This is a genomic window from Williamsia sp. 1135 (genome assembly GCF_002095395.1).
Lineage (GTDB): Bacteria > Actinomycetota > Actinomycetes > Mycobacteriales > Mycobacteriaceae > Williamsia.
Genome location: NZ_MJEI01000106.1, coordinates 1 through 57,671 on the forward strand (window position 1 = coordinate 1; position 57,671 = coordinate 57,671).

Sequence of the window (57,671 nt, forward strand, 5' to 3'; positions counted from 1 at the left end):
GGTACGGGCCCTGCCTATCTATCCTGGTGTCATCGCGGAACTAGACCGCGTGGTGGATGACACCTCGGATGTTCTTGCCGTCGCGAAGATCCTGGTATCCCTCGTTGACTTCCTCGAGACTGTAGGTCTTCGTGATCAGCTCATCGAGCTTCAACTGCCCGGCGTCGTACATCCGGAGCAGTTTGACGATGTCGTACTGCGGGTTCATCGAGCCGAAAAGGCTGCCCTTGATCGTCTTCTGATTCAACGTGAGATCGGTGCCCGAGACCTGCACGGTCAGCTTGGTCGGATCGGCGAGGCCGGTGATGACGACTGTGCCGCCCTTGCCGATGACAGCGGTTGCGGCTGAGACGACTTCCTGATCGACCGTACCGACGAGGATCAGGGCAGCGTCTGCACCCTGGCCCCAGGTCAGTTCGTTGACCTTCTCGGCAGCACTGGCCGCGTCGGCGAAGGCATGTGTCGCACCGAACTTGAGTGCGGTCTCCCGCTTGAGAGCCACCGGATCGACCACGACGACGTACTTGCAACCGGCACCGACAGCGCCCTGGACGGCGTTGATGCCCAGGCCACCGATGCCGTAGATGACCGCCGTGTCACCGTTGCGCAGGTTGCCCGCGTTCACCGCCGTGCCCCAGCCGGACGGTACGCCGCAGCCGACGAGTACCGCGGTCTCCAGTGGCAACCAGTCGTCGACCTTGACCACGGAGTGCTGTGAGATGGTGGCGCGCTCGGCGAAGGTTCCGAGCATGCACATGGCACCGAAATCTTTACCGTCGCCATGGAATCGGAAGGAACCATCGGGCATGGAGCCCTCGAGGATTGTTGCGCCCATGTCGCAGAGGTTCTGGCGGCCGGTCGAGCAGTAACGGCAGGTGCCACAGTTCGGAATGAAGCTACAGACCACATGGTCCCCGGGCTTGACCTTGGTGACGCCGGGGCCCACTTCTTCGATGATGCCCGAGCCCTCGTGTCCGCCCACGATGGGGTAGCGAGGAGGAAGATCGCCATCGGTCAAGTGCAGGTCGGAATGACACAGACCGGCTGCGGTGTACTTGATGAGGACCTCCCCCGCGCCGGGCCCGTCGAGTTCGAGTTCCATGATCTCGAACGGTCTGCCTGCTTCGAGGAGTACTGCTGCCTTGGTCTTCATTGTGATTTCCCTCTCGTGATGCGATTGTCAGAGTGCGATGTTGACGGACTTGGTTTCCGTGTACAGATCGATCGCGGAGCTGCCGAGCTCGCGTCCCCAACCGGACTGCTTGTAGCCGCCGAACGGCATGGCGGTGTCGAAGCCGTTGTATTGGTTGACCCAAACCGAGCCGGCCTTGATCCTTCGGGCGGTCTTGTGCGCCTTGGACAGGTCCTTGGTCCAGATCCCTGCCGCCAGGCCGTAGATCGAGTTGTTCGCAGCAGAGACGACGTCGTCGCCGTCGAACGGCATGGCCGCCACGACCGGTCCGAAGATCTCTTCCTCGACGATCGAGAAGCTCGGTTCGACGTCGACGAACACGGTCGGCTCGATGAAGTAACCCTCGGTGCCCCAACGTTTTCCACCGGTCAGTGCGCGGGCGCCGTCGGCGAGGCCCTGGGCCAGGTAACCGCTCACCTTGTCGAACTGCTCCTGGGAGATCAGCGGTCCGAGCTCGGTGGTGGGATCGAGTCCCGGGCCGATCTTCGCCTTGGATGCGGCCTCGGCCACCGCCGCGGTGAAGTCGTCGAAGATGGGCCGTTCGACGAACAGCCGGGTGCCGGCGACGCAGCACTGACCGTGGTTGAACATCCACGCGGCCACCGAGCCGGCGACGGCCTGCTCGAAGTCGGCGTCGGCGAAGACGATGTTGGGGCTCTTGCCGCCGAGTTCGAGGGAGACCTTCTTCAGGTTCCCCTGCGCCGCCGCGACGATCTTCTTGCCCACCTCGGTCGAACCCGTGAACGCGATCTTGTCGACGTCGGGATGCGCGGACAGGGCGGCGCCGGCGTCGCCGAAACCCGTGACGATGTTGACCACGCCGGGAGGGAAGCCGGCTTCCTCGAAGACCTCACCGAGGAGTAGCGCGGTGAGCGGGGTCTGCTCGGCCGGCTTGAGGATGACGGTGTTGCCGGCGGCCAGTGCGGGGGCCAGCTTGAACGAGGCCATCAGCAAAGGGAAGTTCCACGGCACGATGAGTCCGCAGACACCCACGGGGTCGCGCAGGGTGTAGGCGTGAAACTCGCCGCCGGGGACGAACGGCATCGACACGTTGACGGTGGAACCGAAGATCTTGGTCGCGAGTCCGGCGTTGTAGCGGAAAATATCGGCCGACCACTGGGTGTCGACGGCTGCGGCGATACCCGCGGACTTGCCGTTGTCGAGGGCTTCGAGCTGGCCGAACTCCTCGGCGCGCTCAGACAGGATGTCGCCGACGCGCCACAGCAGACGCTCACGCTCATTTGGCTTCATCCGGGCCCAGTGGCCGTCGTCGAAGGCCTTGCGAGCGGCGCGGACAGCGCGGTCGACATCGGAGGCGTCGCCGTGCGCGACGTCGGTGATCGGTGCCGTGGTGGCGGGGTCATAGGTGGTGAAGGTCTTGCCGGACGCGGCGTCGACCCACTCGCCACCGATCAGCATCTTGCGGTCGGTCGAAACGAAGTCCCTGACCCGGGAGGTCAATTGGGGTTCGGCAATGGCGGTCATTCACATCTCCTCGTTGAGCATGCACAGTCATTTATGTGACTGGCGTCATAATGCCAACGAAGTGTGATGCGTAACTGTCCGGAATTTGTACACCGCCCCGGACACTCCCGGACATCCGGAAATGGTGGGTTCTGGTGCGCGTGACCTGGGGAAACGGTCGCCAGAACCCACCAAGACCGGATCAGTGGTCGATGCCGAGGGCCCGGATTCGGGTGTACAGCGTGCTGCGGCTGATGCCGAGCATCTTCGCTGCGTGCACCTTGTTACCTGCGCAGGCACTCATTGCGTCCACGATGGCCGCGCGTTCGGCTCGGTCGCGCCCGGACAACCGGTGCGCGCGTGCCGTCGTCTGGTACTGACTCGGCAGATCGGCGACGGTGATCGTCGTGTCGCCGCGTCGGCCCGCCTCGTCGGCGGCCGTTCGCAGCACCATCGTGAGCTCGGTGAGATTGCCGGGCCAGTCACAGGCCAGCAAGGCCTCTCCGGCGGCGGCGCCGAGCCGGGCGTGCGGCGCGACCCGGCTGAGCACCTGGCCCGCGAGTGCCGGGATCTCGGTACTGCGCCTGCGGAGGGGAGCGAGGTCTATTCGTTTGGGGCACAGGGAGATCAGAGCGGCCACCGGACTGCTCAGTTCGGCGATGGGGGGAGCGGTCAGGACGACGGTCCCGGCGCCCGCCAGAATTGCGGCCCGCAGCGCGTTGAGGCCGACCGGGTCGAGTAGATGCACGTTCTCGACCACGACAGCGTCGTCGGCGCCCAACGCCGTCGCGAGGTCGCCGGCGCGGCCGCTGCCGAGAAGACCGGCGGCGTCGATGACCCGGGCCGATCGGTCGCCTACGAGTTCCGATGCCGCGCTGGTGCGTCCGGTACCCGGTTCCCCCGTGACGGCGGCGTGGGTCCAGCCCGTTCGCGGTGCAACGGGTACGACCGGGTCGGAGGACGGCTGTTTGCGGGGGACCACGACCCGTGAGAACTCGCTCGGCCGGATCCGGAACAGTGCACCGCCGGCGCTGCCGGGAACCTGGTTGGCGATCAAGTCCACCGCGTTGCCCGACGACAGCGTCATCTTCGTGCTGCGTTCGCGCGCGCCGAGGTCGGCGGCGACGGCCCGGAGCGTACCGAAGTCGGCGGAAGCCAGGATGTCGGCGGCCAGCGCGTTGGTGAGCAGCAGGTCGTCGCCGATCGCCACCACGGCAACATCGCGCCTCGGAGCCACCCGCTGAAAGGCTTCGACCACCGCGAGCTGACGCGCCCGTGAATTGTCGAGCAGTCGTTGCTCGATGTCGCCGGCGATCCGGTCGACGAAGGGTGCGAACAACGGATTGACGGTCTGCTCGAGGTTGCTCATGCAGATGATGCCCTCGAGGCGCCGCGACACCGGATGCAGAATCGGTCGGCCGTAGCAGCTGATCGCCTTGAACTGATCGAGAAAGTGCTCGGACGCGTTGATCGTGATGCCACCGCGGATCTCCAGCGGAGTGCCGAGCGCGGTGGTGCCCATCGCGTCCTCGGCGAACCCGACTCCGCTGACGGCGCCGACGGACTCCATCACGCGCTCGACGCGGACGCCACCGAAGGTCCGGGACACGAGCCGTGCATCGGAGTCCACGAGAAGGATCGCGGTGTCGGAATCGGCGAGCTGATGTGCGACCTCATCGAGCACCGGGCTCGCCGCCCGGAGCAGCGGATGGTCGCGGGCGGAGATCGACACCGGCCGAACATCCGGCGAATCCTCCGGATGCAGTCCGCTCATCTGCGACCGTCGCCATGATTGAGCGATGACGGGACGGTCTACCGGGGAGTTGGATCCTGTGGTCATGATCACGTTCGATGGTACTCCCGCCAGCGCACGTTTCCGCCGAGAGTTGACGTTCTACACCGACGCATGTCTGATCTGCCCTAGTCCGAGGAGACGCCGATGAGACCCCTAGACGTCGTGTGGACCGCCGGCTTGGCGCGACTACCGGGAATCGCCACCGCGCGGGCGTATCGGCGGGAATGGCTGCGCCCGGACATCACCGCCGGTCTCGTCCTGACCGCCCTGCTCATCCCCGCCGGGATGGGGTATGCGGAGGCGGCCGGGTTGCCCGCATACGCGGGTCTCTACGCCACCATCGTCCCGTTGCTGGCCTATGCAATCGTGGGACCGTCGAAAATCCTTGTCCTCGGACCTGATTCATCGCTGGCGCCGCTGATCGCCGCGGCCGTCCTACCCCTGGCGGTGACCGACGATCCCGAGGATGCACTGGCGTTGGCCGGCGTTCTCGGTGTGCTGGTCGGCCTCATCCTGCTACTCGGTGGGTTTCTGCGACTCGGGTTCGTCACCGACCTCCTGTCGAAGCCCATCCGGCTCGGCTACCTCAACGCGATCGCCCTGATCGTCGTCGTGGGCCAGCTACCCAAGTTGCTCGGCTTCTCGGTCGACGCTGACAACCTGATCGGCGAGGTCTGGGAGACGCTGAAGGCCATCGCGGGCGGCGACATCGATCCCATCGCCGCCGGCGTCGGGTTCGGCTCACTGGCCATCATCATCGCGTTCCGCATCTGGATACCGAAGGTCCCCGGCGTGCTCGTGGCGGTAATCGTGGCGATCATCGTGTCGGCCGCCTTCGGGCTGGTCGACGACATCGGGATGGTCGGCGCGCTGCCGGAGGGAATGCCGTTGCCCTCCTTCGGCGGCGTCGACTGGGGCGACGTGGCCGAGCTCATCGGGCCCGCCGCCGGCATCGCGTTGATCGCGTTCGCCGACACCGGTGTGCTGTCCCGAACCTTCGCCGCGCGCCACGGGCAAGACGTGAACGGCAGTACCGAGATGAAGGCGATCGGCGTCGCCAACATCGCCGGGGGGATGTTCAGCGGATTCCCCATCTCCGCGAGCGGATCGCGGACCCCGGTGGCCGAACAGAGCGGAGCCAAGACCCAACTGGCCGGTGTGGTCGGAGCCCTCGCGGTCCTGGTGTTCATCCTGGTTGCGCCCGGCGTCACCAAGTACCTCCCCGACGCGACGCTGGGCGCCGTGGTGATCGTGGCGGCGATGGCCCTGGTCGATGTCTCCGGGATGGTCCGCATGTGGCGGATGAGCAGGATCGAGTTCGGTCTCGCGGCCGCAGCATTCTTGGGCGTCGCCCTGGTCGGGGTCCTACAGGGCATCCTGGTGGCGATCGGCCTCTCGTTCGTCGCAGTAGTCGCTCGCGCGTGGCAGCCGTACCGCACCGAACTGGTCGAGACGACCGATCAACAGGGCTTCCACGACGTCGAACGGCACCCCGAGGGTCGGCGCATCCCGGGATTGGTGTTGGTGCGTTTTGATGCTCCGCTGTTCTTCGCGAACGGCGACATCTTCGACAACTACGTGCGCTCGGTGGTGGCGGCCGCAGAGGAGCCCGTCCAGTGGGTTGTCGTCGCCGCCGAACCGCTCACCGGACTGGACACGACGGCGGTGGACGAAGTGGTCGACCTCGACACCTATCTCGAGAGCAAGGGCATCACGTTGGTGTTCGCGGAGATGAAGGGCCCGATCAAGGACCGGCTCGTCCGGTTCGGGGTCGGGGTCGGGGACCGGTTCGATGCCTCGCAATTCTACCCGACCATCGACGCCGCGGTCGAGGCCTTCCGGACTCGCTCGGACGACTGAGCGCCGACGGAATGGAACTGCGCTCGCAGTGGTTGTAAACGCCGTATCAGGCCTCTGCCTGCACGTTGGTCGCAGACCGCCACCGAAAGCCTCGCGACACCATCGCCGAACAGCGGGATTCGCGCGGTCAGCTGTGGTATCGAGCGATTTTGACCTGGGCATCGCTGGTCGGTACAGTTGACCGCTGGTGCTCGGCCTCCGCTTTCGTCTAGATACGGCCGGGTCCCATCTGCGTGCCTTCAACTACCGCGCTGGGCAATTTCGACACGCCCGACTGTGGGGTAGGGAAGGCCACATCTGACCAGGGCTTTTGTTCTGGTGGGGCGTACTGCGGAGGTTCCGATCTGATCGGGAACTTGCCCGGAGCAGAAACCGCAGCAGAGTACGAAGAACGCCAACCAAAGGAAGAACTCTCAGTGCCAACTATCAACCAGCTGGTCCGCAAGGGCCGTCACGACAAGCCTGCCAAGCAGAAGACGGCAGCGCTGAAGGGCAGCCCGCAGCGACGCGGCGTCTGCACTCGCGTCTACACCACCACTCCGAAGAAGCCGAACTCCGCGCTCCGGAAGGTGGCACGTGTTCGTCTCACCAGCTCGGTCGAGGTGACCGCTTACATCCCCGGTGAAGGCCACAACCTGCAGGAGCACTCGATGGTGCTCGTTCGCGGTGGTCGTGTGAAGGACCTCCCGGGTGTGCGTTACAAGGTCATCCGCGGCTCGCTCGACACCCAGGGTGTCAAGGCCCGCAAGCAAGGCCGCAGCAAGTACGGCGCGAAGAAGGAGAAGGGCTGATGCCACGTAAAGGACCCGCGCCGAAGCGCCCACTGATCAACGACCCCGTCTACGGCAGCCCGCTGGTCACCCAGCTGGTGAACAAGATCCTGCTGGACGGCAAGAAGTCGACCGCCGAGCGCATCGTCTACAAGGCGCTCGAGCAGGCTCGCGAGAAGACCGGCACCGATCCGGTCGTCACCCTCAAGCGTGCGCTGGACAACGTCCGCCCCGCACTCGAGGTCAAGAGCCGCCGCGTCGGTGGTGCCACCTACCAGGTGCCCATCGAGGTCAAGCCGGGCCGCGCCAACACGTTGGCACTGCGTTGGCTGGTCACCTTCTCCCGGCAGCGTCGTGAGAAGACCATGGTCGAGCGTCTCGCCAACGAGCTCCTCGACGCCAGCAATGGTTTGGGCGCAGCAGTCAAGCGTCGCGAGGACACCCACAAGATGGCCGAGGCCAACCGGGCATTCGCGCACTACCGCTGGTGACCTTCCGAAGCTTGCTTCGGTGGGCGCAGTAGTCGCGCTCGCAGTCAAGACAGTGTTCAGTCAGAAAACTTCCCGAAGGGAATCAAGTGGCACAGGAAGTGCTCAGCGACCTCAACAAGGTTCGCAACATCGGCATCATGGCCCACATCGATGCCGGCAAGACCACCACCACCGAGCGAATCCTCTTCTACACCGGCGTCAACTACAAGATCGGTGAGACGCACGACGGCGCGTCGACCACCGACTGGATGGAGCAGGAGAAGGAGCGGGGTATCACCATCACCTCCGCTGCGGTGACCTGTTTCTGGAACAAGAACCAGATCAACATCATCGACACCCCCGGGCACGTCGACTTCACCGTCGAGGTGGAGCGAAGCCTGCGTGTGCTCGACGGTGCTGTCGCGGTGTTCGACGGTAAAGAGGGCGTGGAGCCGCAGTCCGAGCAGGTCTGGCGGCAGGCCGAGAAGTACGAAGTTCCCCGTATCTGCTTCGTCAACAAGATGGACAAGCTGGGCGCCGACTTCTACTTCACGGTGCGCACCATCGAAGAGCGTCTCGGTGCCAAGCCGCTGGTTCTCCAGCTGCCGATCGGTGCCGAGGACGACTTCGACGGTGTCGTCGATCTCATCGAGATGAAGGCCATCACCTGGCGCGGCGTCGTGCCGACCGGTGCCGAGCCGACCATCGAGGAGATCCCGGCCGATCTGCTGGAGAAGGCCAAGGAGTACCGCGAGAAGATGATGGAGACGGTCGTAGAGACCGACGAAGCTCTTCTCGAAAAGTACTTCGGCGGCGAAGAAGTCACCATCCCCGAGGTCAAGGCGGCGATCCGCAAGTTGACGGTCACCCGTCAGCTGTACCCGGTGCTGTGTGGTTCGGCGTTCAAGAACAAGGGCGTCCAGCCCATGCTCGACGCGGTCATCGACTACCTGCCGTCCCCGCTCGACGTTCCCTCTGTGGAAGGTCACGCGGTCGGCAACGAAGAAGAGATCCTGTCGCGCAAGCCCTCGTCCGAGGAGCCGTTCGCGGCGCTGGCGTTCAAGATCGCCTCGCATCCGTTCTTCGGCAAGCTGACATTCGTGCGTGTCTACTCCGGACACATCACGGCAGGCACCGGCGTGCTCAATGCCACCAAGGGCAAGAAAGAGCGCATCGGCAAGCTGTTCCAGATGCACGCCAACAAGGAAATGCCGGTCGAGGATGCCACGGCGGGCCACATCTACGCGATGATCGGCCTCAAGGACACCACCACCGGTGACACCTTGTGCGACTCGAATGCGCCGATCGTCCTGGAATCGATGAGCTTCCCGGACCCGGTCATCAACGTCTCGATCGAGCCGAAGACCAAGTCGGACCAGGAAAAGCTGGGTGTCGCCATCCAGAAACTGGCCGAAGAGGACCCCACGTTCTCTGTCAAGCTGGACGACGAGACCGGCCAGACCGTCATCGGCGGTATGGGCGAGCTCCACCTCGACATCCTGGTCGACCGCATGAAGCGGGAGTTCAAGGTCGAGGCCAATGTCGGTAAGCCGCAGGTTGCCTACCGAGAGACCATCCGCAAGACGGTTGAGAAGCACGACTACGTCCACAAGAAGCAAACGGGCGGAAGCGGGCAGTTCGCCAAGGTCATCGTCAAGCTCGAACCGCTGGTCGACGCCGAAGACGGCGCCACCTACGAGTTCGTGAACGCCGTGACCGGTGGCCGCGTTCCTCGCGAGTACATCCCATCCGTGGATGCCGGCGCGCAGGACGCAATGCAGTACGGCGTGCTCGCCGGGTACCCGCTCGTCAACTTGAAGTTCACTCTGCTGGACGGCGCCTACCATGACGTCGACTCCTCTGAGATGGCGTTCAAGATCGCCGGATCGGCCGCCATGAAAGAGGCGGCCCGGATGGCGGGCCCAGTGATCCTGGAACCGTTGATGGCCGTCGAGGTCACCACGCCAGAGGATTACATGGGCGACGTGATCGGCGACCTGAACTCACGCCGTGGTCAAATCCAGGCCATGGAAGAGCGCAGTGGCGCACGTGTCGTCAAGGCACTGGTTCCTCTGTCGGAGATGTTCGGCTACATCGGTGACCTGCGGTCACGGACCCAGGGCCGAGCGAACTACTCCATGGTGTTCGACTCGTACGCCGAAGTTCCGGCGAACGTGTCGAAGGAGATCATTGCCAAAGCAACGGGTGAGTGAATACTCTTCCCCTCGCCTCGGCGATAGCGCCGCCACCGGCGCAAAGCAGATAAGAAACACCTGCTGCGACACGAACTGAATATTCAAGCAGTGGGATTACACCCAGTGACCAGGAAAACCCCGGTCACTACAACAAGTCCAGGAGGACAATCAAGTGGCGAAGGCGAAGTTCGAGCGGACCAAGCCGCACGTGAACATCGGCACCATCGGTCACGTCGACCACGGCAAGACCACGCTGACGGCGGCCATCACCAAGGTGTTGCACGACAAGTTCCCGGATCTCAACGCGAGCTTTGCGTTCGATCAAATCGACAAGGCTCCGGAAGAGAAGGCTCGTGGTATCACGATCAACATCTCGCATGTTGAGTACCAGACGGAGAAGCGTCACTACGCCCACGTCGATGCTCCTGGTCACGCGGACTACATCAAGAACATGATCACCGGTGCAGCCCAGATGGACGGCGCGATCCTCGTGGTTGCCGCCACCGACGGCCCGATGCCCCAGACGCGTGAGCACGTGCTGCTCGCTCGCCAGGTCGGCGTGCCGTACATCCTGGTCGCGCTGAACAAGGCCGACATGGTCGACGATGACGAGATCATCGAGCTGGTCGAGATGGAGGTGCGCGAGCTTCTCGCTGCACAGGAGTTCGACGAGGATGCCCCCGTCATCAAGGTCTCCGCTCTGAAGGCCCTCGAGGGTGACCCCGAGTGGGTCAAGACCGTCGAAGAGCTCATGGACGCTGTCGACGAGAGCATCCCGGAGCCGGTTCGTGAGACCGAGAAGCCGTTCCTGATGCCCGTGGAGGACGTGTTCACGATCACCGGTCGTGGCACCGTTGTCACCGGTCGTGTGGAGCGTGGCGAGGTCAAGGTGAACGAGGAAGTCGACATCGTCGGCATCCGCGAGAAGAGCACCAAGACCACCGTCACCGGTATCGAGATGTTCCACAAGCTTCTCGACTCGGCACAGGCAGGCGACAACGCCGGTCTGCTGCTGCGTGGTCTGAAGCGCGAAGATGTCGAGCGTGGACAGGTTGTCATCAAGCCGGGCACCACCACCCCGCACACCGAGTTCGAAGGACAGGCCTACATCCTGTCCAAGGACGAAGGCGGACGGCACACCCCGTTCTTCAACAACTACCGTCCCCAGTTCTACTTCCGTACGACTGACGTGACGGGCGTTGTGACCCTGCCCGAGGGCACCGAAATGGTCATGCCCGGTGACAACACCGAGATGTCCGTCAAGCTGATCCAGCCGGTCGCCATGGACGAGGGCCTGCGCTTCGCGATCCGTGAAGGTGGCCGCACCGTCGGTGCCGGTCGCGTCACGAAGATCAACAAGTAGTAGCAGCTACACCCGAAAACGCCCGATCCCGCAAGGGGTCGGGCGTTTTTGCTGTGTCCGGGAGCGGATTCACCCTGAGATCGTCCACCTCACGGGGGGCGAAGGGCATATAACCCTTGGTGACCCCTCAGACGGACGATCTCAGGGACCTTCGGACTCGTTACGTGTAATAAAGGAGGCTGTCGACCTGCCCGGTGCCGCCCGGCAGGGCCTTGACCTCGCTGTTGATGAGGTAGAAGCCCCCTTGGGGTGCCGGAACGATCGCCAACATCTGTTCTCCCATGTTCTTTGGCGCCACATTGTCGAGCATCAGCCGGAAAGGATTGTCGTTGAGGTTCTGCCTGTGCAAGACGCGGTAGGTTCTGCCGAGAATGGTCACGTGCGGCGCCGCGCCCCAGTCCGCCTGCTTGAGTTTGATCTCGTTTTTCTTCAACGCGCTCTCCAGGTTCTTCATCACGCCTGCCTGCGCGCGGCTCAGGTGGATGTGGAGTTGGTCTTGCTGCCGGGCGGCCTTTGAATTGATCCCTATGGCCGGCACGGTTCCTACCGGGCGTGGCGCAGCATTGGCCTCATCGAAGGCGATCTTGCAGAAATTGAGCGTGGTGCCCTGCCAGATGTGGGAACACTCGATCCCCGACAGTCGCTGGGTGGGTACCAGAAGCCGATTGTTGGGTCCCGATCCACCCGGGGTGCCACCCTGCCGGATGGCGTAAGCCTGCTTGGTTGAACCTGACAGCGGGGTCGGGGGTGGAATGACCTTCGGCACCGGCTGTGGTTGTTGAGGGATCATCGAGACGCTGGTTCGCACCACCTTGGTATTGGTGCCGGGGAAGGCGGGAGTCACGTTCTTCACCCGCTCCCACAAAAAGAGCCGGTCGGTGACGCCAGGTGGGGTGACGTCGTTGAAGCCTCCGCAGTCGGCGCCGGATCCGAGTGGCCCGCACAGTTCCGGCCCGACCGACCCGGTCCCGGGTAGATCGCACAGACTCGGCGCTGCGTGGGCGGGCCCTGATGACGCGAGCGCCCCGGCAGCGAGTCCGGCAACAGTGGTCGCCGTGATCGACAGCATCCGCCGACGATTGATCCTGGGTGGGTTGATGTCGGTCATTGCGGTTGCCTCCACAAGTGGTCTCGCGTTGTGATCGAGTATGCGCCGAGTCGACTTGTCGGGTGAGTCGTTGGAGGGAAATCCTGCCGGTCGAATGACTTCGCACCCAACATGCTCGACCGGGTACACCGCGGTGCGCGATACTGTCTGCACACGTGGAGAACAGGGGCGGGTGATGGGCCTTTTCGGGCACGGCAGCAGCGACACGGAGCCGACTTTCATGCGGACGTTCGTGCCGATTCTCGCGTTCTCGCTGCTGTGCGGGATCGTCGGACCGATCTTCCTCGTCGCGTATTTCGTGATCGGCGATCCGATGGTGGGCTGGATGTTCTACACCGGGCTCGCGATCACCATCCTTGATGTCGTCATCGCGTTCTTCATCGCACAGTTCACCTACCGGGGTAAGCGCCGGCGGTTCGAACTCGAGCAGACCGGGCGGCTCGGGGTCGCCGACGTGCTGTCGGTGGAGCAGACCAACGTGCAGGTCAACAACCAGCCGATGATGAAGCTGAAGCTCCGCATCCACGGCGACGGCATCGCACCGTTCGAGGCCGACAAACGGCTTGTCGTCCCCTTGATGCATCTGGCAGCACTCAACGCGCGACGGCTGGCGGTGCTCGTCGACCCGTACTCGGGCCAGTTCGAGATCGATTGGCAACGAACATCTTTGCTGGCGGGGTCGGCCCCGGCGCGGTTCACCGACACCGATACCGGCAGGGAGTTCGACTTGTCCGGGCAATCGGATGCCCTCATGGAGATCATGAGCGTGTTCAAGAACAACAACATCCCCTTCGGTGGCACCGTCGATCTTCGCTCCAATCCGGTGGCGCGCCAGCAGGTCATGGACATCGTGCGCCGCGTCGGAGGTCAACCCGCGGGTCGTCCGGACCTGCGGAAGGTCGACTACGCCGCACCTCCTGCGCCGCCACGAAGCCCGAGCCAGCGGCTGGCCGAACTCGAGGCGATGCGCGGCGCCGGAAACATCAGCGACGCCGAGTACCAGGCGGTGCGAACCCGGATTCTCGGCGAGCTCTGAACCCGGAATTCGCGCCAGATACGTGCGTACGCGCCGGTTGCAACCGGCGCGTACGCAGGCAAGTGGCGCGAATTCGTTTTGCTGCTGAGGGCAGAACTGCTCACGGCAGCAACGGCTTTCGTGATCACCATCCGCCACGCAGGATAGGTGCATGACGGATGACAAAACGCCCAGCCCCATCGACGACGAACTGGTCATCAGACTTTTTCATCAACGCGTGATCGTGCTCGGCGACCAGCTGGATCAGCAACTCGGCAACCGACTCTGTAGCCAACTACTGCTGCTCTCGGCCGAAGACTCCCACAAAGACATCAGCTTCTGGATCAATTCGCCCGGCGGGTCGGTTCCGGCGATGCTGGCCATCATGGACGTCATGCGTGCCATCCCCAACGACGTGAGCACGCTTGCCCTCGGTATCGCCGCGAGTGCCGGGCAGTTCCTGCTATCGGCGGGTACTCCCGGTAAGCGGTACGCCTTGACCCACTCGCGAATCCTCATGCACCAGGGCTCATCCGGCATCGGCGGCACCGCTGTCGACGTCGAGTTGCAGGCAGACGATCTGCGGCACACCCGCGACACCGTGCTCGCTCTGATCGTGGCGAACACGGGTCGTCCGGCCGAGCAGATCTGGACGGACTCACTCCGGGACCGTTGGTACACCGCAGAACAAGCCGCGGACTACGGGTTCATAGACAGGGTCATTGATGGCGTCGAGGACATCTATCCGGCGTATTCACGCCCCGCGGCGTTGGGAGGCCGGCGATGAGCGGCTACACGATTCCGTACGTGGTCGAGAAGACCGCGGGCGGTGAACGGTCGATGGATGTGTACAGCCGGCTGCTGTCCGAGCGGATCGTGTACCTGGGTACCGAGATCGACGACGGGGTGGCCAACGTCCTGATCGCCCAGATGCTGCATCTGGAGTCGGACAGTGCGGATCTGCCGATCAACCTCTACATCAATTCTGCGGGTGGATCACCCGAGGCGATGCTGGCCGTGTACGACACCATGCAGTACATCCGCTCCGAGGTCGCCACGACCTGCGTCGGGCAGGCCGGTGGACCCGCAGCAGTGCTGCTCGCAGGAGGCGCCCCCGGACAACGCGGGATCTTGGGTCACGGGCGGGTGGTGCTGCACCAGCCGTCCATCCAGGGACAGGGCTCCATTCCCGACCTCATCATCCACGCGGACGAGGTGGTGCGGGTGCGTTCGGAATTGGAGGAACTGCTGGCCAGGCACACCGGGAAGGATCTGCACACGCTGCGCCACGACACCGATCGCGACCTGATCCTGCCCGCCGCGGCAGTGGTCGAGTACGGGCTGGCCGACGAGGTGCTCTTGACCAGGCCTCGGCGGTGACGGTCAGGACACCATCCGAAGGTTCGCGCGCCCGGTCACCGGACTCGTGGCGGTCGGGCGGGCTCCGCGGCGGATGCCGCCGACAGCGACGACGGGCCGCGACTGCGCGTGTTCGAGCAACATCGCGACGCCCCTGGTCACGTCGAGCAACGTGAGGCCGAGAGCGCCGGTGACCGCGGACAAGATCTCGGACGAGGGCTCTTTGCGCCCGCGTTCGATCTCAGAGAGGTACTGCGGCGACACCCCGGCCTCCGCTGCGATGTCGGTGAGGATTCGTCCCTGGGCGGTGCGCTCGGCGCGTAAGTACGACCCGAGCACGCTGCGCCACAGCTCGTCTTGCCGGAAGGGAGTGAACGTGCGGTCCCCGCGGCCGGGGAGAGTCCTCGAGGTGTCGCCCATGATCCGAACGTAGTTCGAAAACCCGCCCGGTGGTGCGGGTATCTGCTCTGGGCAGAATTCCGAGAATCTTTGCGAGCGGTCACTCTCTATGTTACCTTCGCCGTGAGTGATGGAGGTCACATATGAGTCTGCAGCTGGAGACAACGGGATCGGTGGGCGACGACGGCAGTCGATTCGACATGGTCGTCCGTGGGGGAACCTGGTTCGACGGGACGGGGGCACCCGGCCTGCGCCGCGACCTAGGGATCCGCGGTGGCAGGGTCATCGAGGTCTCCAACGCACCGCTGCCGGTCGGACCCGACACCAAGGTCATCGAGGCCGGCGGTCAGTGGGTCATGCCCGGGTTCATCGATGTCCATACCCACTACGACGCCGAGGTGCTCGTCGCCCCCGGACTCGGCGAGTCGATCCGGCACGGCGTCACCACCGCGATCATCGGGAACTGCTCGCTGTCGACGGTCTATACGACTCCGGTCGATGCTGCCGACCTGTTCAGTCGGGTCGAGGCGCTGCCGCGTGACCACGTGATCAAGGCCCTCGAGCAGGGCAAGGACTGGACGGACCCCGCGTCGTACATCGAGTCGCTCGAGTCGCTGGCGCTGGGACCGAACATCGCGGCCTTCCTCGGTCATTCGGACATCCGCGCATCGGTGATGGGGCTGGGACTAGCCACGGATCGTGCGCACAAGCCGAGCCGCTCGGAGATGGCCGCGATCAGCACGGCGGTCGAGGACGCGCTCGACGCCGGGTTCCTCGGGGTCTCGTCGATGACCAATCCCTGGGACAAGCTCGACGGCGACCGCTACCGGTCCCGGTGCCTACCGTCGGTGTATGCGCACTGGAGTGAACGCCGCAAGATCAACCGGATTCTGCGGCGACGCGATCGGGTCTTGCAGACGATCCCGAACCTGAACACCAAGTACGACATCCTCTTCTTCCTCGCGGGCAGTACGGGGCTCGGCCGCAAACCGCTGCGCACCTCGGTGCTCGCGGCCGCCGACGCCAAATCGGATCGTTGGGTGCGCCGGATCTTCGGTCCGATCGCGACTCTCGCGAACGACATCGGTCGCGGTGCGCTGCGATGGCAGCATCTGCCGGTCCCGTTCGAGGTCTACAGCGATGGCATCGATCTCGTGGTGTTCGAGGAATTCGGTTCCGGCCGTGCCGCTCTGCACCTGCGGGAGGAGATGGGGCGCAACGATCTGCTGTCCGATCCGGAGTATCGCCGCTGGTTCCGCGAAGACTTCGAGAAGAAGTTAAGTTCGCGCATCTGGCATCGCGACTTCGACGACGCCGAGATCAGCGACTGCCCCGACGCCTCGATGATCGGCAAGACGATCGAGCAGGTGGCTCGCGAGCGCGGGATCCACAGCACGGACATGTTCCTCGACCTCGTGGTCGAATACGGCACTGCCTTCCGCTGGCACACGGTCATCACCAATGACCGACCCGAGATCGCCGATTGGCTGATCAAACAGAAGGGCGTCACGATCGGTTTCTCCGATGCCGGTGCGCACCTGCGCAACATGGCTTTCTACAACTACGGGATCAAGCTGCTGCAGCGGGTGAAAGAGGCCGAACACGGGGCTCGGACGCCGTTCCTCACGATCGAAGAAGCAATTCACAAACTCACCGGCGAACTCGGTGAGTTCTACGGCCTGGACGCTGGATTCTTGCGGATCGGTGATCGTGCGGACTTCGTCGTCGTCGACCCGGCCGGCCTCACCGACCAGACGAAGGAATACGCTGAAGAATCGATGCCCGAATTCGGAGGAATCAAGCGGATGGTGAATCGCAACGACGATGCGGTGACCGCCACAGTCGTCGCCGGCGAATACCTTTATGGCCGCGGCGATTTCGCTCCCGGATTCGGAACCACACTGCGCAGCGGTCAGTTCCTGCGCGCGGGCCAGCCGCGCGGCACGGTGAAGAATCAGCCCGAACAGCTCAGGCACACGGTGGTTGGATGACCCCTGCCACGGACACCACCGGGGATGGCCGACGGACCCAGCAGCAGCGCCGGGACGCGACCAAGGCCCGGCTGGTCGATGCCTGCGTGAGCTCGCTGTGCGAGATCGGCTACCAGCGCAGCACGATCAGTGAGATCTGTGGTCGAAGTGGGGTCTCGCAAGGCGGGCTGTTCAGGCATTTCCCGACTCGACTGGACCTGGTGATCGCGGCCGCCGACGAAGTGCGGCGCAGGCAATTCGAGGCGTTCTCCCAAAGCCTCGCCATGCTGGGGACCGATACCCTGTCCGACTGTCTGTTGCTGGTCCGGGCCGCCTGCCGGGCCCCGGTGAACGGCGCCTGGTACGAGCTGCTGGTGGCGGCCCGTACCGACGCAGGCCTGCGCGAACGCCTTGCTCCCATGCTGGCCGAATATCACACGCAGATCGCCGACTTCGCCAGGACGATACCTGCGGTACAGGGACTGCCCCCGGGTCAGATCGAGGTGGTTGCTCTGACGGTGGTTCACCTTTTCGACGGTGAATCCGTTGCCGCAGCGGTCAATCCGCAGCCCGCACTCGACGATGCGCGCCTCGAACTCGTCCTCGGCTGGCTCGCCGGGCTCTCGGGATAGGTCGACGCCGATGCCCGCAGGGCCGTCGTACTCCGATCTCGCGTCCTCGGCTGCTGTCGTCGCGTTGCCGATGCGAATGCGTTTTCGGGGGATCACGGTTCGCGAGGTGATGATCTTCCGCGGTCCCGCGGGCTGGGGTGAGTTCGGGGCGTTCCAGGAATATGACGACGTCGAGGCGTCGGCGTGGCTGGCAGCAGGTATCGAAGCGGCCTACGAGGGTCCGCCGCCGGCCGTGCGCGCGGCGGTCCCCGTCAACGCCACGATCCCCCCGATTCCCGCAGATCAGGTCGCGGACGTGGTTGCCCGATTCCCTGGTGCGCATACCGCAAAGGTCAAGGTGGCGCAGGAGGGCCAGACCCTCGCCGACGATGTGGCCAGGGTCGAGGCCGTACGCGAGCACATCACCAACGTCCGCGTGGACGCCAACGGAAAATGGACTGTGCAGCAAGCGATCACAGCTCTGCGTGCACTCGGTGAGCTGGAATACGCGGAGCAACCCTGCGCGACGATCGAGGAACTTGCCCAGGTGCGCAGGGCCACGACGACACCGATAGCCGCAGATGAGAGCATCCGCCGGGTAGCGGATCCGCTACGGGTGATCGCTGCGGGTGCCGCTGATGTCGCCGTCCTCAAGGTCGCCCCGCTCGGGGGGATGCGGCGCGTTCTCCAGCTCGCATCGGACATCCCGATACCCGTCGTCATCTCCAGCGCCCTCGACTCGGCGGTCGGGATCTCCGCGGGGGTGGCCGCGGCGGCGGCGCTGCCGGATCTCGAGTTGGCGTGTGGGCTCGGCACCGGAGGGTTGTTCACCACCGACGTTGCCGAGCCGTTTGTCCCGGACGGCGGATTGCTGACGCCCCGAACGGTCGACGTCGACGTGGCGGCCCTCCCGCGGGCTGATGCAGCACGAACCCGCTGGTGGTTGGACCGTTTACGACGCTGCCACGCACTTCTGAACGGATAGCCGGACAACCGGTAGTGGCCTTCGTCACCGACAGAAGATACAATTTTCGCAAAACGTTCCAACAGGGGACGTTCAGCCACAGCGGAGGTTTGGTATATGTCGGTCATCCTGGCGCAGGCACCATCTGACAGCGGTCTGAAATCGGTCCACGGGTCGAAGACCAACGGCGCGATCCAGATCCTGAGGATGCGCCGCGATCCGTTCGCCTTCGCCGACGCTCAGCAGTCCGAGTTCGGGCGGGTCTCGTTCATCAATGCGTTCGGGCAGAAGTTGGTGACCTGCCGTGGTCCGCAGGCGGCCGATCAGATCCTGATGAACAAGGACAAGGCGTTCGCGAACGGCCCTGCCTGGAGTTTCTTCATCGGCCCGTTTTTCAACCGTGGCGTGATGCTCCTCGACTTCGAAGAGCACCGGCACCATCGCCTGATCCTGCAGCAGGCATTCACCCAGCCCGTCCTCAAGGGTTACATGCAGGAGATGCAGCCCATGATCACCGAGCGCGTCAAGCAGTTCCCGGTGGGTGAGGTGAAGCTCTTCAGTCAGTTCAAGGCCCTCACGCTCGACGTCGCCCTCGAGGTCTTCATGGGTCTGGAGTTGCCGCAGGCCGAGGCCGATCGGATCAACAAGGCCTTCATCGACACCGTGCGGGCGGGGGTCGCGCTGGTGCGGCGTCCGGTGCCGGGTGGTCGGTGGCGGAAGGGTCTGCGCTCGCGCAAGGTACTCGAAGAGTTCTTCATGAGTCACATTGCCGAGAAGCGGGCGGGGGAGTCGCCTGACCTGTTCTCGGTGCTGTGCCACGCCGAGAGCGAAGAAGGTCACCGGTTCACCGACGAAGACGTGGTCAATCACATGATCTTCGTGCTGATGGCTGCGCACGACACCTCCACGATGACGCTGACACAGATGGCTTATCGCATGGCCAAGTCGCCCGAGTGGCAGGAGCGCGCCCGCGCCCAGTCACTGGAACTCGGTCCCGAACTCGCGTACGAAGATCTGGCCAAGATGACCGACCTCGACATCATCATGAAGGAGTCGCTGCGCATGTGCGCGCCGGTGCCGGGGCAGCCGCGCATGGCGATCAAGGACACCGAGGTCCTCGGGCACTATGTGCCCAAGGGCTCGATCGTCACGGTGCCGAGCCTGACCAATCACTACGACGCCGAGTACTGGTCGAATCCCTACGTATTCGACCCCGAGCGTTTCACTGCCGAGCGTCGCGAGGACAAGTCGCACCGGATGGCGTGGTCGCCGTTCGGTGGTGGGGTGCACAAGTGCATCGGGCTGTATTTTGGCCAGATGGAGATTCGGACGATCATGCATCAGCTGCTACGTGGATTCGAGTGGTCGGTTCCGGCGGACTACACGATGCCGATGGATTTCAGTGCGCTGCCGGTGCCCAAGGACAACCTCCCAGTGACGGTGCGGCGCGTCTGATGCCGCAGTCACCGACTCGCCCCGCACGCAAGGTCCGCAACACCGCCTCACCGCGTGAGCAAGAAGGCGCGATCCTGCAGGCGGCGCGAAAAGAGTTCGAGGAGAACGGCATCCGGCGTACCGGGGTCGACGACGTCGCCAAGCGGGCGGGCGTGAGCAGGAGCACCCTGTACCGGCGGTTCCCGAACAAGGAAGCACTCCTGCTCGGCGTGGCCGAGCGGATCTACCTCGACGGCATGGTCGTCCTCGAGGAGGCCACCGTCGGGCACGGGCCGCAGGAGGCCGTGGTCGAGGCCTTCCTCGCAGGCGCAGAACTGGTCAACGAAGACCCGCTCATCCGCAGGATGATGGTCGACGAACGGGACGCGCTCAAGGGCATCACGAACTCGGTCACCGGTCTGTTCATCGAGATCGTCACCGGGCGGATCATGCAGACCCTGCGCGGCGCAGGGGCCCAGATGCCAGATGAAGACCTGCATGCGGTGACCGAAATCCTTGTTCGGCTGGTCATCTCGTACCTGGACACCCCGTCGATCGACGAGGCGCGGTCCGAGCCGGAGTCGGTACGCGACTTCGCTCAGCGCTACCTTGCGCCGATGGTGTGGTGAGAGGACCGGTGGCGAAGGTCCACCATCTGAAGGCGGAACTGCTGGCGGTTCGAGAGCTGGGGCGGGCGGGCGCATTACCCGGCGTCAAGCTGCTGCCCCAGGTTGCGAGGTTGCGCCGCCGGGCCGGTGAGGCCTCCGGGCCCGCCGTGTACGCCGCGATGTATGGCGAGCGGGTCGCGATCGTCGACCCCCACGGTGAGGTCACCTACAACGGTCTCGCGGAGCAGTGCCACGGGGTCATCAACGGACTACGCGAGGTATTGGCGCCCGAGGGTCAGCCGACGGTCGGGGTGATGTGCCGCAACAGCCGGTATGCCGTGATCGGCCTGCTGTCCGCAATCGGTCTCGGCGCCCGAGTGGTGCTATTGAACACCGACCTCGGGGCCAAGCAGATGGCTGAGGTGGTATCCCGCGAACGGGTGGATGTGATCCTGCACGACGCGGAGTTCGCCGTAGTCCTCGAACTCGTCGATGCGGGCGTGCGCCGGTATGTGGCGTGGACGGATGAAGCGACCGAGTCCGCGACGGTGGATGGGCTGGTGGCGGGCAATTCCACAGCACTGCCGCAGGCCCCGACGTCGAGGTCCTCGCTGGTGATCCTCACCAGCGGCAGCACGGGAGCGCCGAAGGGCGCGCCCCGCGACGGCGGCCCGGCGATGTCGCTGCCTGCGGGGTTCGTGTCGAAGATCCCGATCCGTGGGTCGGACACCGTGCTCATGTGTGCGCCCGCTTTCCACGGCTGGGGGCTGCTGGCCACCATGGTGTGTCTGCTGACGGGCGCCACCGTCGTCATGGACCGACGATTCAAGGCGGAGGCCTCACTCGATCTGTTGGTCGAGAATCGCTGCACCGCGGTGATGATGGTGCCCACGATGCTGCGGCGTCTGATGGATCTAAACGATCATGATCTCGACCGGGTCGATCGGAAGCGACTGCGCATGATCGCCTCCGGTGGGGCGAAGCTCGACGAGTCAGTGGTGCGCTCGGTACAAGCCCGATTCGGCGCGGTACTCCACAACCTCTACGGCGCCACCGAGGCGTCCTACATCACTATCGCGACCCCGGAGGATCTGGCCGCGGCACCGACCACCGCCGGTCGTCCACCGCTGGGAGTCACCGTGGCGATCATCGGCGACGGCGTTCCGGTGCCCAACGGACAGACCGGTCAGATCTTCGTCCGGTCGGGTAGCCAGATCAGCACGTACACCAATGGCACCAGTAAAGAGACGCTCGGCGGCATGCTCTCGACCGGGGACACCGGTCACTTCGATTCGCCGGACGGCTGTTCGTGGAGGGTCGCAGCGACGGCATGATCGTCTCCGGCGCGGAGAACGTCTTCCCTGAAGAGGTCGAGCTGGCGCTCGGGCGGCACGCCGACCTCGTCGACGCCGCAGTCATCGCGGTCGCCGATCCCGATTTCGGACAACGCCTGCGCGCCTTCGTCGTGACCCGTGACGGCGCCGCGGTCACCGAGACGGAAATCAAGCACTACGTCGGCACCGAGCTGTCCCGCTCGCGCGTCCCGCGCGAGGTGATCGTGGTCCCCGAGCTACCGCGCGGAGCCCAGGGGAAGGTCACGAAGTCGACCCTCGACGCTCTGGCCGCCGAACACATGTCGCGCTGAGCGCTCACCAGTCTTCGAGCCGCGTGTACCCGTCCTGGACGGCCCTGGCGAACAAACTCGATTTGGTTTTGGCGGGCCTGCCACAGGCGGCATATTTGGCGCGTATTCGCGTCACGTGCGTGCTCACCGTTGCGGCTGAGATATAAAGTCGTGCGGCGGCTGCATCTTTTGAATCGGCGTCGAACCACGCCAGTAACACTTCGATTTCGCGAGATGACAACTGCGGCTTTTCATTCGTTTCGCGAACGAGTCTAAGTGGTGCGGGCCGCGATGCCTTTTCATCTGAATAGACGATTGAATCGCTTGCCTCTGTATGCATCTAGATGCTCCCCTTCGCCCATCGACCCAGGCGTGTAGTAGTCCGAAGCGGACCTGGCTATCATTTCGAACATCAGGAAACGATCGCCACCTGAAGTGGCGTCTCGGGGCAAGTCGATACGGAATCCGTACAGCGATGTGGCTGTTCGTCGAGGAAGGTCGCCAGACGGGGTTGGTATCGCATGTATCCGGAAACTGTGCAGACACGTGAGGATTTGGGCAAGGCACTCACCGAACTCCGTGAGAATGCCGGTCTCACCGTAAGGGAATTGGTCGAACAATCCGACGCACTGCTCGGAACGGTGAGCGGATGGCTGGCCGGTAATCACGCGCCGACCGCCGCCAGTAAAGAAATGTTTTTCGCAGTGCTCAAGGCATGCGGTGTTTCCGGTTCCGACACCGATATCTGGTGGGCCGCAGTGCGACGGGCACGGCGAAAAGTATCGACCCGGTCGCAGATCGCCCCGACGCCTTATCGCGGATTCGAGTCATTTCAGACCGATGACAAAGAGTGGTTTTTCGGCCGAAAAGATGTGACCGATCGACTCGTCGACGCGGTCGTGTCGGCGTCGTCGAGCGAGGACCCACGCCGGCGCATGGTGATGGTGGTGGGACCGTCGGGCGCAGGCAAGTCGTCGGTGGTTCGTGCGGGTCTGCTCCCCATGGTGGGGAGCGCGTCGCTGGCGGGTTGGCGGTCGACCCTGATGGTCCCCGGGACAGATCCTGTCGCGGCTCTCGCCTCCGCCGTTGCAGACGGGACCGGCGATGGAGACGGGCCGCTGCTCATCGTCGTCGATCAACTCGAAGAACTCTGGACGTTGGCCCCCGCGGTGGCCCGGGAGAACTTTCTGGAGGCCGTCACGGAGTTGGTCGCCGACGCTGGTGGTCCCGGGGCAGTGGTCGTCGGGGTGCTGCGCGCCGACTACTACGCGCGGGTCTCGGCTGTGCCGTTCCTGGTCGATGTACTGCAGCATTCGCAGGTGGTGGTCGCGGCGATGGGCGTCGACCAGCTCCGTGAGGTGATCACCGGGCCGGCCCGCCGGGCAGGTCTGGACATCGACGACGATCTGGTCGAGTTGTTGCTCGCCGACGTCGCCCCTGCAGCCGGATACTCCGGTGCCACCGCCCTGCCGATGCTCTCGCACGCATTGCTGGCGACCTGGTCGCACTCGGACCGCCGGCAACTCACGGTCGCCGACTACCTGGCGACAGGCCGGATCAGCGGAGCCGTCGAGCGAACGGCCGAAGCGGTCTACTCCGATCTCGACGATGCCGAGCGGGACCTTGCCAGGCGGCAGTTGCTCGCCATGGTCAACGTCGACGACGACTGGGTCAGTCGACGGAAGGCGCCGCTGGAAGCACTCGGTATCACGATCGCCGACCCGGCGTCGGGCGGAGAGTCGCCGGCGGGGTTGAGTCCGCAGACCGCCCGGGCCGTCGAGGTGCTCGAACGGTTCGCGGCGGCGCGGCTGGTCAGTGTCGACGCCGACTACGCAGAGGTGACCCACGAGGCCCTGCTGACCGCCTGGCCCAGACTCCAGCAATGGATCGATGGTGATCGTGCCCGGTTGTTGATGCACAAACGCTTCCGGCAGGCGTGGACCCTGTGGGAATCGGGTGACCGTGCCGACGAACTTCTGATCCGCGGCGCGTGGCTCGGCATGGTCAACGACTTCATCCCGGGCGAGCGCGGTGAACCGCAACTGACGACCGCGGAGTCCGCATTCCTGCGCGCGAGCAATGAACAGCAGGACAGGCTCGAGGCGGGTGAGCGTCGCCGGGTGCGGCAACTGCGGCGGATCGCGTTCGGTGTCGCTGTGGTGACTCTGGTGGCTGCGCTCGCGGCGACGTTCGCGGTGATCGCACGCGGGGACGCGGTCGACGAGCGGAATCGGGCTGAACAACTCCAGAGACAGGCCCTGAGCCGGCAACTCGCGGTGCAATCGGGCGAGCTCACCGAGCGCGATCCGGCTCTCGCAAGGCAGTTGGCGATGATCGCCTATCGCACGTCACCGACCTTGGAGGCGCGGTCCAACCTGATCGACAACAGCGCGATCGCCACCCCCGCCAGGTTCCTGGGCCCGGTGGGTCCGGTCAAGGTCGCTTACAGTCCGGGGCGTCGGTTGCTGGCCATGGCAGATGCCGGCAATCGCGTCACCCTGTACACCACCGCGCCCGGGGCGACCGGCCCCGAAGTGCTGGGCGGACTTGCGCACCGGCTCGGCGATTTCGGCGGTCACGACTCGAACGAGGCACTACGTGCTCTGTCGTTCAGCGCTGATTCGAACACACTCGTGCTCGGGGGGCGGGCCGCGGTGGAGGTATGGGACATCCGCGAACCGTTGACACCGATCCGGGCAGCGGTGCTGCCGACCGGGCAGCCGGTGAACGGGGTGGCGCTCAGTCCCGACGGCACCACACTGGTCGCCGCCGTGGAGCAGGTCGGGGTGCTGGTGTGGCAGCGCGAACAGGAGCGATGGACGGCGAGGGCGCTGCCACCGAATGTTGCAGGTACCGGTCAGGCTGTCGCCTTCTCGCGTGACGGTTCGGTACTCGCCACGAGTAGCGTGGCACGACGCGTCGATCTGTGGACGGTCTCGGGATCGGGCCTGGTTCCCCTGCCACCCATCGAGCTGACCCAATGGGCAGACAATCAGCAAGCCCCGAGTCTGGTGTTCGCGCCGAACGGGCAACTCGCGATGGGGCTGAAAAGTCACCAGGTGCAGTTCTATGCGCTGACCGCCGACGGCGGCTCGTCCCTGGTACGGACCATCGAGGGATTCGGGAACTACGTCAACGGCATCAGCATCAGCGACGACGGCAGCCGACTCGCAGCAGCGGGGTCTGACAACACCGTGCGCGAGTTCGATCTGAGCGCATCGGATCTCGACGGGGCTCGCATCTGGCATGGGCCGTCGACGTTCACGTCCGTCGTCTACGTCGGCGGTGAGGTCGTCGCCACGGCCGACGACGGGGTGGTCACCGCGTGGCGCACGACGTATCCCGTGATCCGGTTGGGTCCGGAGACCATCTTCCAGATCCCGGCGGGCTCCCGGAGCCCCGACATCCTCGCCGGCAGTGGGCCGTCGGGGGAGGTCACGCGGTTGCGCGTCTCGGATGGTCCGAACCTGGTCAGGGTCGGGCCCGACCTTGCGCCGCCGCCTGACACGTCGTTCTCCGGGGCCATCGGTGTCTCGGCGACAGGTCGGCTGGCCGCCCTGGGATCTGCTGACGGCACGATCTACTTCGGGGACTACTCCGATCCCGGCGAACCGAAACTCCTCGGCCCGGGAGTGCGTGCCCTGCAGACGTTGAACGAGACCGTCGACATCAACGAGGACACCGCAATCGCGGTGACCGGCGGGCTCGAGTCGAACCGGTTGCCGGTGATCGACACGTCCGACCTGTCGGCCCCGAGGGTTGTCTCGAACATCGAGGTGGGCGAGGGCGTGACCTGGGCGTCGCTCGGCCCGGACGGGAAATCGGTCGCCTTCGCGACCCCGGGCGGATCGGTATCGCTCTACGACCTCACGGACCCGACGCGGCCGCGGCAGCTGATGACGATCAAGGCCTTCGACACCGCCGCCCTCTCGGTCCGCTTCCGGCCCGACGGCGACGCGCTGTTGGTGACCTCGTCGACCAAGGAACTCGCCACCATCGACATCACCCGCCGCGGCAGTCCCGAGATCACCGCCCGACTGTCGGGTCCGGTCGGCCAGATCTACAGCGGCGCCTACTCATCCGATGGAAAGACCATCGTGGTCGGGGGCGGCGCCGGTGAGATCTGGACGTGGGATGTCTCCGATGAACGCCGTCCCGACCTACTGGTGGTGCTCAGGGCGTTCGGCGGGAAGGTGTTCGACGTTCGGTTCGCCGACGACGACCACACTGTCTTGGCCGCCGGGGACGGCGGTGCGGTGATGTCGTGGACAGTGGACACCGAGCTGATGCTGTCCAGGGCCTGCGGGGATGCCGGGGCGCAGATCACCGAAGCCGAATGGCGGCAGTACCTTCCGGCGAGCCCCTACGAACCGCCCTGTGCCGGCTGATCCTACGGGGATTGATCGGGGGGTGACTGACCCGGCGGCGCGCCGTGGCCCGGGATGGTCGCGGCGCCGCCGAGAGGGTCGGATGTGACGTTCAGCAGCGAGTGCTTACGTCCGTAGACCAGGTAGTACACGAGTACCACCGACACCCACAGCAAGAAGAACACGTAGGTGTACCAGTGCAATCCGTACAGGATGTAGATACATGCCGCGATCGCGAGGACGGGGGTGACCGGGTAGAACGGCACCTTGAACGGCCGGTACAGGTCGGGTTCGCGGCGACGCAGGAGGATGACACCAAGGCTGACGACGCTGAACGCTGTCAGGGTGCCGATGGACACCATGTCGATCAGGTAGTCCAGCGGAACGAATCCCGCGAGCAAGGCAACGATGACCGCGACCACGACGGTGTTGTTCACCGGCGTCAGGGTGCGGGGATTGACCCGGGTGAAGAACTTAGGGAGCATGCCGTCGCGGCCCATCGCGAACAGGATGCGCGTCTGTCCGTAAAGGGTCACCAGGGTGACCGAGAAGATCGAGATGACCGCGCCCAGCGAGAGCACCAGGGATGGCCAGGTCTGGCCGGTCACCTCTTCGAGGATCGCGGCGAGTCCCGCTTCCTGACCCTTGAAATCTGCGGCGGTCTGGGCTCCCACGGCCGCCAGCGCCACCAGGACATAGACGAGGACGACAGTGACCAGGGCCGCGATCAGCGCGCGGGGCATCGTCCGCTGGGGATCCTTGACCTCCTCGCCGGCTGTCGACACCGCATCGAGGCCGATGAACGAGAAGAAGATGACTCCGGCGGCCACGGTCACACCGTCCGCCCCGTGGAGGAAGAATGGGCTGAGGTTGTCGGCGTTGAAACCCGCGAACGCGATTCCGATGAACATGGCGAGGACGGCGAGCTTGATCGCGACCATCACGAAGTTGGCCTTCGCTGATTCGCTGGCGCCGCGGATCAGCAGTAGCGCGCACAGTCCGACCAGGATGATGGCGGGCAGATTCACCCACCCGGAGTTGTCATCCCAGGGTGCTGCGCTCAGGGCCTGCGGAATCTGCGGTGCGTGCAGATAGCCGAGCAGTGCGTTGAGATACTCGCTCCAGCCGACCGCGACGGCCGCCGTCGACACCCCGTATTCCAGGAGCAGACAGCCGGCGACCGCCATCGCGACGATCTCACCGAGGGTGGCGTATGCGTAGGAATACGTCGAGCCCGAGACCGGTACCGACGACGCCATCTCGGCGTAGCAGATCGCTGCCAGTCCGGCGGCGATGCCCGCGACGATGAACGCCACGACCACCGACGGGCCCGCGTCCGGTACGGCCACGCTCATCACGAAGAAGATGCCCGTGCCGATGGTGGCGCCGATACCGAAGCAGGCCAGCTGTGTGGTGGTGATCGTGCGCTCGAGGCCGGTGTCGGCCTCGGCTTCGTCGCCGGTGGGGATCGGCTTTCGCCGAAACAGGGTTCTCGTGTTCAGTGCGCCGGGCTGCTGCGCCGGGTCTTTGCTCAAATCCATGTGGACACCTCAGCCTGGGAAGATTATTGCCGGAACAGTTGCGGAGGCAACGATTTTCGCTGCCCTGGAGCCCAAGAACACCCTCTTGATCGCGTCTCGTGGGGTGGTGCCGATCGCCAGCACCTCGCCGTCGGACCACTCGATGGCGTCGAATGCTGCGTCCCAGTCGTTGCCGGTGCTGATCTTCGTCGGAACGCTGTCATCGATGATTTTGTCCGACACCAACTTCTGCATCGATGCGGTCATCTGTTCCTTCCACGCCTCCAGCACGCTGCGTTCGACATCGAAACCGACCTCGGGTGGGAACATGTCCGCGGGTGTGACGCCGAATGTGGCCACCCGCAACGGCACACTCATTCGGGCGGCGAGCGCCTGGGCGGACGTGACCACGTCTTCGCTGTGGTCGTCGCCGGAATACGCGCAGGTGACACCGGTGATCCGGGCGCACCTGTACCTCTTGGGTGCCAGCGCCAGCGGGATGGAACTCGAGTGCATCAGCCGACTGGTCGTCACGCCCAAGGACATCCGGCCGTCATCGGACCCGTGGGTGGTACCCAGGACGAGGATCTCCCCGTCGTGCTCGGTGAGTACCTTCTGGATCGACTTGGACACCGAGCGTTCGCTGACCCGGAGGTAGGTCACCTCGGTGTGCGGAGCACGCAGGGCCAGATGTGCACGGGCCGCGGCTTCGGCGTCGTCGCCATAACGCCGGGCATAGGCACTGAACTCGGCGTCCACCCGCGCCAGAGAAGGCGTCGTCCACGGTTTCGGTGTCGCGATGACCATGACCAGATTGGTGGACAGTGCGATCGCCAGACTTGCCCCGAGTTCGACCGCTTCATCACCACCGCGGCCGGGTTGATACCCGACGATGACGCTCATGGTCGCGCGGTATCTGCCGGGCGCGACACCGGATTCGCAGGCCGGGAAGCGGCCGGCGTCGTGTGAGTGGCCATCGACGACCTCCGAATCAGTGTGGTGGAAAACCATGTAACCACCGCCGGAGCGATCCGGCGCGGTTAGCGGCAAATCGTTTCTTTACACACCGATTTCTCACCCGTGGCAGCTACGAACAGAACGGGGACTGCCTACGGGCGGGGAAGGCGGGCCGAACCGGACGGTATGGGCGGGTCCGTTGTTTCGGGAACGTGTTCTACTAGGCTGTACCGGTGCTGAACGTCCGCGCACTGCGCCCCGCCGGATCGGCGGAGGAACGCGCCCTGATCGCCGCGGACAAGGCTGCCCGTGCCCACCTGCGGGCCGCCGAGCGCGACTTGGCCGGACTGGAAACCGAACTCGGTGAACGCGAACCGGACACCCGCCCGCGGTGGCTCGCGATGTTGGTGGTGGCAGTCCTGATCGCAGCAGTCGTCGCGGTGATCGGCGGTTTCCGATACTCGCAGGCCGACGCCGGATTCACCGATGCGCAGTACATGCGGGCCGCCGCAGAACGGGTCGAGGTCTTGCTGACGCCCGACGCCGGCGACGGCGGCAAGCGCGCCAGGCAGATCCGCGCGGGCGCCACCGGCAGGTTCGGTGACGAGTTCGCCCAATCCACCGATGCGTTCACGGCATTCGTCCAGAAGATCGGCACGGTCTCGACAGGGACCGTCGACGGGGTCGGGATCTCGTCGAGGTCAGGTGAGCGCGCGACGCTGCTCGTCACCGCGGCGATCGAGGTGAGGACCGGTCTCGATGCGGACCGGACGCAGGCTCCCGCGGTGCAGCGCTTTCGGATACAGGTCGACATGGTGCCCGACGAGGGCGCCCTGAAGATCGCGGCGCTGGAGTTCTATCCGTGACCGCGCGAAGGATGTGGTCCTGGTACGCGGTGAACCTGGTGGTGGTCGTCGCCTGCATCATCGCTCTGGTGACGGCCTGGCAACTACATCGAGGCGACGAGAAACTGGCGACCAATCGATCCGAGGTACTCGAACTGGCGGGACCTGCTGTGGCCCAGCTGTTCTCGGTCGAGTCTGGCGAGGCCGAACAGCAGCGGCAGCGGGTATTGGCTGTGGTGACCGACGAGTTCGCCCGCGAATACGGGCAGATCCTCGACGCGACGACCGCGCCGACGCAACCGCTCACCGTGACCTGGAGACCGGTACACACGGGGATCTCCGCGGTCGCGGCGGACCATGTCGACGCGGTGGTCTCGGCAGCGGTGACGGAGGAGCGTCCGGGGGCCGAACCTGTTGACTACACCAAGGTTCTGGACGTCCGATTCGAACGGTCCGGCGGCGACTGGAAGATCGCCAGGGCGGATGAGGTGCTGTGAGCGCGCCCGAGAATGATCCGACTGGAGCGTCGTCGCGGCGGCTGCTGGTCGCGCGAGAACGGGTCGCGGACGCACGCGCCGAGGCCGAGCGCGCGAGCGCGGCGGCCGAACAGGCCTGGGCGGCCCGCGCCGCCGGGCGGCGGCGTGCGGTGAAGGTGATGACAAGCGGTTGTGCGGTGGTGTGCGTGGCCGCCCTCGTCGCCGCGCTCGTCCTCATCGTGGTCCATCGCGGCGCTGTGTCGGACCGCGCCCGCGATGCGGATGTGCTGGCGGACACGCGTTCCGCGGTGACAACCCTGCTCACCATCGATCCGGAGCGAGCCGAGGAGTTCGTGGACGGCGCGTTGGAGGTCACCACCGGCCCGCAACGCGAACGCCTCGAGAACGCCCGAAGCGAGTTGGTGGATGTCATCAGCGGGCTGCGGGTGCCGAGCACCGGGCAGGTGCTGTCCGCAGGCATCGTCGGCGATGCCACCGACGATTCGGCCGACGTCCTCGTGGTCGCCGAGGGCACCAATCCGACCGTGCTGGGGGCCGACCCGGCGCAGAGCCGGGTCGCGTTGCTGGTCACGATGAAGGAGATCGACGGCCGCTGGAAGATGGATCGGACGCAGCTGCAATGAGCGCCACAAGGCAGAACCTGACCAGACCCGCTGTGGCAGGACCGATCCTGACGGTCGTGTTGGTGGTCCTGATCGCCATCGCGGTGGTGGGTTTCGTGGGGCCGGCCACCCCCGGCCAGGCGGATGAGGATGCGCGCCGGCAGGTGCAGCTGGCCACCGCTGACGCGGTCGGCTCCCTGATGACCTTCGGCCCGGATTCACTGACCGCGCAGCAGCGGACGGTCGGGACCAAACTCACCGGGCGGCTTCTTCTCGAGTTCCGCAGCCAGGGGCCTGGGGTGGTGTTGCCGACCGCGGTGGAATCGAAGGTCGTGATGACGGGTCGGGTGCTGGCCACGGCGGTGAACCGGATGAACGAGGATGCCGCGCGGGTGCTGGTTTTCGTGAACCAGAGCATTGTGTTACCTGCTGCACGTGCGGAGCCGGAGGTGGTGGCTGTCACGCGTTGGGCGGACATGCGTAAGGTCAACGGAAATTGGCTGCTTGCCGGGTTGCAACAGGTCGGGCCCGGATAGCACGAGGATCCGTGGAGATGTGAGGTGGCGATGAGTGCCGCAATAGTGATTGTCGGGGCCGGTCTCGGTGGCGCGCGACTGGTGGCCGATCTCCGGAACGAAGGCTATGAGGGCGAGCTGATCCTCATCGGCAAGGAGACCCGGATCCCTTACGACCGACCGCCACTGTCCAAGGCGGTGTTGACCGGGGACAAAGACGACGTCGACCTGCAACCGCAAGAGTTCTACACCGAGAAGAATGTCGATCTGCGGACCGGAACGCGCGTCACCGCAATCGATCCGGATGCACACACCGTGACCGTCGAGCCGGTCGAGGGTGGGACAGCGGAGACCGTCTCGTACAGCACCCTGATTCTCGCGACGGGTCTCGATCCCCGCAGCCTCCCGTTCGCGGCGGGCAAATCCGGCGTGCACACCCTGCGCACCTACGACGATGCGATGGCGCTGCGGTCGGAGATCGAGGGCGCGACCACCGCGGTGGTCATCGGAGCCGGGTTCATCGGCTGCGAGGTCGCTGCAAGCCTGAGCACGAAAGGCCTCAAGGTCACCGTCGTCGAGCCGGCACTCGCGCCGCTGGCGATCGCACTCGGTGAACAGGTCGGCACCATGGTCGGTCGGATCCATGCGGATCGCGGTGTCGAGATCCGCACCGGCGTCGGCGTCACCGGCATCACCGGCGATGACACCGTGTCAGGCGTGACGCTCGCGGACGGGACGGAGTTGCCCGCCGACATCGTGGTACTCGGAATCGGTTCGACCCCGGTGGTCGACTACCTGGAGGGGTCTGGCATCGCGCTGGCCGATCGTGAGTTCGGCGGCGGCATCGCCTGCGACGAGGTGGGCCGCACCAGTGCGCCGGATGTCTACGCCATCGGAGACGTCGCCAACTGGCGCGACGAGCACGGCGTGCCGTCGCGGGTCGAGCATTGGAACAATGTCATCGAGCAGGCCGCAAAGGTCGCCTACGCGATCCTCGGGGTCGACGAATCGAATGCCCGCCCGTTCGTGCCGTACTTCTGGAGCGACCAGTTCGAGGTCAAGGTTCAGGCCCTGGGGCATCCCTCGGCCGGCGACGACGTACACGTGATCTCCGACGACGGAACCAAGTTCGTGGTCTATTACAGTCGCGGCGGCGTCTTCACCGCCGTGGTGGGCGCAGGTAAGGCCGGCGCCGTCATGAAGATGCGGGCCAAACTGCTCGAGAAGACCCCGATCTCGGAACTGATCGGCTGATGCCCGCCGCCGGGCCGGCGCCGACCGCGGCGGCGGTCAAGGCGGCCCTGGCAGGTCTTGCCGATCCTGCCCGTGCGGAGAGCTCGGCCCGGTTCTTCAAGACCGGGCCCGGCGAGTACGGCGACGGAGACCGGTTCATCGGTGTGAGAGTTCCGGCGCAACGCCAGGTGGCCAGAGCTTTCCGCGGTCTCGACGAGGCAGGTGTCCGCGACCTGCTCTCCAGTGAGATCCATGAGCACCGGCTGACCGGCCTGCTGCTGCTCCGATCGGGTTTCGAACGGGCGCATTCGGAGTCGGACCGGCGAGAATGGGTGCGATGCTATCTCGACGCGGTCTTCGAAGGTCGCGTCGACAATTGGGATCTGGTGGACTCGTCGGCGCCCTACATCCTCGGTGAATCGCTTGTGGGAGCCGATCATTCGTTCTTGTTCGAGTTGGTCGCAGAGGTCGATCTGTGGCGGCGCCGGGTCGCGATTCTCGCGACGCACGCCTTCATCAAACGCGGCGACGGCACGACCCTGCTCGAGTTGGCGCCTCTGGTCCTCGATGATCGTCGTGATCTGATCCAGAAGGCGGTGGGCTGGATGCTGCGCGAAACCGGTAAGCGGGTGGACCGTGCTGTCCTACTGCACTTCCTGGAGCAGTACGCAGCCGAGATGGGACGGACCGCGTTGAGCTATGCCACGGAACACCTCGGCGGAGAGCAACGCGCGCACTTTCGTGAGATGCGCTGACGCGGTTCAGAACTCGATCTTCAGCGTGTTCGACGTCGGCCGGGCCTGGCACCCGAGGATGTAGCCATCGGCGATGTCGTCCTCGTCGAGCGCGCCGACGTTCTCCATTTCCACCGTGCCCTCGGTGACGGTGCACGCGCACGATCCGCACTCACCTTCACGGCACGAATACGGGACGTCGAGTCCGGCTGACAACATGATGTCGACCAGGGTTTGGCTTCGGGGCCAAGACATCTCGTGGACCTCCCCGTCGAGCTCGACCTCCACCGTCGCGGCGTCTGCGATCTCGTCCTCGGTGAGCTCGGCAGGTGCGGTGTCCTCGAAAGGGTCGCCGGACAGCGAGCTGAAGACCTCGGCGTGCACCTGATGATGTGACATCTCGATGGCGGCAAGAGCTTTGTGCACCGCGTCCATGAACGGTCCCGGACCGCACATGTAGGCGTTGTATGCCTTGAACGGGCGCAGCAGGGTGGCGAGCGATTCCACCGACGGCATGCCCTGCACGGACTGTAGCCAGTGCACCACGGTCAGACGTTCGTGGAACCGCTGCTGCAGATCGCGCAGTTCGGCTGCAAAGATCACGTCGTTCTCGCTGCGATTGGCGTAGACCAGCAGCACCCGGCCGCTGCCCTGAGACAGTGCAGACTTGAGGATCGACATCACGGGGGTGATGCCACTGCCTGCGCCGAGCAGCAGGATCGGCGCGTTCAGGTCCGCGGGGGTGAACACACCCGACGGTGGCAGGACCTCGATCTGGTCACCGACTTTGATGTTGTCGCAGATCCAGTTGGAGCCGTACCCGTCGATTGTCCGCTTGACGGTCACCTTGGGCTTCTCGTCACCGAAGGGGGACGAGGCGAGCGAGTAGCAGCGGGCCACGGACCCGGTCTGGTCGCTGGGGACCCGCAGGGTCAGGAATTGACCGGGTTTGTAGCGGAAACGCTCGGCGTTGTCCTCCGGCACATCGAAGACCAGCGATTTCGCGTCGCCGGTCTCGTCGATCACGTCGGCCACGGTCAACACAACGCTCCGGGTGCTGTGCGGGGACACGGTCACCGGCGTACCTCCTAGTCGTGGAGAACTATGCGCGAAAACAGGAACACGTTCTAGTTTAGATTACCAGTGCCTCCACCCGGCCCCGACCTTCCGTTGGTGGCAGGTGTGAGAACGTCTTCCAGCCCGAGGGTCAGTATCCGGCTGCCCCGGGTCAGGAGTTCGTCGAGGTCCGCGTCCGGATCGTCGAGCCACTGTTCGTAGGCGGCCAGGGCGGTGGCCAGCAGTGTCCACGCCACGGTCTGGGGGATGAGGCCGGACGGGTCGCTGCCGGTTCGCGTCGCGACGAACTCGGCGACCACGTTGCGCCACCCGGTGTACATGAGCATCGAATGTGCTTGCAGTGCCGGAACACCGAGCAGCAGGCGCATCCGTCGTCGATGGTGTTCGCGATGCTCGGCGGGCACCTCGTTGAAGGCGAGCAGTGCGGTTTGCAGGGCGTCGGCCACCGGCATGTCCGGCGGCAGTTCGGTGAGCAGGCGACGCATGTCCTGGAGGTGTTCGTCGAAGTCACCCCAGGCGATCGCGTTCTTCGACGGGTAGTAGCGGAACAACGTCCGGCGGGCGATTCCGGCGGCGGCCGCGACATCGTCCACGCTCGTCTCGTCGAAACCGGACTCGGTGAAGAGATCGATCGCGGCTTCGGTGATCTTCGACTTGGTCGTGCTGGGTCGCCTGCCGATCTGGGCGGTCATGGCACCCGCAATCTGCTGGTCAACGGACGGTCCCTCCATGCCCCGGGCATCGGCTTGAGTCGCGGGTGCAACAGAGGCCATGGTAGTTGCTCACCGATCCACGAAGTCGAGTACTGCGGTAGTGAATGCGTCGTTGTCGTCACCTGCGGCCGTGTGGCCCGCGCCGGCGAGTTCGACGACTTCGACCGTCGGGACGAGTTCGACGAAGTCGCGGACGGCTTGTTCGCTGACAACGTCCGAGAGTCGGCCCCTGATCAGCTGGATCGGAATGGTCAGGGACTGTGCCTGCCGTTCCAAGAGGTCGGTGCGAATCGTGGACTCGTCGATCGGAGGCGTGAGGAACGCAGGATCCCAATGCCAGTACCAGCGCCCGTCGTCGCGCCTGCGGAGGTTCCTTTTGAGCCCTTCCGAGGACCCCGTGGCCCGGCGGTGCGGTAAGTACTCGGCGATCGCGGCGGCGGCCTGGTCGAGGTCGTCGAACCCGTCGACATTGCCGGCCATGAAGTCCCGAATTCGCTGACTGCCGGACTTTTCGAAGCGTGGGACCACATCGACCAACACCAGTTTGTCGACCGAGCCGGTGGGAGCCAGTGCGGAGATGCCGATCCCCGCCATACCGCCCATGCTGGCGCCGACGATCGTCACCGGATCATGTCGTCCGGTCAGCTCGGGGATCTGCTCGAGCACCCCCAGCCCATCCCTGTTCTGGGCCTGCAGGCTGTAGTCGGCATCCGCGTCCCAGTCGCTGTCACCATGGCCTCGGCTGTCGAGTGCGATCACATCCGAACCGCGCTGCGCGAGCACCTGGCCGGTGTTCTTCCAGGAATGGCGGGTCTGGCCGCCGCCGTGCAAGAGGAGAATCGTTGATCCGGGGGAGTCGTCGCCGCGGACGGGCTTCCAGTGATCGGCCGCCAGCGACAGGCCTCCGGAGCCGCGCAGTCGCACCTCTGTCGGTTGTGGTGCCTCAGCTGAATCCACGTCGCGCTCCTTTCGATGTTCCTCTGTCGACCATCTCACTGCCGTCGGCGGGCACGTCTTCCAGGTTCTGTGGTTGCGGGGTCGGGGCGTCGCGCCGGGTGGCCGTACCTGTCCATTTGGGTGGTTTTCGACGATTTCCAATAAATTTCTGTCCAGCGCTGGCATTTGTGCACTGAGTGCCATTATGGTGAGGGTCACAGTCACGAATACATCTGGAGGCAATCACATGACCGCTCAGAATCCGGCTTCGCAGTCCGACAGCATCACCTCGACCGAGTCCGAACTGGTCTCGGAATCGTTGGTCGAAGAGGTGTCGATCGACGGCATGTGCGGCGTCTACTGACATGAGTGTTGCCACGACTGATCTCGTGTTCGACGCTGATCGGGCGTGGGTGCTGAACTCTTCGGTCGCGTTGCGGCCGGAACCGTTCGGTGCGCTGCTGTACCACTTCGGCACTCGTAAGCTGTCGTTTCTCAAGAACCTGACAGTGGTCGAAGTGGTGCAGTCGCTGCCCGAGCACGCCAGTGCCACCGACGCCTTGGCCGCTGCCGGTATCGCCGACAACGACCGCCCGCTCTACCTGAATGCGCTTGCCGCACTGGCTGCTTCGGGCATGATCGTCCAACCCTCTTGAGTTTGCGCACCCTCGCGAACTCCACCCCCTTGAGGACTCTGCCATGACTTCAATTCTCGAGCGCCCCGCTGCGCCCCGCCAGCCCGTCGGCCGTTTGGTCGACCAATTCGAAAAGGGTCTCGACGCCCCGATCTGTCTGACCTGGGAGCTCACGTACGCCTGCAACCTCTCGTGCGTGCACTGCCTGTCGTCGTCGGGTAAGCGCGATCCCCGTGAACTCGACACCGCCCAGTGCAAGGCCATCATCGATGAGCTGCAGCGCATGCAGGTCTTCTACGTCAACATCGGTGGCGGCGAGCCGACCGTCCGCCCGGACTTCTGGGAACTGGTCGACTACGCCACTGATCACCAAGTGGGCGTGAAGTTCTCGACCAACGGACTGAAGATCGACAAGAAGGTCGCCCAGCGTCTGGCCGCGTCCGACTACGTCGACGTGCAGATCTCCCTCGACGGTGCGACCGCCGAGGTCAACGACGCCGTGCGCGGGCCGGGTTCTTTCGACATGGCCATCAAGGCGCTCGAGAACCTGCACGAGGCCGGTTTCGCCGATGCCAAGATCAGCGTGGTCGTCACCCGCCAGAACGTCACTCAGCTCGACGAGTTCAAGGCGCTGGCGGACCGTTTCGGTGCGACCCTTCGTATCACCCGGCTGCGGCCGTCCGGTCGCGGCGCCGATGTGTGGGACGACCTGCATCCGTTGCCCGAGCAGCAGCGTGGCCTCTACAACTGGCTCGTCGAACACGGCGAAGGGGTGCTGACCGGCGACTCGTTCTTTCACCTGTCGGCATTCGCCGAACCTGGTCAGGGTGCTCTGCCCGGTCTGAACCTCTGTGGTGCCGGGCGCGTGGTCTGCCTGATCGATCCGATCGGCGACGTCTACGCCTGCCCGTTCGCGATCCACGAGAACTTCCTGGCCGGAAACATCCTGGAAGACGGTGGATTCAAGACGATCTGGCAAGAATCGGATCTGTTCCTGGAACTGCGTGAGCCGCAGAACGCGGGCGCGTGCACCAAGTGTGCGCACTTCGACGCCTGCCGCGGTGGTTGCATGGCTGCGAAGTTCTTCACCGGACTTCCGCTCGCCGGCCCCGACCCGGAGTGCGTCCAGGGTTACGGAGAAACCCTGCTCGAGCAGGACCGCAGCGTTCCCTCGGCGAACAAGGATCACTCCCGTGGTGTGCCGCTGACCCTGATGACCCGGCCACCGTCGCGTGACTGCGACGAGAACCCCCTCGCCGGTTTCGCACCGGAACTGACCCCCTCCAAGTAACGAAGAACCCCGGCAGAGTTGCCGGGTGAGCAAAGGAATATCGCGATGGCGAACCCCTGGTTCGAGACAGTTCTAGAAGCCCAGCGACGGGCGAAAAAACGCCTTCCCAGATCGGTGTACTCGTCGCTGATCGCAGGTAGCGAGAAGGGCATCACGACGGCTGACAACGTCGAGGCCTTCTCCGAACTGGGGTTCGCCCCGCATGTCGTCGGCGCCAGCGCCGAGCGGGAACTCTCGACATCAATCATGGGACAAGAGATCTCGCTTCCGGTGATGATCTCGCCGACCGGCGTCCAGGCCGTCGACAAAGAGGGCGAAGTCGCTGTGGCCCGCGCCGCTGCGGCCCGCGGCACCGCAATGGGACTGTCGAGTTTCGCCAGCAAGCCCATCGAAGAGGTCACCGCGGTCAACGACAAGATCTTCTTCCAGGCCTACTGGCTCAACTCGCGCGAGGACATCCTCAAGCGCGCCGAGCGGGCTCGCGAAGCCGGCGCCAAAGGTCTCATCGTCACGACCGACTGGTCGTTCTCGATGGGCCGCGACTGGGGCAGCCCCGAGATCCCCGAGAAGGTCGACTTCAAGGCGCTGCTCAAGCTCGCCCCCGAAATCGCCGTCAAACCGCGCTACGCCTGGGACTGGTTCAACAAGGGCAAGCCGATCATCCCGGACCTGACCGCCCCCAACGTCGTCGACAAGGGCCAGACCGGCCCCACGTTTTTCGGTGCGTACGGACAGTGGATGCAGACCGCACCCCCGTCCTGGGAAGACCTCGCCTGGCTGCGTGAGCAGTGGGGCGGACCGTTCATGGTCAAGGGCATCACCCGGCTTGACGACGCCAAGCGGGCAGTTGACATCGGCGCCACCGCCATCTCGGTCTCCAACCACGGCGGCAACAATCTCGACGGCACCCCGGCCACCATCCGCATGCTCGGCCCCATCGCCGACGCTGTCGGCGGCGACATCCAGGTGCTGCTCGACGGTGGCATCCGCCGCGGCAGCGACGTCGTCAAAGCCCTCGCGCTCGGCGCCGACGCAGTCATGATCGGTCGCGCCTACCTCTGGGGCCTGGCCGCCAACGGCCAGACCGGCGTCGAGAACGTCCTCGACATCCTTCGCGGCGGCATCGACTCCGCTCTGATGGGCCTGGGCCGCAAGAGCATCCACGAACTCACCCGCGACGACATCATCGTCCCGGAGGGGTTCGAGAAGCGGTTCGGCGAGACCACCGCGTAGATCACCACCGCAAACCCAACCGTTTCGGTCAAACCCACCGGTTCAGAACCCCTGGGTTTGACCGGAGCGGGTGGGTTTGTTTCTCGGGACCAAACCTGGCCAGACGCCACTAGAACACGTTACAGTTCTGTCATGGGAGATTTTGACGGCAAGGTCGTCTACATCACGGGTATCGCCCGCGGGCAGGGTCGCAGCCACGCGATCCGGTTTGCCGAAGAGGGCGCCTCGGTCATCGGGCTCGACGTGTGCAAAGAGGTCACGGCCATCGGGTACCCGGCGGCCACCGCCGAGGATTTCGAGGAAACGGTCCGGCTCGTGAAAGAGGCCGGTGGCAATATTCTTGCGCGCCAGATCGATACCCGCGACCTCGCCGCCCAGCAGCAACTGGTTGCCGACGGTGTCGCGCAGTTCGGGCGCCTCGACTACGTGATCGCGAACGCCGGTGTACTCACGTGGGGCGCTGTTCACGAGCTGTCGGAAAGCCAGTTCATGGACGTCATCGACGTCAACGTGAACGGCAGCTGGAAGACCCTGAAGGCCACCATCCCGGCGATGATCGAGGCCGGAAACGGCGGCTCGATCGTCATCATCTCCTCGGTGGCCGGGATCAAGTCGATGCCCATGCAGGCCGCGTACTCGGCATCGAAGCATGCACTGGTGGGGCTGTCGCACACCGCCGCAAAAGAATTGGGCCAGCACCGGATTCGTGTCAACACGATTCATCCTTACGGCGTGGACACCCCGATGTGCATCGAAGACACCGACGCGTTCGCGGTTTTCGAGATGCCGGAGTACCAGCCACACTTCCTGCCGATCCTGCCCGGAATGGCGAAGTCGCGGGACATCAGTGATGCCGTGATGTACCTGTGCTCGAAGAGTGCGCGTTTCATCACCGCGTCGTCCATCGAGGTCGACATGGGCGCCACCAAAATCTGACGGACGCAAATGCACACGTTCCAGTCATAAGCACACGTTGCAACGTGTGCTCATGACTGAACGGTGTGCATCTGTGGGATCAGTCGAGCCAGAGCGTGGCGGGATCGGCGGCCGCCCGCGCGGGTGCCGCCGGGACGTCGGGTACCGATCGCGAAAAGCGTGGTGCCACAGCCGGTTGCGTGACCCCGTCGACCTCGATGAGTGTCTGTCGCGCCACGAGGTGCTTGTTCTGTGTCGCCTCGTCCCAGTCGAGCACGGGTGAGGCGCAGGCGTCGGTGCCGTCGAAGATCGCGGCCCATTCGTCGCGGGTCTTGGACTTGAAGACCTCGGCGAACCGCACCTTCATGGCCGGCCACTGCGGCATGTCGAGCTGATGCGGCAAAGTCTCGTCGTCGGTCAGACCCATGCCTTCCAGCAGGAGTGTGTAGAACTGCGGTTCGATGGCGCCCACGGCGAAGTACTTGCCATCAGAGGTCTCGTACACCTCGTAGAACGGTGCGCCCGTGTCGAGCAGGTTGGCGCCGCGGGTGTCGCCCCAGAAGCCCGTTCCGCGCCAGGCCCACATCATCTGGCCGAGGACCGAGACGCCGTCGACCATCGCGGCGTCCACGGTCTGACCCTTGCCCGACTTCTCCCGCTCCAGAAGAGCGGCGAGGATTCCCTGCACGAGGAACATCGATCCGCCGCCGAAGTCACCGAACAGGTTCAGCGGCGGTGTCGGCCGTTCCTCGGCGCGCCCCACCGCGTGCAGCAGACCGGTCAGCGAGATGTAGTTGATGTCGTGGCCGGCGACCTGCGAGAGCGGGCCGTCCTGGCCCCAGCCGGTCATCCGGCCGTAGACGATCCGCGGGTTGACCGCAGCGACATCGTCCGGACCGAACCCCAGGCGCTCGGTGACACCGGGCCGAAAACCCTCGATGACGACATCGGCCTTGGCGATCAAGTTCATGATCGCTTCTTTGTCCACCGGGTCTTTCAGGTTGGCCTCGACCACCGTCCGGTTGCGCAACAGTTGGTCTGCCACCTGGCCTTCCTGCGGGAGCTTGCCGGGTCGCTCGATGCGCACCACCTCGGCTCCCAGGTCGCCCAGCATCATCGCTGCGTGCGGCCCGGGTCCGATGCCTGCGAACTCGATCACTCGCGTTCCGCTCAGCGGTCCGTTCTTTGCCATGTATCGCCCCTCATCGTCGAGTGGTTGACCGCACACGCAATGGACGGGCGCGGTGACTTCACAACCAATACGGTCGGTTCACAAGTAAACCAGGGACCGAGCGCTTGTTCGGGTCGAGCTCCGCCTTCGGCGTCGTCTCGGTGTTCGGGTCGGGCTCCGGATCCGGGTTGGGAAGGCAAACCCCTTCTGGCCACGGGGCATACGGACTACCATTGACCGAATGACGTCGTCGGGCAGGCTCGGTGTGCAGAGCTGGACCGAGTTGGACGGGCGTTCGACTACTGTCGTCGTTCCATTGGGTTCCATTGAGCAACATGGTCCCCATCTGCCACTCGATACCGACGTCCGTATCGCCACCGCTGTCGCGGAGGGCGCGGCCGGCCTCGAGGCAGGTGAGAGTACGGGAGAAGGTCAGGTCCGCGACCTGTTCGTCGCCCCCGCCTTGAACTATGGCGCCGCCGGCGAACACGAGGGCTTTCCCGGCACAATTTCCATCGGTCGCGAGGTGCTACAGGCGGTGCTGGTGGAGTACGGTCGCAGTGCGTGCCGATGGGCACATCGGCTGGTGTTTGTGAACGGGCACGGCGGCAACGGATCGGTGTTGGCGGCCGCAGTCAAGCAGTTGCGCGGCGAAGGACGAGACGTCGCCTGGTATGGATGCAATTCGCCGGGTGGCGACGCCCATGCGGGTTTCACCGAAACGTCGCTGTTGCTTCACATCTCACCGGCGGTGGTCAAGACGGCGGAGTTGGTGCGCGGCAACGTGGCTCCGGTGTCGGAGCTGATGGCGTCGATGCGTGCAGGGGGAGTGGCAGCAGTGAGTGACAATGGCGTTCTCGGTGATCCGACGCAGGCGTCGGAAGCCGATGGAAGGCGGATGTTGAGCGAGATGGTGGCGGGTCTGTCGGAGGCGTTGGATGCCTGGCAGCCCGATGCGATGGGAATGCTGCGGTGATCTCTGATCAGGACAGCCGCCAGGACGAGACGACGGCGGCGGAGTCGCCGGAGGTCGTCGATCCGAAGGCCTCATTTCCTCCCCACGGATTCCAGGTTCAGATCGACTCGCACTGCACCGTCTCCGACGACCGACGTCACATCGTCGGCGGATCACCGCTTCGACTGCTGAATCTCTCGCAGATCGCCGGGGGCCTGCTCGACGCCGACGGCAGACTGGCCGTACACAACCGGCTCACGTCACAGTTGGCTCGTAAATTGCTCGACGCCGGTGTCGGGCATCCGCGCCCCATGTTCGGGCCCGCCGAATCCGACGTCACGGTGGTTGTTCCGGTGCGCGACAACCAGTCCGGGATCGACCGTCTGATCGCCGGTCTGGGCGGCCACAAAGTGGTGATCGTCGACGACGGCTCCGTGATCCCCGTGCGGGCACCCGGCGCCACCGTGTTGCGCACCGAGCGGAGCAAAGGACCGGCCGCCGCGCGGAACCGGGGAGCGGCCGGGGTCACGACGGAGTTCTTGGCCTTCCTGGATTCAGATGTCGTGCCCGAACACGACTGGCTGACCAAACTCCTCGGACACTTCTCCGACCCCAAGGTCGCGCTCGTCGCCCCGCGGATCGTCGCGTTGGACGCCGGCGGGGGTGCGACGTCCCGGTATGAAGCATTGTGTTCCTCGCTGGACATGGGACGCCGCGAGGGTCCCATCGCGCCGCGTTCGCGGATCCCGTACGTCCCCAGCGCGGCCATGGTCATGCGGCGCAACTGCTTCGAGGGTTTCGACGAGACGATGGAAGTCGCCGAGGACGTCGACCTCTGCTGGCGCCTGCACGAGCTCGGGTGGTCGCTGCGGTACGACCCGATCGCCACGGTCGCCCACGATCATCGAAGCCAGCTCTCGAAAAGTCTCGATCGCAAGCGGTACTACGGCACGGGCGCCGCACTCCTGTCCGGTCGGCATCCGGGACTGGGCGCTCCTCTCGCGTTGACGGTCCCCATGGCAGCCGCCATGGCCGCGTTGATCACCGGAACCGCCTGGGGTGTGCTGGCCGCGTTGGTCGTCTTCGGGGTCATCGGTGGCAAATTGCACAAACGGGTGTCGCCGATGCCGGACGCGGCGCGGATGGCCGCCAAGCTGACGGCGCAGTCGGTCGGGTTCGGGTTGCTGCAATCGGCGTCGGCCCTGTGCCGGCACTATTGGCCACTGTCCTTCTTACTTGCGCTGGTGTCCAAGCGATTTCGTACCCTGCTGGTGGCGGTCGCCGTCGGCGAGGCCGCGTACGAGTGGGTCCGGCTGGAGTTGGTGAATCCGGAACCCGGTGCCCGCGTAGGGTGGTGGCGTTTCATGGTGCTGAAGCGACTTGATGACCTCGCCTACGGCACCGGCCTTTGGCAGGGGGCGCTGGCAGGGCGCAGCGCTGACGCGCTCTACCCCCGGATCAGCAATACGGTGACCACTGAGTCGCGGCCACCGGCCACGCATACCGGCGTCGGATGATCGCCTCCGGCGCGGATGTCATCATCGTCGGTGCCGGTAGCAGTGGATGTGTTGTTGCCGAGCGTCTCTCGCGCGATCCCAGGCGTTCGGTCCTGGTGTTGGAAGCCGGTGGAGGACCACCGGATCGGCAGTCACTGCGGCTGAGCCATCTGCCCATCGGCGCCGGTTCCGGCCGCGCGGTCCACTACCCGAGCGCGCAGGGTTTCGACCTTCCGCGGGGCCGGGGAGTCGGCGGATCCTCGGCAGTCAACGGTGGATATTTCGTGCGCTGGCACCAACGGGACTTCGACGGTTGGTCCACCGAACACTGGTCGGCGTCCGACATCGCCGCGACCTACGATCGCCTAGACGGTGGCGAAGCGGGTGGCGGAATCATGAATGCCTCGGCATTCGCCGATGACGAACTCGAACCCACTGCTGTTGCCTTCGAAAAGCATTGGAATGATGAAGGTTTCGGACGGAGTCCAACGCCGTGGCCGGCCGAGGGCGTTGTCAGGGTCCGGTCGAATCGTGATGGCTGGTATCGCCGATCGGCGGCCGACATACTCCAGCCGATTCTCATCCAGCGCCCGAACCTCCAGGTGATGACGGGTTCCGAGGCCGTCGGTGTCCGCACGCGTGGCGGGCGGGCCGTCGGCGTGGCTGTAGGGGAGCGGGTGTTGACCGCGGATGAGGTCATCCTCTGCGCGGGGACGCTCGGCACAGCTGAACTGCTCGCCCGGTCCGACTTGTTGGACCTCGACCAAAGTCGCATCTGGGAGCATCGAGAGCGACTGGTGCGATTTGCGCCGGCCGCCGTGCGCCACGAGCCGGCGCGCGCCCTGCTGCAGACGGTTCTGCAGACCGCCGACGGTATTGAATTACGTTGCTACAACGATGACTTTGCCAGTTTCATCGATGGGCTCACTCCATCCTCCCAGGCCTTCGGTGTTGCGTTGATGCATCCCGAGCGATCGGGTTCCCTGCTATGGGACCCGATCTCTCGGCTGCGGGTAGACCTCGGCGAAATTTCGCCGAGCGACGCCGACAAACTCGGGGCGTGGGCGGCGCGGATGGTCGCGATGCTGCAAGGCCCACGGTTCGAGCAGCTGGTCGAGCCCGGCACAGTGGCGGTGGAATCGGTTGTACGAACGTCCCAGCACGCCTGGGGAACGATGCCGATGGGTGCGGCGACAGACTGGCTTGGAGCGGCCCGCGCAGTACCGGGCTTACGCATCGTCGATGCGTCGATTCTGCCGTCAGCGGGGTCGAGTGGTCCGCATGCGACCGTCATGATGGTGGCGTCACGTATTGCGGATCGGATTGCGTGACGGTCCGACCATTGGTCGCGCGGGTAGTTTGGTGCCATGACTTCTGTTGCTGATCCCGCTGTCCGTCGGTTCCTGGAAGAGGGGACCCGTACCGGTCATCTCGGCTACACGGCGTCAGACGGCCGGCCGCTCGTGGCCCCGGTCTGGTTTGTGGTCGACGGTGACCGGGTCGCCTTCAACACCGGAGCCGACACTGCGAAAGGGAAGGCCATTGCCCGCGATGGTCGTGTGGTTCTGTGCGTCGACTTGCAAGAGCCACCATTTGCCTTCGTCCAGATCCAGGGTGTGGCGGAGGTGAGCGAAGACCTGGCCGAAGTTCATCGGATTGCGACGGCGTGTGGTGGCCGGTACATGGGTGCTGATCGCGCGAAGGAGTTCGGTGACCGCAATGGCGTCGAAGGCGAACTGGTGATCTGGATCAATGCGACGAAAGTGATTGCGTCGTTGGATGCGACGGCGTGAGCGGTCAGCTCACAGGCACCAGGGCGTAGCGTGACACTTCCCATGGACCTACACCGGTCGAGGTGCGGAGTTCGGAAGTAACGTCCTTATTAGCTGAGGTAATGTCTTGGCGATGGTCGCACCGCGAATATCGGTCATTGTCCCAGCGTTCAACGAGAACGAAACGATTCGCGATTGTCTGCAAAGTTTGCTCGATCAAATCGATGATCTCAAAGAAGTGATCGCAGTTGATAACAACTCGACTGACGGAACGGACGAGATTATCGAGGAGTTCGTTTCCCGCAGCCCGAAATTCACGCTCCTCCGAGTTACTCGCCAGGGTCTTGTCCCGGCCCGTAATGCCGGATTTGCCGCGGCGCGCGGCGATATTCTTGCCCGCATCGATGCAGACACCCGGGTATGCGCCGGTTGGGCGGATGCGGTCGCCGACTTCTTTGACAAGCATGGCGCCGCCATCGCCGGGGCAACGGGACTGTGCTCCCTCTACGACGCGCCTTTTCAAGAAGGCTATCGGCGAAAGCACCGCGAAGTCACCGCGACTCTCCGCGACAATGCCGGAGGGCCGACTGATTACGGCCGGTTGTTCGGTTCGAACATGGCTGTGACGGCGACCGCCTGGGACAAAATCCGTGATCGGACGTCGGACAGGGACGATGTCTTCGAAGATCTCGACATAGCTCTTTGCCTGCGGGAGGCCGGCTTTCGCACGGCTCTGATGCCTGGCGCGGACGCGCAGATCTCCGGACGGAGATACCTGGTGGGTCCGGTTGCACACCTCCGGTATCTGATCTGTGATCAGCGCACTTATCAGGTGCACGGCATGCAGAAGGAACGCCTGTCAGCGATCTTGAAAATGTTTGTCGTCGACATTCCTTTTTACGCTTCGATGTTCTTGCCTTTCCGGCTCTACGACCTGGAGCAGGGAAAGTTTTCTCTGTCAGCGTTTAACAGGGTCAGGCGATTGAAGGTGCGGGCACACAGCTGAAACCGTAGGGACACGCGTACGCTCGCCGTTGTGCAATCGAAGGCCGAAATCGGCAAGTTCACTCTCGATGTTCTCAGTCGGCTGATAGCCCCGGGGGCGCATGTGGCGTTGGTCGACTATCCACATTATTTCAATGCCGGTGACGCCTTGATCTATCGCGGAACGCTGAGCTATCTACGAGAACTGCGCGCGCATGTCGATTATGTCTGTTCGCCGTACAACTACGACTCGGCGTTGCTGCGGCGGCAGGTGCCGGAGGGGCCGATCCTCTTGCAGGGTGGGGGTAACTTCGGCGACCGATGGCCGCTGCATCAGCTGTTTCGGGAGCAGGTTCTGACCGACTTCCCGGACCGGATGGTGGTCCAGATGCCGCAGAGTATCGACTTCTCCGATCCGGTTTCGCTGGAGAGGGCCCGGTCGAGCTACGAGAAGCACGGCAACGTGACGTTGCTCGCCAGGGACCGAGGGGGTTTCGATCGGATGGAGCGCGATTTTCCCGCGTGTCGGATCGAGTTCTGTCCCGACGTCGCGTTCGGTGTCGTCGATCTGTTACCGGTCGGCAAAGCCACCCTCGACATCGCCATGGTCGTGCGCCAAGACGTCGAGGCGGCGTCCGACCCGGCCGACTTCGACGCGGCTGATCTGGCGATCGAACGGGCAGACTGGCATCTCGGAGTCGCTGGAAATCTCGGTTGGTGGTCGCGGTCGATCGCCGAGGCCGCGTTGTTCCGAGGGTCGGCGGTCAAGGACCGCATTTATCCCTCGGTTCGGCGATCGATGGATGCCCGGGCAGAGCTGAACATCTCGGCGGCCGTTCGGCGTTTGTCTCGCGGCCGGGTGGTCGTGACCGATCGACTGCATGCGGCTGTTCTGTCGGTGTTGCTGGACAAGCCGGTGGTGATGGTCGACAACGTCACCGGAAAGGTGTCGGCGATTCATCGCGACTACCTGGGTGCGCTGCCGGACGTCCACATCGCAGCTGGTTTCGCTGAGGCGGGACCGATTGCCCTGGAACTGGCTTCGAAGAGTCACTGACGACCGGCCCCACTTGTCACCGACGCATGCGTCTAGTTCCGCGAAGCAGCTGCCCGTCGGTAGCCCCGCAAAGCGGGGTAGGCGAACACGAGAATGATGCCCACCGCCCAGATGACGGTCTTGGTCAGGCTCTCGGCCACCGGCCCGCCGGTAGCCAAGGCCCGCATCGTTTCGATGGCGCAGGTCATGGGCTGATTGCGAACCAGGGGCTGGATGATCTCTGGATAGGCACTGATCGGTGAGAACCCCGAGTTGAAGAACATGAGCAAGCTCGTGAACAGCGACATGATCGGCACGAGAGGAAGATTCGAGCCCGACACCGCGAGAGTCAAGACGATCGTCGAGTACGCAGCGCCGTAGAGCAGCGCGACGGCGAACACCCCTATGGCGGGAAGGAGCCCCTGATTGAATCTCCAGCCGATCAACATGCCGACGGTCGTCAGCACGAGTGTGCTCACCAGGATGCGAATCAATTCGACGTTGACCCGAGACGAAATGTCTGCCGCGCGGTGAACCGGCATCACATAGAGTCGCGTGAGCAGTCCGGTACGGCGTTCACTGATGAGGCGGGTTCCGACGGCCAGCGAACCGAACATGGCGCCGACCAGCACCACAAGAGGAACTGTTCCGTACGCACTGTTCTGTCCTGTCGCCTGTCCGACGGCGTCACCGAGCACCACCTTGAACATGAGCATGCTCAGCAGCGGGAACAACAGACTCTGGGCAAGCGTCAGTCGATCTCGGACCACGACACGGAATTGTCGACCGGTCAGCAATCCGGTGTGCGCCAGATAAGCACGGAACCCGAGTTCGCGGGGCGAGGCCGACGCGGAGAAGGTTGTCGCGACGGCGGCACGGTCTCCTGTGAGCTCAACCGGATCGGGTAGAGGCGCTGCCTGCACGGTTTCGGTATTACGCAGCTGCACTTCTCGAACGTCGATCTTGACGGTCGGCGCCTGCTGGAGCTCGATCGGAAAGTCCCCGCCCGCGCGAACGCGGCGGGAGGTGATCTGTGTCAGTCGGCCGGTCCGGGACTGCTCGCCCGAGTCATCCGGGTCGTCCGACTCGGCCTTCGGCGAATCGAGCGCGATCTGCTCTGTTGCCCAATCGGCGGCCAGCGCGCCGGGTGACAGCATCGCCCAAGGGCCGACTACCGCGCGCATCGACCCGGACTCGGAGTAAGCCGCCGGTCTGCGTATTGGTCGCGTAGCCAGATCGGATGCATCGTCGACGTCGTCCCGACGGGCACGTCTGGGACCGGGTGAGACCGCCTCGGTGCGCCACCAGTGATCCTGTCGTGCACCGCCATCTCCCCGATGCCGAGGAGCTCTCGTTTCGTTCGGCGAATCGTCGGAAGCCGTGTTCCTGTTGCTCGAGGTCATCGGCGGCTACTCCGGATCGTCACAAACAGGCCACCGAGGACCGCGACCAGGGCAACACCTCCGGCCCAACAGAGCGGTGGGATGAGCAGACCCCACGTCACCGTGCCTCCGTCGAAGCCGCGCATCAGATCTGTGAATTGTGAAATCGGTTGGTTTCGCGCGAATGGCTGAATCCATTCGGGAAACCTCTCCTCGGGTATGAACCCTGTCGAGAGCATCCCGAGGATCAATTGTGGAAGTGCCAGTGCCTGACTCGTGGCCTCTGGATTTCGCGAAATCGTCCCGATGATGTCAGCACCGAAAGCCAAGATCATGCCGACGACGAAAGCGACGGTGAAGAACCCGATCAGGTTCAGGACGCCCGAGTCAGGTCGCCAACCGATGACAAGTCCCGAAATCACGGCCCAAACCAACGATATGACGAGCAGCACCATGTTCGCGCCGAGTCGTGCCATCAAGGGCACCATCGCGTTCACAGGCATGCTGCGCAGCCGATTGGTCAATCCCAGGCTCCCGTCGTTCGCCGCGCGCATCGCGGCGGACGTGGCGACGAATCCAACCGACTGGAGGCAGATGACCGGCATGAGGAATTGCGCGTAGTCCATGCCCGGGTAGTTGTTCATGATCGCCCGGAGCGGAATGTAGAAACAGATCGTCAGGAACACCGGGGCGGTGATCGACAAGAAGAACTCGCCCTGCCGGCCCATCCCTCTGAGTGATCGGTTCGTCAGGGCCAGCCATTGCTGTACCGGGTGGACCGAAGGACGATCGGCGTCGGACGCGACGACCCTGGCGGGGTTCGCAGTCGTCATGAGCCACCAGGAGCAGTGGTGGCGCTGTCGGTCAGTTTGAGGAACACGTCGTCGAGCGAGGGACGTCGTAGACCGACATCAGTGAGTTCGATGCCTGCCGCGTCTGTCCTCTTGACGATCTCGACCAGGGTCTGTGTGGCGTTGACCGCGGGCAAGGTCAGAGATGTCCGAGACATGTCGATCCGGATCGCGCCCTCTGGGACGAGGTCGGCAAGCAGTGTCTTGATCTTCGCGAGGTCGTCGGGGTAGCTGGGGATGACTTCGCAGAAGTTGCCGCTGACCTTTTCTTTCAGCTCGTTGGCGGTTCCCTCGGCGATGACCCGACCTTTGTCGATGACAACGATCCGATCGCTGAGCAGATCTGCTTCTTCCAGGTATTGGGTCGTGAGGAGGGTGGTTATGCCCTGATCGCGAAGTGACGTGACGATGTTCCACACGTCTTGTCGGCTGCGCGGATCGAGTCCGGTGGTCGGCTCGTCCAAGAAGACGACCTCTGGGCGAACGACCAGGCCGCATGCAATGTCGATTCGTCGACGCATGCCACCCGAGAACTTGCCGACCCGTCGGGACGCGGCATCCACCAGGTTGAATGCCTCGAGCAATTCGTCGGCACGATGCGTGGCGTCGTTCTTTCGCAGGCCCATCAGGCGACCGAAGAGGACGAGATTCTCGCGGCCCGTCAACGACTCGTCCAAGGCGGCGAACTGACCGGTGAGCATGATCGATTTACGTACTGCTGCACGATCTTTGACGACGTCATAGCCGGCGATCTCGGCGCTGCCGCCGTCCGGGGTGAGCAGTGTGGCCAGCATGTTGACGGTGGTGGTTTTGCCCGCGCCGTTCGGCCCCAGCAGTCCCAGCACGGTACCGGTGGGTACCTCGAAACTGACTCCGTCGACTGCCGTGAACTCGCCGAAGCGCTTGACCAGGTTGTCTGCGACAACACTGTTCCTTCGCTCGACCGCGGGCACATCAGCGTCCCCGACCCGGAACTCGGTGATGGGATAGGAATGGGCCGCCGTCCGCTGGTCAGAGTGGTCGTGACTGTTGCTCGATCGCGTAACTCGGCCCCGCCTCGCTTGCATGTCCGTCCCGTCATCGTCATGGTCGCATGGCGGCGCGCGCCCCTGATCGACCATAACGAACCTAGCGCAGAAATCCGGGCGTAACACTACGGCGTTCCGCGTCGATATCGTCTGTGTGAATGAAATGTCGGCCAATTGGTATTCAAAGGTCTAGCAATGGCTATAATTCGGTGACCTGGACGGGGCTATTGCAGGTAACCGAACGAATACGTGTTTCGTAGGTCGCATTCGGCGCACGTGGCGAGATGGGAGGGCGTTGTGGTTCTGCAGCTCCGACGTAATGGTAGGGGGCCATCGGCTCCGACTGGTGGCCGTAACACGCGTGACCGCGGCGGTCGCACACTGACGCAGATGGTGATGACTGCAGCTGAGGCTGCGCGTGATCGGCCGGCGGTCGTCGGTCCGGACTACGCAGTGAGCTTCGGCGAGCTCAAAGCGCGGGCGCAAGGCGCCGCCGTAGCGATGTCGAGTGAATCGGGTGTGGATGACTCCGCTCTCACGGTCGCCCTCATGACCGCTGTTCCCGGCCTAGCGGTTGCGGGCCCCAAGGGTCTGGCGGATACGCTGAGCGGGATACGGATTCAAGCAATGATGGTTCTCGCCGAGTTCGAACTGGTCTGAATCGGGCCCCGTGCTTCGTGCCGCTGCTGCGGTGCGCCGGGTTGCCTCGACCAGGGGGTTCGCGGTGGGACATTTATGGAGGGACCACCATGAGCAACCCATTTGACGACGAAGACGGCCGGTTCTTTGTGCTGGTCAACGATGAGAATCAGCACTCGCTGTGGCCGACGTTCGCCGACATCCCGTCAGGTTGGAACAAGGTCTTCGGTGAAGCTTCCCGAAGTGAATGCCTCGATTACGTCAACGAACACTGGACCGACCTGCGTCCGCAGAGCTTGATCGACGCAATGGAAGCCGACTCGGCTCAGTAGGCGGCAAACTCGCGGCGCGACTTCCTTCGCAATACTCGCTCGATCAGCTATCCTGATCGTGACAGTCGCGAGTGTCCGTGATGGTCACGTGGGTGTCTTTGTCGAATCGGGTGCGAAGACTCCATCGATCTCGAGGTCTCCGCAGGTGAGGGACCAGTCACCGCTAGCTGTGGTACACATCACACCCCGATCGTGTAACAGCTTGGAAAACCGCTCTTCCCTTATCCTTCGCGTACTGTGACTATTACTACGCGAAGCTAGATACAAGTCGTGGTAGACGCACAGGGTTGGTGAGCATATGGCTATTTCAACGATTCGTCCTCAGTCGAGGGTCGATGAGTCTGTTGCGCAGGTTGTCGGACTGCCTGAGGCGGTCTTGCAGATCACTCGTGTGACACCTGACCGCGTGGTTGTCAGGTACCGCTCGCGGGTCCTCAACTACCGCGACCTCACCGCCGCCATCAATTTGATGATGCCTGTGACGCGTAGTCAGCAGATGGACGATCGGGCCGCTGTGGTCGCAGCCATTTTCGCCGGCATCCCCGCTCTGGGTTCCGAGCCAAACGCTGCGGCTGTAACCGGCGTCGTGGACGGCGCGTTGGCGCAGATTGCCACGGACCTCGCCGATCTGAATTCGGCTACAGCGCCGCCGCGCGAGCGCGTCACGGCAAACCGCACGAGCGAAATGGATCTGCGCGTCATCGCCAGCCGCCTCACCGGCAAGTAGAGCGGTTCGGAGGTAGTCGGCCCCGGCAAGTGCGGGTGCATCACGTCGGTGACTGATCCCGACCGGTGTGGCACCGCTAGGCGAGATCGCGGCGCTGGAAATGCCAGGTCGACATCCGCTTGACGTTCTGGGTTTCCCTAGCCATCTGCACGTGCATTTGCTGTTCTCTGAATGCCGACGTAACGTTGGATCTTCGTTCAGTAGACACAATTTGTGATCTTTAAACCAATGAATCCGGCCTTTGATGCTGTCCGGTTCGATTTCGGCTGAGGTCTAGAATTAGGCTTCAGATATGCAGCGGCCCGTTATCTATCCATGTAACGCGTGTGACAGCCTTGTCGATATGTCACAGAACGACATGCCTTATCGCGTGTCTGAACTCTGATGTTCGAACGCGTGGTTACTGTTGGAGGACGCCCGGGTAGGGCGTTGACGACGCTGAGGACCGGGTGTCACGAAGATCGGTTGCGTAGCCACGGTCGTTCGAAGCCGAGGCGAGCATTCGTTCGAGATTGGAGCGAGAGATTTTGAGTGCTGGCCGTTCAGACGTACCAGCAGGTGTAACCGACGATGCGTTCGAGTTGTCGGCAGCGCAACGCGGCATATGGTTCGCGCAGCAAAGCTTGGGCCAAGTGGCCATCAACATCGCTCAGTACGTAGAACTCAACGGTCAGATCGATCTGGAGACGCTGACCGAGGCATCGCGGTTGGCAGGTCAGGAACTCGGCTCCGGATATTTGCGTCTCGTCGAGACGGACGCCCTTCCGTTTCAGTACGTAGACCCCGGGATCGACGACACAATCGAACTGCTGGACGTGTCGGGCGAGACCGATCCAGTTGCCGCGGCAAATGCCTGGATGCGTGAGGAATACCGCAGGCCTGTTGATCTCTTGAACGATCGGTTGTCCGTGAGCGCCTTGCTCCGGATCGGTGAAGACCATTATTTCTGGTATCTGCGGACCCACCACATAGCTTTCGATGGCTTCGGAGCGATGGCGCTGGTCACGAGGATCGCGGAAGTCTACTCGGCCATGATCGCCGGGGAGTCGATCCCGCCTGCTCGAGGCGCCTTGTTGCCCGAAGTGGTCTCAGAGGAGCGAAAGTATCGTTCGTCGGACCGGTTCGGAAAGGACCGCGAGTACTGGGCCGAGCGCACGGCGGATCTGCCGGCGCCGCTGTCCCTCGCTCATCATCGAGCGGCGCCCGGTGAGTTTTCGAGGGTCGCCTCGGCCACGCTGGCCGACGAGACGGCCGCGCTTCTCGACGAAGCTTCGAAAGCCGCTTCCGGTAGCTCCGCGCCGGCAGTGATAGCCGCATTCGCGGCGTACCTGGCGCGAATCAGCGATGTCGAAGAAGTGGTGCTGAGCCTCCCGGTCTCCGCTCGCAACACGTCCAAATTGCGGCGAGCGGGTGGCATGGTGTCCAACGTCGTGCCCTTGCGTTTGACGGTGTCGTCTGAGACGACCGTCGAGGACCTGGTGCGGGATGTTCAGACCGAGCTGACCGGCGCGCTACGCAGGCAGCTGTACCGGCACGAGGACATGCGGCGCGACGTCGGTCAAGGGACCGCGCAGAGGGGTTTGTTCGGGCCCTCTGTGAACCTCATGATGTTTCAACCGCTTGTGGACCTCGGCGACGTCGTCGGCCATCTGCACGTTCTCACGACCGGGCCGGTCGAGGACCTCTCGATCAATCTTTATCCTGGTGTGCGCGGTTCCAACCTGAGAATCGACTTCGAGGCCAACCCGAGCACGTACACCGATGACGAACTCCTGAGTCATCACAACCGGTTCACCGATTACCTGGGCCAGATATTGCGTGCAGAACCGGGGACCCGCGTGGGTGCCCTCAGTCTCGGTACCCCGGCCGAGATCGGCGCGACCATGGTCCACTGGAATGCCACCGACAGCCTGGTGAACGACGAGTCCGTCCTCGACATGTGGTCGGCGCGGGTTCGAGAAACCCCCCAGGCGGTCGCTTTCGTCGACGGACAGACGACCTTGACGTTCGCGGAGTTCGATGACCTCACGGATCGGTGCGCTGGACTCCTTCAGGCAAATGGTGTACTCCCCGGCGACCGGGTCGCCGTGGCGATGTCGAGGTCGCTGGACATGTGCACGTGGATCTTCGGGATCCTCAAGTGCGGCAGTGCGTACGTGCCCCTCGACCCCGAGCATCCTACTTCGCGGGTCATCGATGTCCTCGAGACCGCGGCGGCCTCGACCGTCATCGCACCACTGCGGGACTGGGAAAGGCTCGGCGAGGGCCACAACGACGTCCGATACATCGATCCCGAGACCGCAGACCTGACCAGTGGCCCCGGATCTTCCAAGCCGGCGAATGTGACGATTCGTGCGAGCTCTCTCGCGTATGTTTTGTTCACCTCGGGGTCGACGGGGACTCCGAAGGGTGTGGCGATCAGTCATCGGTCCCTGGTGAACCAGATCTCTTGGCTGATCTCCGAGTTCGGTTTGACGACAACCGATTCGGTTCTCCTGAAGACTCCTGTCACATTCGATGCCTCGGTCTGGGAACTGTTTGCACCCGGCGCGGCGGGTGCGCGCCTCGTTGTTTCTGGTCCGGACGCGCACAGGGACCCTGAGCTGTTGGCCCAACTCATCGATCGCCACTCCGTGACCATTGCCCAGTTCGTGCCGTCGGTGCTGAGTCTGGTCACCGAGGTGGCCTCCCGAGACGCGATGAAGACGCTGCGGACAGTGTTTGTCGGTGGAGAGGCGCTGTCCGGTGCGCTGGTTCAGCAATTCCGGATGATTTCTGAGGCCGACGTCGTAAACCTGTACGGGCCCACCGAAGCAACGATCAATGCGACGTCTCACGTGGTAGAGAGGGGTCGCGATCAGGTCGCGGAATTGGTGCCCATCGGGCAGCCGGTGTGGAACACGCGCGCATGGGTCCTCGACAGGCAATTGCGGCCCGCGGTCGTAGGTGCGACAGGCGAGCTGTATCTGTCGGGTAGCCAACTTGCGCAAGGATATGCGCGAGCCGCGGAACTCACCGCCTCACGCTACGTGGCGTGTCCGTTCGGTGGCGAGGGTGACCGAATGTACCGCACCGGGGATCTGGTGCGGTGGAATGCGACCGGACGCCTGGAATATGTTGGACGCGCGGACTTTCAGGTCAAGATCCGTGGTCTGAGAATCGAACTCGGGGACATCGAAGCAGCCATTCTCGCCGATGACTGCGTTCGTCAGGCCGTCGTCGTCGTTCACGACGGCATCCATGGCCAGCGACTGGTGGGATACGTGGTCGCCGCCGACACCGGCGAAGACACACATTTCGACACCGCGAAACTGATGGATACCGTGAGGGAACGGGTCCCCGAGTACATGATCCCGGATGCAATCGTGCCGCTCGCGCACATGCCGCTGGGACCGAACGGCAAAGTCGATCGCGGAGCTCTTCCCGAACCTGACTTCTCCGCGCAGCGGGTGGCGTTCCGTGCGCCCATCAGTGGCAAGGAGCGCGCGCTCGCGACCTTGGTCTCGGAATTGTTGGGTGTACCCGAGGTCGGCATGGACAATTCGTTCTTCGGGCTCGGCGGGGACAGCATCATGTCGATCCAGCTCGTGTCCCGTGCGCGCGCACTGGGTCTCCACTTCACGTCGCGAGAGGTGTTCGAGCACAGGACGATCGGCGAGCTCGCTGACGCTGCCCGCGAAGAAGAATCGGCCGTGGTCTCCGAGCTTCCGGGGGGCGGTGTGGGCGAGGTCGCGCTCACCCCCATCGTCCGATGGCTGAGCGAACACCGGGAGGCCGTGTCGGCGTTCTCGCAGTCGGTGGTCGTCCCGGCACCGGAACCATTCGATGCCGGGGTTTTGGAGCGGACCTTCGACGCGGTGGTGCGGCACCACGACATCCTGAGATCCCGTCTCATCTCCGGCGCCGATGGCGCCGTGCGCCATGTGGTGGATCCGGTCGACGAGCACGTGGCGATCGCGATCGAGGAGCTGTCGGTATCGGTCGAGCCTGGTTCCAGTGCTTTCGACGACGCCATGTCGGTCGAGGCGCAGCGGATCACGGAATCCCTCGACCCGGCGACCGGTCGGATCCTGGCGGTGGCGATTGTCGGTGGTCCGTGGCAGGACGAGTTCGGCCGTCGTTTGCTGATCGTCCTCCATCATCTGGTCGTCGACGGTGTTTCGTGGCGAATTCTGTTGCCGGATCTGGCGATCGCCTGGGGGCAGGTTGCTGCGGGTGAGGCAGTTGAGCTGGCGCCGGTCGGCACCTCGATGCGGCGATGGGCGCACGGACTGACCGAATTGGCAAAGGACCCTGCGCTGGCCGGGGAACTGGACCACTGGCGATCGGTGGCGGATCTCGTCGACAACCCGACGCTGCGGGTCGACCCCGAGCGCGACCGGGTCGAGTCACTCCGGCATCGCGAGGTGACCTTGTCTTCCAAGCTCACCGAGACCCTTCTGACGCGGGTGCCAGAAGCGTTCCACGGTGGTGTCAACGACGGTTTGATGGCGGCGCTGGCCCTCGCGACCACGCATTGGCTGCGAGGCCGCGGCGAGGCCGCGGAGTCCGTGGTGGTGGCGCTGGAAGGCCATGGCCGCGAAGAGGAACTACTTCCGGGCGCAGATCTCTCCCGCACGGTCGGCTGGTTCACCGCGCTCTATCCGGTCGCACTCAATACCGCCGGGATCGACGTCGACGAGGCGCTCGCAGGCGGTCGAGCGGCCGGCGACCTGGTCAAAGCGGTCAAGGAACAACTCGCTGCGATTCCTCGTCGTGGGGTCGGCTACGGGTTGTTGCGGTATCTCGGTGACGGAGCCGAGGACCTCTCAGGTCGGCCTGCACCCGCGATCACATTCAACTATCTGGGGCGTTTGTCGGCCACAGATTTGTCCGGCCCCTGGATTCCAGACGGAGAGGGTGCGCTCCGCGGTTCTCGAGGCCGGTCGGTCCCGGTACGGACAGCGCTCGACATCAATGCGATGGTCACCGAATCGGCGACCGGGCCGCAACTGTCGACCACGATCGATTACCCGGCTGCACTGATC

Annotated in this window: 52 protein-coding genes (1 of these 52 running past the window's edge); 37 read left to right on the forward strand and 15 right to left on the reverse strand. The window is 64.3% G+C overall.

All coding sequences use genetic code 11. From position 1 onward, the window contains the following. Positions 1-40: 40 nt before the first annotated feature. From BFL43_RS24680 to BFL43_RS24690, 3 genes are all read right to left on the reverse strand, one after another. Positions 41-1,153 (reverse strand): NDMA-dependent alcohol dehydrogenase, encoded by a 1,113-nt coding sequence (locus BFL43_RS24680; protein WP_084895763.1) that lies wholly within the window; start codon positions 1,151-1,153, stop codon positions 41-43. 27 nt (positions 1,154-1,180) lie between these two features. Beyond that, positions 1,181-2,677 carry an aldehyde dehydrogenase family protein gene (locus tag BFL43_RS24685; protein ID WP_084895765.1) on the reverse strand — a complete coding sequence of 499 codons (1,497 nt, stop codon included), beginning with the start codon at positions 2,675-2,677 and terminating at the stop codon, positions 1,181-1,183. Between the two features lie 181 nt (positions 2,678-2,858). Next, entirely contained in the window at positions 2,859-4,496 is a 1,638-nt protein-coding gene (locus BFL43_RS24690; protein ID WP_084896154.1) for a helix-turn-helix domain-containing protein, read from the reverse strand. A gap of 99 nt (positions 4,497-4,595) precedes the next feature. Here BFL43_RS24690 and BFL43_RS24695 point away from each other — a divergent pair, with 99 nt between their 5' ends. The 5 genes from BFL43_RS24695 to tuf all read left to right on the forward strand — a co-directional run bounded on the left by BFL43_RS24695 (position 4,596) and on the right by tuf (position 11,109). Beyond that, positions 4,596-6,311 (forward strand): SulP family inorganic anion transporter, encoded by a 1,716-nt coding sequence (locus BFL43_RS24695; protein WP_084895767.1) that lies wholly within the window; start codon positions 4,596-4,598, stop codon positions 6,309-6,311. 416 nt (positions 6,312-6,727) lie between these two features. After that, positions 6,728-7,102 carry a 30S ribosomal protein S12 gene (gene rpsL, locus BFL43_RS24700; RefSeq protein WP_023956148.1) on the forward strand — a complete coding sequence of 125 codons (375 nt, stop codon included), beginning with the start codon at positions 6,728-6,730 and terminating at the stop codon, positions 7,100-7,102. Then, complete coding sequence (gene rpsG, locus BFL43_RS24705) at positions 7,102-7,572, forward strand: 30S ribosomal protein S7 (RefSeq protein WP_084837384.1); 471 nt, start codon at positions 7,102-7,104, stop codon at positions 7,570-7,572. The genes rpsL and rpsG overlap by 1 nt, the downstream gene beginning before the upstream one ends. An 86-nt stretch (positions 7,573-7,658) precedes the next feature. Continuing rightward, entirely contained in the window at positions 7,659-9,764 is a 2,106-nt protein-coding gene (gene fusA, locus BFL43_RS24710; protein WP_084837383.1) for an elongation factor G, read from the forward strand. Positions 9,765-9,918: 154 nt separating this feature from the next. Continuing rightward, complete coding sequence (tuf, locus tag BFL43_RS24715) at positions 9,919-11,109, forward strand: elongation factor Tu (RefSeq protein WP_084837382.1); 1,191 nt, start codon at positions 9,919-9,921, stop codon at positions 11,107-11,109. 160 nt (positions 11,110-11,269) lie between these two features. On the opposite strand, the gene BFL43_RS24720 is transcribed toward tuf, so the two are convergent. Further along, the gene (locus tag BFL43_RS24720) at positions 11,270-12,217 is read right to left on the reverse strand and encodes a CDP-diacylglycerol diphosphatase (RefSeq protein ID WP_168176720.1); all 948 of its coding nucleotides are present in this window, start codon (positions 12,215-12,217) and stop codon (positions 11,270-11,272) included. Positions 12,218-12,437: 220 nt separating this feature from the next. Between BFL43_RS24720 and BFL43_RS24725 the strand changes: the two genes are divergently transcribed. The 3 genes from BFL43_RS24725 to BFL43_RS24735 all read left to right on the forward strand — a co-directional run bounded on the left by BFL43_RS24725 (position 12,438) and on the right by BFL43_RS24735 (position 14,612). Then, positions 12,438-13,253: an SHOCT domain-containing protein gene (locus BFL43_RS24725; RefSeq protein ID WP_240498465.1), complete on the forward strand. Its 816-nt coding sequence runs from the start codon at positions 12,438-12,440 to the stop codon at positions 13,251-13,253. A 151-nt stretch (positions 13,254-13,404) separates the two neighbouring features. After that, entirely contained in the window at positions 13,405-14,019 is a 615-nt protein-coding gene (locus tag BFL43_RS24730; protein ID WP_084895770.1) for an ATP-dependent Clp protease proteolytic subunit, read from the forward strand. Further along, a complete protein-coding gene (locus tag BFL43_RS24735; protein ID WP_084895772.1) occupies positions 14,016-14,612 on the forward strand; it encodes an ATP-dependent Clp protease proteolytic subunit in 597 nt (198 codons plus the stop codon). The genes BFL43_RS24730 and BFL43_RS24735 overlap by 4 nt, the downstream gene beginning before the upstream one ends. Positions 14,613-14,615: 3 nt before the next feature. Here the strand turns inward: BFL43_RS24735 and BFL43_RS24740 are convergent, their stop codons facing one another. Then, a complete protein-coding gene (locus BFL43_RS24740; RefSeq protein ID WP_084895774.1) occupies positions 14,616-15,011 on the reverse strand; it encodes a helix-turn-helix transcriptional regulator in 396 nt (131 codons plus the stop codon). A 122-nt stretch (positions 15,012-15,133) separates the two neighbouring features. Between BFL43_RS24740 and BFL43_RS24745 the strand changes: the two genes are divergently transcribed. From BFL43_RS24745 to BFL43_RS29610, 7 genes are all read left to right on the forward strand, one after another. Continuing rightward, on the forward strand, positions 15,134-16,981 hold the full coding sequence (locus tag BFL43_RS24745) for an amidohydrolase family protein (RefSeq protein ID WP_084895775.1): 1,848 nt from the start codon (positions 15,134-15,136) through the stop codon (positions 16,979-16,981). Next, on the forward strand, positions 16,978-17,592 hold the full coding sequence (locus tag BFL43_RS24750) for a TetR/AcrR family transcriptional regulator (RefSeq protein ID WP_084895777.1): 615 nt from the start codon (positions 16,978-16,980) through the stop codon (positions 17,590-17,592). The genes BFL43_RS24745 and BFL43_RS24750 overlap by 4 nt, the downstream gene beginning before the upstream one ends. Positions 17,593-17,602: 10 nt before the next feature. Next, entirely contained in the window at positions 17,603-18,556 is a 954-nt protein-coding gene (locus BFL43_RS24755; RefSeq protein ID WP_084895779.1) for an o-succinylbenzoate synthase, read from the forward strand. Positions 18,557-18,652: 96 nt separating this feature from the next. Further along, a complete protein-coding gene (locus tag BFL43_RS24760; RefSeq protein ID WP_084895781.1) occupies positions 18,653-19,990 on the forward strand; it encodes a cytochrome P450 in 1,338 nt (445 codons plus the stop codon). Beyond that, positions 19,990-20,598: a TetR/AcrR family transcriptional regulator gene (locus BFL43_RS24765; RefSeq protein WP_084895783.1), complete on the forward strand. Its 609-nt coding sequence runs from the start codon at positions 19,990-19,992 to the stop codon at positions 20,596-20,598. Before BFL43_RS24760 ends, BFL43_RS24765 begins: the two co-directional genes overlap by 1 nt. After that, entirely contained in the window at positions 20,595-21,911 is a 1,317-nt protein-coding gene (locus BFL43_RS24770; RefSeq protein ID WP_240498466.1) for an AMP-binding protein, read from the forward strand. The genes BFL43_RS24765 and BFL43_RS24770 overlap by 4 nt, the downstream gene beginning before the upstream one ends. Then, positions 21,887-22,222: a hypothetical protein gene (locus BFL43_RS29610; protein ID WP_240498467.1), complete on the forward strand. Its 336-nt coding sequence runs from the start codon at positions 21,887-21,889 to the stop codon at positions 22,220-22,222. Before BFL43_RS24770 ends, BFL43_RS29610 begins: the two co-directional genes overlap by 25 nt. Before the next feature lie 4 nt (positions 22,223-22,226). On the opposite strand, the gene BFL43_RS24775 is transcribed toward BFL43_RS29610, so the two are convergent. Then, positions 22,227-22,541 carry a LuxR C-terminal-related transcriptional regulator gene (locus BFL43_RS24775; protein ID WP_084895785.1) on the reverse strand — a complete coding sequence of 105 codons (315 nt, stop codon included), beginning with the start codon at positions 22,539-22,541 and terminating at the stop codon, positions 22,227-22,229. A 181-nt stretch (positions 22,542-22,722) separates the two neighbouring features. Here BFL43_RS24775 and BFL43_RS24780 point away from each other — a divergent pair, with 181 nt between their 5' ends. Then, a complete protein-coding gene (locus BFL43_RS24780; protein WP_084895787.1) occupies positions 22,723-26,589 on the forward strand; it encodes a hypothetical protein in 3,867 nt (1,288 codons plus the stop codon). Between the two features lie 2 nt (positions 26,590-26,591). Here the strand turns inward: BFL43_RS24780 and BFL43_RS24785 are convergent, their stop codons facing one another. Both BFL43_RS24785 and BFL43_RS24790 read right to left on the reverse strand, forming a co-directional pair. Beyond that, positions 26,592-28,109, reverse strand: coding sequence for an amino acid permease (locus BFL43_RS24785; RefSeq protein ID WP_084895789.1), 1,518 nt, complete (start codon positions 28,107-28,109; stop codon positions 26,592-26,594). A 9-nt stretch (positions 28,110-28,118) separates the two neighbouring features. Further along, complete coding sequence (locus BFL43_RS24790) at positions 28,119-28,991, reverse strand: universal stress protein (protein ID WP_168176721.1); 873 nt, start codon at positions 28,989-28,991, stop codon at positions 28,119-28,121. 287 nt (positions 28,992-29,278) lie between these two features. Between BFL43_RS24790 and BFL43_RS24795 the strand changes: the two genes are divergently transcribed. From BFL43_RS24795 to BFL43_RS24820, 6 genes are read left to right on the forward strand one after another with little or no spacing between them, the layout of a single operon-like run. Beyond that, entirely contained in the window at positions 29,279-29,911 is a 633-nt protein-coding gene (locus tag BFL43_RS24795; RefSeq protein WP_084895793.1) for a hypothetical protein, read from the forward strand. Beyond that, positions 29,908-30,387, forward strand: coding sequence for a hypothetical protein (locus tag BFL43_RS24800; protein WP_168176722.1), 480 nt, complete (start codon positions 29,908-29,910; stop codon positions 30,385-30,387). Before BFL43_RS24795 ends, BFL43_RS24800 begins: the two co-directional genes overlap by 4 nt. After that, entirely contained in the window at positions 30,384-31,010 is a 627-nt protein-coding gene (locus BFL43_RS24805; RefSeq protein WP_084895797.1) for a hypothetical protein, read from the forward strand. The genes BFL43_RS24800 and BFL43_RS24805 overlap by 4 nt, the downstream gene beginning before the upstream one ends. Continuing rightward, complete coding sequence (locus tag BFL43_RS24810; RefSeq protein ID WP_084895799.1) at positions 31,007-31,525, forward strand: hypothetical protein; 519 nt, start codon at positions 31,007-31,009, stop codon at positions 31,523-31,525. Before BFL43_RS24805 ends, BFL43_RS24810 begins: the two co-directional genes overlap by 4 nt. A gap of 30 nt (positions 31,526-31,555) precedes the next feature. After that, positions 31,556-32,758, forward strand: coding sequence for an FAD-dependent oxidoreductase (locus tag BFL43_RS24815; protein ID WP_084896157.1), 1,203 nt, complete (start codon positions 31,556-31,558; stop codon positions 32,756-32,758). Beyond that, a complete protein-coding gene (locus BFL43_RS24820; RefSeq protein WP_084895801.1) occupies positions 32,758-33,492 on the forward strand; it encodes a DNA alkylation repair protein in 735 nt (244 codons plus the stop codon). Before BFL43_RS24815 ends, BFL43_RS24820 begins: the two co-directional genes overlap by 1 nt. Positions 33,493-33,498: 6 nt before the next feature. On the opposite strand, the gene BFL43_RS24825 is transcribed toward BFL43_RS24820, so the two are convergent. The 3 genes from BFL43_RS24825 to BFL43_RS24835 all read right to left on the reverse strand — a co-directional run bounded on the left by BFL43_RS24825 (position 33,499) and on the right by BFL43_RS24835 (position 36,161). Continuing rightward, complete coding sequence (locus BFL43_RS24825; protein WP_084895803.1) at positions 33,499-34,548, reverse strand: ferredoxin--NADP reductase; 1,050 nt, start codon at positions 34,546-34,548, stop codon at positions 33,499-33,501. 50 nt (positions 34,549-34,598) lie between these two features. After that, complete coding sequence (gene mftR, locus BFL43_RS24830) at positions 34,599-35,240, reverse strand: mycofactocin system transcriptional regulator (protein WP_084896159.1); 642 nt, start codon at positions 35,238-35,240, stop codon at positions 34,599-34,601. Between the two features lie 90 nt (positions 35,241-35,330). Further along, on the reverse strand, positions 35,331-36,161 hold the full coding sequence (locus BFL43_RS24835) for an alpha/beta hydrolase (RefSeq protein WP_240498493.1): 831 nt from the start codon (positions 36,159-36,161) through the stop codon (positions 35,331-35,333). A 283-nt stretch (positions 36,162-36,444) separates the two neighbouring features. Here BFL43_RS24835 and mftA point away from each other — a divergent pair, with 283 nt between their 5' ends. The 5 genes from mftA (at position 36,445) to BFL43_RS24860 (ending at position 40,292) form a co-directional block, all read left to right on the forward strand. Further along, complete coding sequence (gene mftA / locus BFL43_RS24840; RefSeq protein WP_084895805.1) at positions 36,445-36,561, forward strand: mycofactocin precursor MftA; 117 nt, start codon at positions 36,445-36,447, stop codon at positions 36,559-36,561. 1 nt (position 36,562) lies between these two features. Beyond that, positions 36,563-36,853 carry a mycofactocin biosynthesis chaperone MftB gene (gene mftB / locus BFL43_RS24845; RefSeq protein ID WP_084895807.1) on the forward strand — a complete coding sequence of 97 codons (291 nt, stop codon included), beginning with the start codon at positions 36,563-36,565 and terminating at the stop codon, positions 36,851-36,853. Between the two features lie 43 nt (positions 36,854-36,896). Next, entirely contained in the window at positions 36,897-38,123 is a 1,227-nt protein-coding gene (mftC, locus tag BFL43_RS24850; RefSeq protein ID WP_084895808.1) for a mycofactocin radical SAM maturase, read from the forward strand. A 45-nt stretch (positions 38,124-38,168) separates the two neighbouring features. After that, complete coding sequence (gene mftD, locus BFL43_RS24855) at positions 38,169-39,356, forward strand: pre-mycofactocin synthase MftD (RefSeq protein WP_084895809.1); 1,188 nt, start codon at positions 38,169-38,171, stop codon at positions 39,354-39,356. Between the two features lie 132 nt (positions 39,357-39,488). Beyond that, positions 39,489-40,292: a mycofactocin-coupled SDR family oxidoreductase gene (locus tag BFL43_RS24860; protein ID WP_084895811.1), complete on the forward strand. Its 804-nt coding sequence runs from the start codon at positions 39,489-39,491 to the stop codon at positions 40,290-40,292. Between the two features lie 79 nt (positions 40,293-40,371). Here the strand turns inward: BFL43_RS24860 and BFL43_RS24865 are convergent, their stop codons facing one another. Beyond that, positions 40,372-41,463: a CaiB/BaiF CoA-transferase family protein gene (locus BFL43_RS24865; protein WP_084895813.1), complete on the reverse strand. Its 1,092-nt coding sequence runs from the start codon at positions 41,461-41,463 to the stop codon at positions 40,372-40,374. 220 nt (positions 41,464-41,683) lie between these two features. Between BFL43_RS24865 and mftE the strand changes: the two genes are divergently transcribed. The 6 genes from mftE (at position 41,684) to BFL43_RS24895 (ending at position 47,706) form a co-directional block, all read left to right on the forward strand. After that, positions 41,684-42,418 (forward strand): mycofactocin biosynthesis peptidyl-dipeptidase MftE, encoded by a 735-nt coding sequence (gene mftE / locus BFL43_RS24870; protein ID WP_084895815.1) that lies wholly within the window; start codon positions 41,684-41,686, stop codon positions 42,416-42,418. Next, on the forward strand, positions 42,415-43,914 hold the full coding sequence (gene mftF, locus BFL43_RS24875; RefSeq protein ID WP_084895817.1) for a mycofactocin biosynthesis glycosyltransferase MftF: 1,500 nt from the start codon (positions 42,415-42,417) through the stop codon (positions 43,912-43,914). The genes mftE and mftF overlap by 4 nt, the downstream gene beginning before the upstream one ends. Then, on the forward strand, positions 43,911-45,224 hold the full coding sequence (mftG, locus tag BFL43_RS24880; RefSeq protein WP_084895819.1) for a mycofactocin system GMC family oxidoreductase MftG: 1,314 nt from the start codon (positions 43,911-43,913) through the stop codon (positions 45,222-45,224). The genes mftF and mftG overlap by 4 nt, the downstream gene beginning before the upstream one ends. A 36-nt stretch (positions 45,225-45,260) precedes the next feature. Beyond that, a complete protein-coding gene (locus BFL43_RS24885; RefSeq protein WP_084895821.1) occupies positions 45,261-45,686 on the forward strand; it encodes a PPOX class F420-dependent oxidoreductase in 426 nt (141 codons plus the stop codon). Between the two features lie 112 nt (positions 45,687-45,798). Next, positions 45,799-46,671: a glycosyltransferase family 2 protein gene (locus tag BFL43_RS24890; protein ID WP_143695544.1), complete on the forward strand. Its 873-nt coding sequence runs from the start codon at positions 45,799-45,801 to the stop codon at positions 46,669-46,671. 30 nt (positions 46,672-46,701) lie between these two features. After that, positions 46,702-47,706, forward strand: coding sequence for a polysaccharide pyruvyl transferase family protein (locus BFL43_RS24895; RefSeq protein WP_084895824.1), 1,005 nt, complete (start codon positions 46,702-46,704; stop codon positions 47,704-47,706). 32 nt (positions 47,707-47,738) lie between these two features. On the opposite strand, the gene BFL43_RS24900 is transcribed toward BFL43_RS24895, so the two are convergent. From BFL43_RS24900 to BFL43_RS24910, 3 genes are all read right to left on the reverse strand, one after another. Further along, positions 47,739-48,608, reverse strand: a complete 870-nt coding sequence (locus BFL43_RS24900; RefSeq protein WP_240498494.1) for an ABC transporter permease — start codon at positions 48,606-48,608, stop codon at positions 47,739-47,741. Between the two features lie 476 nt (positions 48,609-49,084). Continuing rightward, entirely contained in the window at positions 49,085-49,900 is an 816-nt protein-coding gene (locus BFL43_RS24905) for an ABC transporter permease (protein WP_084895828.1), read from the reverse strand. Continuing rightward, positions 49,897-50,871, reverse strand: a complete 975-nt coding sequence (locus BFL43_RS24910; protein WP_084896163.1) for an ATP-binding cassette domain-containing protein — start codon at positions 50,869-50,871, stop codon at positions 49,897-49,899. Before BFL43_RS24910 ends, BFL43_RS24905 begins: the two co-directional genes overlap by 4 nt. 471 nt (positions 50,872-51,342) lie before the next feature. Between BFL43_RS24910 and BFL43_RS24915 the strand changes: the two genes are divergently transcribed. The 4 genes from BFL43_RS24915 to BFL43_RS24930 form a co-directional block, all read left to right on the forward strand. Next, on the forward strand, positions 51,343-51,606 hold the full coding sequence (locus tag BFL43_RS24915) for a hypothetical protein (RefSeq protein WP_143695545.1): 264 nt from the start codon (positions 51,343-51,345) through the stop codon (positions 51,604-51,606). Between the two features lie 89 nt (positions 51,607-51,695). After that, on the forward strand, positions 51,696-51,917 hold the full coding sequence (locus tag BFL43_RS24920; RefSeq protein ID WP_084895831.1) for an MbtH family protein: 222 nt from the start codon (positions 51,696-51,698) through the stop codon (positions 51,915-51,917). A 298-nt stretch (positions 51,918-52,215) separates the two neighbouring features. Further along, positions 52,216-52,644, forward strand: coding sequence for a hypothetical protein (locus BFL43_RS24925; RefSeq protein WP_084895833.1), 429 nt, complete (start codon positions 52,216-52,218; stop codon positions 52,642-52,644). Positions 52,645-53,171: 527 nt separating this feature from the next. Then, positions 53,172-57,671: the 5' end (the start) of a non-ribosomal peptide synthetase gene (locus BFL43_RS24930; protein WP_084896164.1), read on the forward strand. The gene runs 29,334 nt beyond the window's last position; the window shows 4,500 of its 33,834 coding nt (coding positions 1-4,500); it begins with the start codon at positions 53,172-53,174; the stop codon falls past the right edge of the window.

Bases quoted from the DNA above. Each gene is read 5' to 3' on its own strand.
- BFL43_RS24695 (WP_084895767.1), top strand. From the start codon at position 4,596: ATGAGACCCCTAGACGTCGTGTGGACCGCCGGCTTGGCGCGACTACCG.
- BFL43_RS24765 (WP_084895783.1), top strand. From the start codon at position 19,990: ATGCCGCAGTCACCGACTCGCCCCGCACGCAAGGTCCGCAACACCGCC.
- mftB (WP_084895807.1), top strand. From the start codon at position 36,563: ATGAGTGTTGCCACGACTGATCTCGTGTTCGACGCTGATCGGGCGTGG.
- BFL43_RS24915 (WP_143695545.1), top strand. From the start codon at position 51,343: ATGACTGCAGCTGAGGCTGCGCGTGATCGGCCGGCGGTCGTCGGTCCG.
- mftD (WP_084895809.1), top strand. From the start codon at position 38,169: ATGGCGAACCCCTGGTTCGAGACAGTTCTAGAAGCCCAGCGACGGGCG.
- BFL43_RS24815 (WP_084896157.1), top strand. From the start codon at position 31,556: ATGAGTGCCGCAATAGTGATTGTCGGGGCCGGTCTCGGTGGCGCGCGA.
- mftG (WP_084895819.1), top strand. From the start codon at position 43,911: ATGATCGCCTCCGGCGCGGATGTCATCATCGTCGGTGCCGGTAGCAGT.
- BFL43_RS24860 (WP_084895811.1), top strand. From the start codon at position 39,489: ATGGGAGATTTTGACGGCAAGGTCGTCTACATCACGGGTATCGCCCGC.
- BFL43_RS24720 (WP_168176720.1), bottom strand. From the start codon at position 12,217: ATGACCGACATCAACCCACCCAGGATCAATCGTCGGCGGATGCTGTCG.
- BFL43_RS24735 (WP_084895772.1), top strand. From the start codon at position 14,016: ATGAGCGGCTACACGATTCCGTACGTGGTCGAGAAGACCGCGGGCGGT.
- rpsG (WP_084837384.1), top strand. From the start codon at position 7,102: ATGCCACGTAAAGGACCCGCGCCGAAGCGCCCACTGATCAACGACCCC.
- BFL43_RS24775 (WP_084895785.1), bottom strand. From the start codon at position 22,541: ATGCATACAGAGGCAAGCGATTCAATCGTCTATTCAGATGAAAAGGCA.
- mftC (WP_084895808.1), top strand. From the start codon at position 36,897: ATGACTTCAATTCTCGAGCGCCCCGCTGCGCCCCGCCAGCCCGTCGGC.
- BFL43_RS24745 (WP_084895775.1), top strand. From the start codon at position 15,134: ATGAGTCTGCAGCTGGAGACAACGGGATCGGTGGGCGACGACGGCAGT.
- BFL43_RS24890 (WP_143695544.1), top strand. From the start codon at position 45,799: ATGGTCGCACCGCGAATATCGGTCATTGTCCCAGCGTTCAACGAGAAC.
- BFL43_RS24755 (WP_084895779.1), top strand. From the start codon at position 17,603: ATGCCCGCAGGGCCGTCGTACTCCGATCTCGCGTCCTCGGCTGCTGTC.
- mftR (WP_084896159.1), bottom strand. From the start codon at position 35,240: ATGACCGCCCAGATCGGCAGGCGACCCAGCACGACCAAGTCGAAGATC.
- BFL43_RS24885 (WP_084895821.1), top strand. From the start codon at position 45,261: ATGACTTCTGTTGCTGATCCCGCTGTCCGTCGGTTCCTGGAAGAGGGG.
- BFL43_RS24680 (WP_084895763.1), bottom strand. From the start codon at position 1,153: ATGAAGACCAAGGCAGCAGTACTCCTCGAAGCAGGCAGACCGTTCGAG.
- mftA (WP_084895805.1), top strand. From the start codon at position 36,445: ATGACCGCTCAGAATCCGGCTTCGCAGTCCGACAGCATCACCTCGACC.
- BFL43_RS24685 (WP_084895765.1), bottom strand. From the start codon at position 2,677: ATGACCGCCATTGCCGAACCCCAATTGACCTCCCGGGTCAGGGACTTC.
- BFL43_RS24740 (WP_084895774.1), bottom strand. From the start codon at position 15,011: ATGGGCGACACCTCGAGGACTCTCCCCGGCCGCGGGGACCGCACGTTC.
- BFL43_RS24760 (WP_084895781.1), top strand. From the start codon at position 18,653: ATGTCGGTCATCCTGGCGCAGGCACCATCTGACAGCGGTCTGAAATCG.
- BFL43_RS24820 (WP_084895801.1), top strand. From the start codon at position 32,758: ATGCCCGCCGCCGGGCCGGCGCCGACCGCGGCGGCGGTCAAGGCGGCC.
- BFL43_RS24725 (WP_240498465.1), top strand. From the start codon at position 12,438: ATGCGGACGTTCGTGCCGATTCTCGCGTTCTCGCTGCTGTGCGGGATC.
- BFL43_RS24690 (WP_084896154.1), bottom strand. From the start codon at position 4,496: ATGACCACAGGATCCAACTCCCCGGTAGACCGTCCCGTCATCGCTCAA.
- BFL43_RS24785 (WP_084895789.1), bottom strand. From the start codon at position 28,109: ATGGATTTGAGCAAAGACCCGGCGCAGCAGCCCGGCGCACTGAACACG.
- BFL43_RS24865 (WP_084895813.1), bottom strand. From the start codon at position 41,463: ATGGCAAAGAACGGACCGCTGAGCGGAACGCGAGTGATCGAGTTCGCA.
- BFL43_RS24920 (WP_084895831.1), top strand. From the start codon at position 51,696: ATGAGCAACCCATTTGACGACGAAGACGGCCGGTTCTTTGTGCTGGTC.
- BFL43_RS24810 (WP_084895799.1), top strand. From the start codon at position 31,007: ATGAGCGCCACAAGGCAGAACCTGACCAGACCCGCTGTGGCAGGACCG.
- BFL43_RS24780 (WP_084895787.1), top strand. From the start codon at position 22,723: ATGTATCCGGAAACTGTGCAGACACGTGAGGATTTGGGCAAGGCACTC.
- BFL43_RS24750 (WP_084895777.1), top strand. From the start codon at position 16,978: ATGACCCCTGCCACGGACACCACCGGGGATGGCCGACGGACCCAGCAG.
- BFL43_RS24790 (WP_168176721.1), bottom strand. From the start codon at position 28,991: ATGAGCGTCATCGTCGGGTATCAACCCGGCCGCGGTGGTGATGAAGCG.
- BFL43_RS24730 (WP_084895770.1), top strand. From the start codon at position 13,405: ATGACGGATGACAAAACGCCCAGCCCCATCGACGACGAACTGGTCATC.
- mftE (WP_084895815.1), top strand. From the start codon at position 41,684: ATGACGTCGTCGGGCAGGCTCGGTGTGCAGAGCTGGACCGAGTTGGAC.
- BFL43_RS24905 (WP_084895828.1), bottom strand. From the start codon at position 49,900: ATGACGACTGCGAACCCCGCCAGGGTCGTCGCGTCCGACGCCGATCGT.
- BFL43_RS24925 (WP_084895833.1), top strand. From the start codon at position 52,216: ATGGCTATTTCAACGATTCGTCCTCAGTCGAGGGTCGATGAGTCTGTT.